This is a genomic window from Streptomyces sp. T12 (genome assembly GCF_028736035.1).
Taxonomy (GTDB): Bacteria; Actinomycetota; Actinomycetes; order Streptomycetales; family Streptomycetaceae; genus Streptomyces.
The window spans coordinates 1,377,213-1,434,883 of record NZ_CP117866.1 but is presented as its reverse complement, the minus strand read 5'-3'; the positions used below and the strand labels follow the sequence as shown (position 1 = coordinate 1,434,883).

Below are 57,671 nucleotides of genomic sequence, written 5' to 3'. Positions count from 1 at the left end.
CGTCGAAGACCGCTGAGCCAGAGGAACCAACAGGGTCGTGAACTCCAGCTACGCCGTCCCCGCCGTCGCCCTCGTCGTCCTGGCGACCGTCCTCGTCGGCGCCTTCGGCCTGCGCATCTCCCGCACCACCTCCGACTTCTACGTCGCCTCCCGCACCGTCGGCCCCCGCCTCAACGCGGCCGCGATCAGCGGCGAGTACCTCTCCGCCGCCTCCTTCCTCGGTATCGCGGGCCTGGTCCTCGTGCAGGGCCCGGACATGCTCTGGTACCCGGTCGGCTACACCGCCGGATACCTGGTCCTGCTGCTGTTCGTCGCGGCCCCGCTGCGCCGCTCGGGTGCCTACACCCTCCCCGACTTCGCCGAGGCCCGCCTCTCCTCGCAGGCGGTACGGCGGCTGGCGGGCGCCTTCGTCGTCGGCACCGGCTGGCTGTATCTGCTGCCCCAACTCCAGGGCGCCGGGCTGACGTTGACCGTGCTGACGGGCGCACCCGACTGGCTCGGCGGAGTGATCGTCGCCGTCGTCGTGGTCGCCATCGTCGCCGCCGGCGGCATGCGCAGCATCACCTTCGTGCAGGCCTTCCAGTGCTGGCTCAAACTCACCGCCCTGCTCGTCCCCGCCCTCTTCCTCATCCTCGCCTGGCAGGGCGACGGCGCCCCCCGCCACGCCTTCGACGAACCGGCCACCTTCCGCGAACAGAGCGTCGTCCGCGTCGACGGCACCCTCAACCTGAAGCTCGACCGACCCCTGACCGTCACGGTGAGCGGCACGATCGACGGCCGCAGCCACGACGAGAAGCAGCTCCGGCTCCCCGCCGGCACCCACCGCATCGAGGGCGGCACCCGCCTGACCTTCGCGAAGGGCGCCGAGGTCCCCGAACCGGACCGCTCGGCCAACGGCGGCCTGTCCCCCTCGCAGGCCGAGAGCCGCGGCGAACGCCCGCTGTACGCCACGTACGGGCTGATCCTCGCCACCTTCCTCGGCACCATGGGCCTGCCGCACGTCGTCGTCCGCTTCTACACCAGCCCGCACGGCGTCGCCGCCCGCCGCACCACCGTCGCCGTGCTCGGTCTGATCGGCGCCTTCTACCTGCTGCCCCCGGTCTACGGCGCCCTCGGCCGCCTCTACGCCCCCGAACTCACCCTCGCCGGCGACGCGGACGCCGCAGCCCTGCTCCTGCCCGACCGCATGATCGGCGGCCTGGGCGGCGACCTGCTCGGCGCCCTCGTCGCGGGCGGCGCCTTCGCCGCGTTCCTGTCCACGGCGTCGGGCCTGACCATGGCCGTCGCGGGCGTGCTCACCCAGGACGTGCTCCCGTCGCGCGGCGTACGGCACTTCCGGCTCGGCACGGTCCTCGCCATGGCCGTCCCGCTCGCCGCGAGCGCCCTGGTCGGCGGACTGCCGGTGGCCGACGCGGTGGGCCTGGCCTTCGCGGTCTCCGCCTCCTCCTTCTGCCCGCTGCTCGTCCTCGGCATCTGGTGGCGGCGGCTGACCCCGACCGGCGCGGCGGCCGGGATGCTGGTGGGCGGCGGCTCGGCGCTGCTCGCCGTCGCGGCGACGATGGCGGGCTTCCCCGGCTCCGGGGCGCTGCACGCGCTGCTCGCCTGGCCCGCGCTCTGGTCGGTGCCGCTGGGCTTCCTCACCATGATCCTGGTGTCCCTGGCCACCCCGGGCCGGGTGCCGGCCGGGACGGCGGCGATCCTGGCGCGGTTCCATCTGCCGGAGGAGCTGCGGGCGGAGGTGAAGGGATGAGCGGATTCATCGCGGGCCTGTGCGTGGCGATCCTCCCGCTGCTCGCCGCCGGCTTCTGGCTGGGCCGGCGCACCACCCGCCCGGAGAACCTCGGCGGCCTCGGCACCCCGGTCGAGCACGCCACCTTCGAGACCCTGCACACCGCCTCCCTCGCCGCACCCCCGCTGCGGGCCGGACTCACCGAGGAGACCGCCCGCAAGTCGGCCCGCAGGCTCCGCTCACTGCTCGGCACCGACGCGCTGTGCCTGACGGACCAGAAGGACGTCCTGGTCTGGGACGGGGTGGGCGGACATCACCGTACGCAGATCATGGAACTCCTCGCCGGCCCACTGGAGTCGGGCCGCGGCGAGGCCTTCCCGCTCACCTGCGACACCCCGGACTGCCCGGTGCGCTGGGCGGTCGTGGCCCCGCTCACCGTCGACGACCGGGTGCACGGCGCGCTGGTCGCCTGCGCGCCCCGCGAGTCGGCGGTGCTCGTCCGGGCGGCGGGCGAGGTGGCGCGCTGGGTCTCCGTACAGTTGGAGCTCGCGGATCTGGACCAGTCCCGCACCCGCCTGATCGAGGCCGAGATCAAGGCCCTGCGCGCCCAGATCTCCCCGCACTTCATCTTCAACTCGCTCGCGGTGATCGCCTCGTTCGTGCGCACCGACCCCGAGCGCGCCCGCGAACTGCTCCTGGAGTTCGCCGATTTCACCCGCTACTCCTTCCGCAGGCACGGCGACTTCACCACCCTCGCCGACGAACTCCACGCCATCGACCACTACTTGGCGCTGGTACGGGCCCGCTTCGGCGACCGCCTGTCGGTCACCCTCCAGATCGCGCCGGAGGTACTGCCGGTGGCCCTGCCCTTCCTCTGCCTCCAGCCGCTCGTCGAGAACGCCGTCAAGCACGGTCTGGAGGGCAAGGCCGACAAGTGCCGCATCCAGATCACCGCGCAGGACGCCGGCGCCGAGGCCCTCGTCATCATCGAGGACGACGGCGCCGGAATGGACCCCGTCCTGCTGCGCCGCATCCTCGCCGGCGAGGTCAGCCCGTCGGGCGGCATCGGGCTGTCCAACGTCGACGACCGGCTCCGGCAGGTGTACGGCGACGACTACGGCCTTGTCATCGAGACCGCCCTGGGAGCGGGCATGAAGATCACCGCCCGGCTGCCGAAGTACCAGCCGGGCGTGCACTCCGCGGGACGGCTCACCCGGGAGTGAGGCTCAGGTGCCGCGGCTGACGACCATCCCCAGCGTGATCAGCCCCAGCACCACCCACCCGAACCACAGCCAGCCATTGCTCCCGAGCGCCACCGTGTAGGCCGTCACCACGACGAGTCCGCCGACGGTGAGCACCCCCATCGCCTTGGTGGACCCGTCCGTAGAACCGCTAGAACCGCTAGAACCGGGCATCGCAACACCCTCCTCATGGTTCGTCTCCCTCCATGGTGCCCCCGTTCTGCCTCCGTACGGTGCACACGACGAAATGAGTGCCGTTCTTCCAGGACCCCTCGCTCGTCCAGGAGCCCGCCGTGTACACGGAAGGGTCGAATCCGTACTCGCGCGGCGGCACCTCCCGGGCGCACGCCGTGTCCGACTCGGTGCGCGCCTCGGCCAGCGTGACGTCGGCGGCCAGTCGGGTGAACCCGAGCACCTGCTCGTCGTGCGGGCTCGTGCAGGACACCAGGCGGGCGTCCCGGTGGGAGCGCACGTCCAGACAGTCCCGCCGCTGCATGGTCGCCGTGTCGGCGAAGGCCGACCCCGCCTTCCGATGCCCGTCCAGCGGCCCGTACACCGGCCCGTGCGCGCCCAGTACCAGGCAGGCGGTGCGCCGCCCGGCCGCCTCGAACCCCGCCTGTGTCGGTACGACGGCAAAGCTGCGGACGTCCGCGAGCCGCCCGCGGATCTCCTCCGTCCGCTCCTCGCAGGCCGCCGGCCCCTCCTGGCGCGCCTCGGCGGCGGACGCGGCCGCGACGAACGCCATCACCTGCCCGTCCGGTGCCTTCGCCCCGCAACCGGGATCCAGAGTCAGCCGCGGCCTGCCCTGAAAGGGGGCCGCGCCGGGCCAGTCGGCGAGCACGCAGTCACCGCCCTTGAGCGGATCGGCGAGCCCCACGGTGTCGCCGTACGGCCCCTGCGCCCCGCCCGTCTGCGACTGCTGCGCCATGGCGTACCAGACACCGGCCCCCGCGAGTGTCAGCCCGAGGAGCCCGGCGAGGACCGCGTGGAGGATGCGGGGGCGGGGAGGACGCCGGTCGCCGGGCCAGGCGCTGAAGCCCCGCAGCTCACCAGGCTGATCGGCCAGGGAACCGAGGCCTCGCGGACCGCCGGACGGCTCAGGCGGCGAACCTGAGCCCAGCAACCCACCGGGCTGCCCGGCCACGGACCCCCGGCCATGCGGTCCCTCGGGTTGCCCGGACGGGGGACGGAAACCCTGCCCGCCGCCCCAGTGCGGCTGCGAACCGAGGTCGGTCTGCGTCCGCGCGTACGCGTCGACCTCCGGCGTGACGATCCGCGACAGCGCCGCCTCCGCCTGCGCCGCGGACATCCGCCGCTGCGGATCCTTCTCCAGCAGCGCCCGCAGGACGGGCTCCAGCGCCCCGGCCCGCGCGGCCGGCCGGGGCTCCTCCATGACCACCGCGGTGATCTCCGCCAGATGCGACTCGCGGTCGAACGGACCCCGGCCCTCGACGCCGTAGTACAGCGTGCAGCCCAGCGAGAACAGATCGGTGGCCGGCGTGGGCGCCCCGCCCGTGGCCCGCTCCGGCGCCAGATAGCCCGACGTACCCACGAGCACCGACGCCAGCGTGTACCGCGTCTCCCCGGCGTCCGGCTGCACCGAGATGCCGTAGTCGGTGAGCAGCACACGGCCGTACGGCGCCCCGGTGCGGTCCGGCGCCAGCAGGATGTTCGCCGGTTTCACGTCCCGGTGCATGACGCCCCGCTCGTGTCCGGCGGTCAGCGCGTCGAGGACGGCGAGCCCGATGCGGGCGCACTCCGCGGGCGCGAGCGGACCGCGCTGATCGATGAGGTCGCGCAGGTTGACGGCGCCGGCCACGTACTCCATGACGATCCACGGCAGCCCCTCGTGCTCCAGCACGTCGTGCACGGTCACCACATGCGGATGCCCGCGCAGCCCCGCCGCGTGCCGGGCCTCCGCCCGGGCGCGGGCCACCCGCGCCTCGTGCTCGTCGGCCTCGGCCGGGTCCCGGAACACGATCTCCTTGAGCGCGACCTCGCAGGCGAGTCTCTGGTCGTGGGCGAGCCAGACATGTCCCATACCGCCGCTGCCCAGCCGGTTCAGCAGCAGATAACGGCCGGCGATGACCCGGCCCACTCCCGACGTCGGTGATCCTGAAGGCATCCGGTGACTCCCGGGTTCTGCGTTCTGCGTTCTGCGGGGCGCTGCGTGGTGCTATGCGTTCGTGCGCGCGGTGGGCTCGCCGGTGGACGGGGCGCCGGTCGGGGGCGAGCTCGTGGTCTGCGGTGGTGAGCTGGTCACGGGCGGGGGCGGTGAGCTGGACGTGGGGTCCTTGGTCGACGGGGGCGGGGTGGAGGTGGGCGGCGGGTTCGAGGAGGGCGGTACGGAGGACGGCGGGCCCGAGGACGGGGGCCCGCTCGTGGCACCGGGGCTTGTCGTACCCGGGCCGGAGGACGGGGGCGGGGGCGTCGAGGTGGACGGCGACGAGGACGTCGGTGGCGAGGACGTGGACGGCGGCGGCGTCGGGGTCGGGGTCGGGGTCGACGGATTCTCAATCGGCTGCGACGTCCCCGAGCCCGGGGGAGTGGACGTCCCGCCGGATGTGGCACCGGACGTGTCACCGGAGGCGCTGCCCCCGGCCACGCTCAACGTCACGTACTCCCCGAACCGCAGCTCGGTCCCGGCCGGTGGATCGGACGCCGTGACCCGGGCGCCGTCCGGCGGCATCCCCCCGCCGTCGAAGGCGACCGCGAGCCCCTTGTCGGCCAGCCGCCGACCGGCCTGCCCGAACGTCGTCCCGGCGAGGTGCGGCACCGAGCGCCGCTCGCGCGTGTCGAACGCGGTGTCGTCCTCGCCCGTGGTGCCGACGGGACGGTTGATGCCCCGGTCCGGCTCATGGACATCGACGAGAGCGAGTCGCTCCACTTCCCGCGCAGCGGGCCGCACAGCCACCACGGAAGCCTTTTCGTACCCCTTCCACTCCTCGTTGCGGTCGTCGAATTCGACCTTTATCCGGGTCGTGTCACCCTCGAAGGGCCGCAGCGGATTTCCGCACGAGCACTTCACGGCGGGAAGACCTTCCGCATCGACGAGAATGGCGATTCCCGTCTGAAGCAGCGTGTTGAAGGGGGCGGCCTTGCCCTTCTTGTAGTCGTGATTCTTCACGAGCGTGTCGTGACGCAGGAGTACGGGCGTGAGGCCATCGAGATAATCCGGAATCTCGGCCGTGGTGATCGAGAGCGCCGTTGCCCAGGCCTGTGCCTTGTGCTCATGGGCGGGATCGGTGAGGAACTCCTTGAGCCGTACGACGTCACAGATCGTCGGCTGCTTGGAACCCCCGTAGAGACCAGGAGTGTCGCCCTGCTGCAGACCGCCGTGCGCCGTCTGCGCCCTGAGCTGCTGGTCCCGCCCCAGCCTCTGGCTCTCGTCGAAGAAGGGCGCGAGCGACGGCACCCCTGAGGCCACCGCCCTCACCACGAGCGACGGTGCGTCCCGATCGCACCCACTGAGCATCAGAACGAAGACCAAAAGGACGGCGATCCTCCGAATCGCCGATTTTCCGGCCCTGTGTACGAAAACGCGAAGCGTCATTACCGCTCCCCCCGGCGGTTCCCCCGACGCGCTTCATGCTACTGAAAGGCGAAGCCTTTCGGTTTCCTCAGTTTCCGCGTGCGTTCAATGAGGCCAAATAGGCGTTGTACGCCTCGAGTTCCTTGTCGCCGTCCCGGTCGGCGGCCCGGTCCTTGCGCCTGGCCTGTCGCTGCTCCGAGCCGTACCACTGGAACAGCAGCGCGATCAGCACCAGCACGGACGGAATCTCACTGAACGCCCAGGCGATGCCGCCGGCCGCGTTCTGGTCGGAGAGCGCGTCGATGCCGAGCGAGGCGGGCGGGTTCTTGAACGTCTCGACCATCGGCTCCGACGCCATCATCAACGCGATACCGAAGAACGCGTGGAACGGCATACCCGCGAACAGCTCCAGCATCCGCATCAGATACCCCGGCCGATGGGGACCGGGATCCACGCCGATGATCGGCCAGAAGAACACCACACCCACGGCGAGGAAGTGCACCATCATCGCGATGTGCCCGGTCTTGGAGCCCATCAGGAAATCGAAGAGCGGCGTGAAGTACAGCGCGTACAGGCTGGCGATGAACAGCGGAATGGTGAACGCCGGATGCGTGATGATCCGCATGTACCGGCTGTGCAGCAGGGCCAGCAACCACTCCCGCGGCCCCTTGCGCCCCCGCCCTGCGGGCGGCAGCGCGCGCAGCGCCAGTGTCATCGGGGCGCCGAGCAGGATCAGGATCGGCGACAGCATGCTGATCACCATGTGCTGCACCATGTGCACGCTGAACATGACCATGCCGTAGTCGTTCAGCCCGGTGCACATGACGAGCATCACGGACAGCACCCCGACGACGTACGAGACGGTCCGCCCGGCGGACCACGCGTCCCCACGCCGCCGCAGCCGCACGACCCCCCACGCGTACAGCGCGAGCCCCACCAGGCAGGCGACGAGGAAGAACGGGTCGGCCGACCACTGAAGACCCCGCCCCAGCGTGAACGGCGGCAGATCCATGGTCATGCCGTGCCCGCTGTGATCCATTCCGGCGGCTCCTGATTCGTGGGGGTTGTGCAAGTCTGTCCGCACACAGACTAGAACTGCCCCCGGCCGCAGCTGCGGCCGGGGGCAGACTGTTCAGCCCTGTACGACGTGATCTATACGACGTGATCTAGAGGACGCACTCGGCCTCTTCGTACCGCTCCACGGGAACCGTCTTCAGCGTCTCCACGGCCTCCGCCAGCGGCACCATCACGATGTCGGTCCCGCGCAGCGCCGTCATGTGGCCGAACTCCCCACGGTGCACGGCCTCGACCGCGTGCCACCCGAACCGCGTGGCGAGCACCCGGTCGTACGCGGTGGGCGTACCGCCCCGCTGTACATGCCCGAGGATGACCGGCCGCGCCTCCTTGCCCAGCCGCTGCTCCAGCTCGATCGACAGCTGGCGCGCGATCCCGGCGAAGCGCTCGTGCCCGTAGACGTCCTTGCCGCCCTCGTCGAAGGCCATCGTGCCGGGAGCAGGCTTGGCCCCCTCCGCGGCGACGACGATCGCGAACCGCTTGCCCGCGTCGAACCGCTCGCCGACCCGTCGAGCCAACTCCTCGATGTCGAAGGGCCGTTCCGGTACGACGATGGCGTGCGCGCCGGCCGCCATGCCGGAGTGCAGCGCGATCCAGCCGGTGTGCCGTCCCATGACCTCGACGACCAGCACCCGCTGGTGGGACTCGGCGGTGGTCTTGAGCCGGTCCAGGGCCTCGGTGGCCACACCCACGGCCGTGTCGAAGCCGAAGGTGACGTCCGTGACCGCGATGTCGTTGTCGATGGTCTTCGGCACACCCACGACGGGCAGACCGCTGTCCGACATCAGCCGGGCGGCCTTCAGCGTGCCCTCGCCGCCGATCGGGATGATCGCGTCGAGGCCGAGCTCCTCGACATGGCCCTTGGCCCGCTCCACACCGTCCCGCAGATGGGAGGGCTGGACCCGGGAGGAACCGAGGATCGTGCCGCCGCGGGCGAGGATGCCACCCACCGCGTCGAGGTCGAGCTTGAGGTAGTCGCACTCCAGGAGGCCCTTCCAGCCGTCCCGGAACCCGATGACCTCGTCGCCGTGGTCGACGACGGCACGGTGCACGACGGACCGGATGACGGCGTTCAGGCCGGGGCAGTCGCCGCCGGACGTGAGGACACCAATGCGCATAGCCCGAAAAACCTTCTCAACGTGGGCCGGGACCGGACCACGCTGTCCGGCTCGAATCCCCGCCACCCTAGCGGCATCAGGGGGCGGGGCCGAAGCACGCGTCCGCCTGCTGGACGACCCCGCTCACCTGTGCGGACGGCCCGTCAGACGGGCTGGTGACTGCAGACTGGAATCGAGAGAAACGAGCCGTCGGGCGGGCTGTCGCCCGACGGTGTTCACGCAGGCTGCAGCACGGCTGTGGTCACGCCGGCTGCTGCGCGGCCGCGATGCGCTCGTTGCGCAGCGCCTCGTACCAGCGGTCGTCGGTCGGCGGCAGCGCGTTCACATCGAGCGCCAGCTTCAGCAGCAGGTCGGCGATGAGCGGGTTCCGGGCGAGCACCGGGCCGTGCATGTACGTACCGAAGACCGTGTCGTTGTACGCCCCCTCCGTGCCGTCACCGGTTCCGTTGCCGTTGCCGAGGCGGACCTGGGCGAAGGGGCGGGCGGTGGGGCCGAGGTGGGTGACGCCCTGGTGGTTCTCGAAGCCGGTCAGCGGGGGCAGGCCGAGCCGCGGGTCGATGTCCCCGAGGACGTCACCGACGCACCGCTCGCCCTCACCGCGCACGGACACCACGTCGATCAGCCCGAGGCCGGGCTCACGCTGACCGAGGTCGTTGATGAACTCGTGCCCGAGGATCTGGTAGCCGGCGCAGACGGAGAACACGATCGCGCCGTTCTCGACGGCCCGGTGCAGACCGCCGTCCCGGCGCAGCCGCTCGGCCGCCAGCCGCTGCGGACGGTCCTCGCCGCCGCCGATCAGGTAGATGTCGCCGGAGGTCGGGATCGGCTGGTCACTGCGCACGTCGAGGCGGGCCACGTCGAGGCCGCGCTGCCGGGCCCGTCGCTCCACGACGAGGACGTTGCCCTGGTCGCCGTAGGTGCTGAGCAGGTCCGGGTAGATCCAGACGACCCGCAGTTGGTTGTCGCTCACTTGAAGTCCCCTGAAATCTCGTGCTCAGTTGCCGACGCGGCGGCGCAGGTCCTGGAACGCGGTGTAGTTGGCGATGACCTCGATCCGGCCCGGCGGGCTCATCTGCACGGCCTGGTCGAGGTTGTCGCAGACCTGGAACTGCTGGTTCGCGACCTCCAGACGCACCGCGAGGTCCAGCTTGCGGTCGCCGATGACACAGATCGGGTGCCCGGTCAGGCGCGTGTAGTCGACGTCCCACAGCCAGGAGGTGTCCGTGCCGTCGGCGCCTCGCGCGTTCACCGAGAGGATCACCGGGGTCGGCGGCGGGTCGATGAGGGAGAACGTCTCCAGCCACCCGGCCGGGTTCTTGGCGAGCAGCAGCCGCAGGTCCCGCTCCTGGAACTGGACCACGTCGTAGCGCCCGGCGACGGCCTGCACCTGGTACATCCGCTCCAGGGCGACCTGCGGCGGCACGCCGAACACAGCCGCCACGGCGGCCGAGGACGCGGCGTTGGCCTTGTTGGCGCGCCCGGGCAGCTGCAGATGAATGGGCCAGGCGGAGCCGTGCGGATCGAGGACATGGTCACCGGAGAGCGCCCAGCTGGGCGTCGGCCGCCGGAACCCGCACTCACCGCAGAACCAGTCGTCTCCCGGCCGCCGCATCACACCACCGCACGACGGGCAGGACCAGGCGTCGTCCTTCCACATCTGCCCGGCGGCGACCCAGATCACATTGGGGGAGGAGGAGGCCGCCCACACGACCAGCGGGTCGTCGGCGTTCGCGATGATCACGGCCTTCGAACCCGCGAGCCCCTCGCGCCAGTTCTCGGCGAGCATGCGGGTCTCGGCGGCGCGGTCCAGCTGGTCACGGGAGAGGTTGAGCAGCGCGATGCACTTGGGGTCGGTGTCCCGGGCGACCCCGGCGAGGTACTTCTCGTCGACCTCGATCACGCCGTAGCGCGCTTCCGAGCTGCCCGCGAGCGCCGAGGTGATGCCGGCGGGCATGTTGGCGCCGAGCGCGTTGGACACGACGGGACCGGCGGCCCGTAGGGCCTCGGCGATGAGCCGCGTCGTGGTGGTCTTGCCGTTGGTCGCCGACACCAGGACCACGTCCAGGTTCTGCGCGAGCCGCGCGAGCAGGTCGGGGTCGAGCTTGAGTGCCACCCGGCCGCCGATCACCGAACCGCTGCCGCGCCCCGCAGCACGCGATGCCGCCGCGACCGCCTTGCCCGCGGTCACGGCGAGCTTGGCCCGCGGCGTGAGCGGGTCCGAGTTCCCTGACATCAGTTCTCGATCCTCCTTGCGTACGCGCCGCGCCTCCGACTGCCGGCAACGTGGTGGTGGTCAGCCTATCGAGATCCATTCGCACTCCCGAATCGCCGTACCCTTGCGGCCATGCGGAACGGCTCCATTCCGGGCGCACACGGGCGCGTCCGTCCCCTCACCCTGCTCGGCGACCCGGTGCTGCACGCACCATGCAAGGAGGTCACCGACTTCGGCCCCGAACTGGCGACGCTGGTGGAGGACCTGTTCGCGACGATGTACGCGGCCGAGGGTGTGGGCCTCGCCGCGAACCAGGTCGGGGAGCCGTGGCAGGTGTTCGTATACGACTGCCCGGACGACGAGGACGTACGACACCTGGGCCATGTGGTGAACCCACGGCTCGTGGAGACGGACGGCGTGGTGCTCCGCGGCCCGGAGGGCTGCCTGTCCCTGCCGGGCCTGGAGGCGGGGACGGAGCGGTACGACCATGCGGTGGTCGAGGGTTTCACGATGACGGGGGAGCCGCTGACGATCCACGGCACCGGGTTCTTCGCCCGCTGCCTCCAGCACGAGTGCGACCACGTGGAGGGCACGGTGTACGCGGACCGTGTGAGGGGCTGGCGCCACCGCCGCCTGATGCGACAAGTGGCCCGAGCGTCCTGGCGCCGGTGACAGTCACGCCCTCAGGGGCGCGGGGAACTGCGCGATCAACCCCCACCGGCCCGCAGCCGCATGACAACCTCAGAACCCCGGACCGCCCATCTTGTCCCCGGCCGCAGCCAACCGTCCCCACAGAAGGTCGGCCAAACTACGCACCAACTGCGCACGCGAACACGGCCGTTCGCCCAGCCACCAGTCCCCGGCCGCGTGCATCATCCCGACGATCCCGTGCCCCCACACCCGAGCCAGCTGCTGACTCCCCGGCCCGAGGTCCAACCGCTCCTCGATGACGGTGGCCAGTTCCTCGCCCATCCTGCGGAGCAGCGGCGCGCTGTGCTTGCCGACGTCGAAGCCCGGGTCGCCCGGCTGGCCGCCCTCCGCCGGATGCATCAGGAACCGGTACACCTGAGGCCGTGCCTCAATCGCGGCGAGGTAGGTGTCCAACGTGGCCTCGACGCGCTCGCGCCGGTCGGCAGGGGCATCCAACGCCGCCCTGAGTGAGTCCAGCAGCGCATCCGTGTGACGCTTGGCCAACGCCGCGTAAAGTCCACCCTTGTCGCCGAAGTGGCGATACAGAATCGGCTTCGTAATGCCCGCCTCGGCCGCGATCGCGTTCATCGAGGCCTGTGGCCCGTCGCGCAGCACCACCCGGTCGGCGGCCTCCAGCAGCTCGCGCCGACGGCGGTCGGCCGACCGCTGCTGTTCGGTCCGCTGTGTGGTGTCCATGAGCTCTCCCCCTGCTGAATCGGTGACGCCTGCGCAAACTAACACTCAGGCTGTCTCCATCATCGAACGGGCTGCCGATCGTTCATCGCGGGTTGACTTTACCTACTCACGGGTAACAAACTAGGGTTACCGCTAGTAACAAGCATCAAGCATGCACGTACGCCGCTGGAGGGGACATGGCCGAGTTCACCATGGAGCTCAACGACGAACAGAAGGAGGTCCGGGACTGGCTGCACGGCTTCGCCGCCGATGTGATCCGCCCCGCGGCCGCCGAATGGGACGAGCGTGAGGAGACTCCCTGGCCGGTCATCCAGGAGGCCGCGAAGGTCGGCATCTACTCGCTCGACTTCTATGCCCAGCAGTACTTCGACCCGACCGGTCTCGGCATCCCCACGGCGATGGAGGAGCTGTTCTGGGGTGACGCGGGCATCGCCCTGTCGATCGTCGGCACCGGCCTCGCCGCCGTCGGCGTCCTGGCCAACGGCACCGAGGAGCAGATCGGCACCTGGGTGCCGCAGATGTACGGCGATGCCAACGATGTCAAGCTCGCCGCGTTCTGCTCCTCCGAGCCCGACGCCGGGTCGGACGTGGCCTCGATGCGGACGCGTGCCGTGTACGACGAGGCCAAGGACGAGTGGGTGATCAACGGCACGAAGACCTGGGCGACCAACGGCGGCATCGCCAACGTCCACGTGGTCGTGGCGGTCGTCGACCCGGACCTGGGCTCCAAGGGCCACGCGTCCTTCATCATCCCGCCGAACACGCCGGGCCTGGCCCAGGGCCAGAAGTTCAAGAAGCACGGCATCCGTGCCTCGCACACCGCCGAGGTCGTCCTGGACAACGTGCGGGTGCCGGGCTCCTGCCTGCTGGGCGGCAAGGAGAAGCTGGACGAGCGGCTGGCGCGGGCTCGGGAGCGGGCCAAGGCGGGCGGCGAGCGCGTGAAGAACGCGGCGATGGCCACGTTCGAGGCTTCGCGGCCGGCCGTCGGTGCGATGGCCGTCGGTACGGCCCGTGCCGCGTACGAAGTCGCCCTCGACTACGCGATGACCCGCGAGCAGTTCGGGCGGCCGATCATCGACAACCAGGGCGTGGCGTTCCAGCTGGCCGAGATGGCGACGCAGATCGACGCGGCGCGACTGCTGGTGTGGCGTGCGTCCTGGATGGCGATCAACGGGAAGCCGTTCACCGCGGCCGAGGGGTCCATGTCGAAGCTGTTCGCGAGCGAGACGGCGAAGAAGGTCACGGCGCAGGCGATACAGATCCTGGGCGGCAACGGCTACACGCGGGAGTACCCCGTGGAGCGGATGCACCGGGACAGCGCCATCTACACGATCTTCGAAGGGACGAGTGAGATCCAACGGCTGGTGATCGCCCGTACGTTGTCGGGGATGCCGATCCGGTAGTGCTGTGGGGGGTTCTGCGCGATGCGGTCTGCGGCTGCGTCGTGGCTGGTCGCGCAGTTCCCCGCGCCCCTTGGGCGCGTCACCGATCCGGTGCCCTACGGCGCGCCCCCGCTGCTGTGCGCAATGCACGCCACATCGATCCGATCCGCAAGCTTCGCCAGCTCGATGGTCAGCGCGGCCACCGTGTCCTCGTCGAGCCCGTCCTCCCCGGCCTCGACAAGGTGCAGCCACCGACCACCCACCGTGCGCAGCAACTTGCTCACATCGGCCGCAGCCACCTGCAAGGTCCCGTGGGCATCGACGATCAGCGGCAGAGTCACTTCGCGGTTCACACCCGGGATCGTAGCTCCGCAGCGTTCACGCACCGTGCCAAACGGTAGTGATGTTGCAGAACTCGCGGATTCCGTGCCCGGACAGCTCACGCCCGTACCCGGACCGCTTCACGCCGCCGAACGGGAACGCCGGATGGGACGCCGTCATGCCGTTGACGTACACACTCCCGGCCTCCAGATCCCGTACGAACCGGTCGACCTCGGCCTCGTCGCGCGTCCACACGTTCGAACTCAGCCCGAAGGACGAGTCGTTGGCGATCAGCACCGCCTCGTCCAGATCGCCCGCCCGGTACAGCGTGGCCACCGGACCGAACGCCTCCTCCCGGTGGATCCGCATCTCGCGGGTGATGTCGGCGAGGACGGTGGGCGCGTAGTACCAGCCCGGTAGTTCGGGCCTGCGGAGCTGGTGACCGCCGCACAGCACGGCCGCTCCACTGCGCCGGGCGTCGTCGACGAGTTCCTCCAGATCGGCCCGCCCCTTCTCGCTCGACAGCGGGCCGACCTCCGTCTCCTCCCGCATCGGGTCGCCGACCACCAGCGCCTTCATGCCCTCGACGAACCGTTCGGCGAAGGCGTCGTAGACGTCCGTGTGCACGATGAACCGCTTGGCGGCGATGCACGACTGCCCGGTGTTCTGCACGCGCGCGGTCACCGCGATCTGCGCGGCCCGGTCGAGGTCGGCCGACGGCATGACGACGTACGGGTCGCTGCCGCCCAGTTCCAGCACCGTCTTCTTGATCATCTCCCCGGCGGTGGCGGCGACCGCGCGGCCGGCCGGCTCGCTGCCGGTCAGCGTGGCCGCCTTGACGCGGTCGTCGCGCAGGACGTCGTCGACCTGTCCGGAGCCGATGAGCAGGGTCTGGAAGCAGCCCTCGGTGTAGCCCGCGCGGTGGAACAGGTCCTCCAGGTACAGGGCGGTCTGGGGAACGTTCGAAGCGTGCTTCAGCAGGCCGACGTTGCCCGCCATCAGCGCCGGGGCCGCGAAGCGGACCACCTGCCACAGGGGGAAGTTCCACGGCATCACCGCGAGCACCGGGCCCAGCGGGCGATAGCGCACCCGCACCCGGGAGGCGCCCGAGTCCTTCACGTCGGACTCGGCCGGCTCCTCGTCGGCGAGCAGTTCCTCGGCGTGGTCGGCGTACCAGCGCATCGCCTTGGCGCACTTGGCGACCTCCGCGCGCGCCTGCTTGATGGGCTTGCCCATCTCGGTGGTCATGACCCGGGCGATGTCCTGCTGGTCCTGTTCCAGGAGATTCGCGGCCTGGAGCAGCAGGCGCCCGCGGTCGACGAAGCTCGTCATCCGGTACGTGCGGAACGTGGCCTCGGCGAGCTGGAGCCGGCGCTCGATCTCCTCGGCACCCATGGCCTCGTACGTCTTGAGCGTCTCGCCGTTCGCCGGGTTCACCGTTGCGATGGGCATGACCGACCTCCTGGGAGCGGGCTGATGCTTCGACCTTCGCGCGAGGCGGTGGGTACCGCAACGCGTGTACGGCCGCTCAGGCCGAGTGCTCCGCCAGCCGGTCGAGAAACGTGGCCTGGGCCTTGACGATCACCTCGCGCGCCCGGTCGACGCCCAGCCACTCCACCCGGTCCAGTTCCGGGAAGTCCTGGGTCTGCCCCGAGCGCGGCGGCCACTCCATCCGGAACGTGCCGGGGACCACCGTCGCCGGGTCGAGGTCGGCCTCCACCGCCCACACCGTGACGATCTTGCCGCCTGACTGCCTGACCTCGCCGAGCGGCACGGCCTCCCCGTCGGGCGGCGCCAGCCCCAGTTCCTCCCGGAACTCGCGGCGGGCTGCCTCCCAGGCGGGCTCCTCGGGGTCGTACTCGCCCTTCGGGACCGTCCACGCCCCGGCGTCGCGCTTGGCGAAGAACGGGCCGCCCATGTGGCCGAGCAACACTTCCAGGCCGCTGTCGGTGTGGCGGAAGAGCAGCAGGCCCGCGCTGTGCTTCCCGCGGGACGACGTCACGGCTTCACCTCTGCGGTCATGGCTTCACCTCGGGGTGCGCGGCGAGCAGGGTCTCGACCGTGTCGGCCTCCTGAGGCCTCTTGTCCTCGCGGTAGCGGACCACGCGCGCGAAGCGGAGGGTGACGCCGGCCGGGTAGCGGGTGGACCGCTGCAGACCGTCGTAGGCGATCTCGACGACGAGTTCGGGGCGTACGCTCACCCCCCAGCCCTTGGCCTCCACGGCCAGCTCCTGGAGCCGCTCGGTCTGCCAGGTCAGCATCGCGTCGGTCATGCCCTTGAAGGTCTTGCCGAGCATGGCGAAACCGCCGTCCGCCGTACGGGCCCCCAGGTGGAGGTTGGAGAGCTTGCCGGTTCTGCGGCCGTGGCCCCATTCGGCGGCCAGCACCACCAGGTCGAGGGTGTGGACGGGCTTGACCTTCAGCCAGGAGGCGCCGCGTCGGCCCGCGCTGTAGGGGGCGTCCAGGGCCTTGACGACCACGCCCTCGTGGCCGCGTTTCAGGGTCTCGGCCAGGAAGTCCTCGGCCCGCGCGAGGTCCTCGGGGCCGGACACCAGCGTGCGGCGCACCCGCATCGGCTCGGGGACCAGCCGGGCCAGTTCCGCGTGCCGCTCGGTGAACGGCAGGTCGAGCAGGTCGCGGTCGTCGACGGACAGGACGTCGAAGAAGACGGGGGAGACGGGGACCTCCTTCGCCGCCGTCGCCACGTCCACGCGGGAGCCGACGCGGCCCGCGGTCTCCTGGAAGGAGCGGGGGCGGCCCGTGTCGTCGAAGGCGATGACCTCGCCGTCCAGGATGAAGCGCTCCCCTCTCAAGTCCCTTGCGGTCGCGGTGAGTTCGGGGAGGCGGTCGGTGATGTCGTCCAGGGTGCGGGTGTAGATCCGCACGGTGTCGCCGTCGCGGTGCAGCTGGACGCGGATGCCGTCCAGTTTCTCCTCGACCGCGCAGGCGTCGAGCTTGTCGACCGCCTCCGCCACCGACGAGGCGCTGTGCGCCAGCATCGGCAGCACCGGGCGGCCCACGGTGAGCCGGAAGCGGGCGAGGGCGGCGGGGCCGTCGGAGAGCAGGGCCTGGGCCACCGTCTGGAGCGATCCGGCGAGCATCACCGCCCGCCGGACGTCCGCCGGCGGCGCCTCGGTCGCCTGGGCCAGGCCCTCCACCGCCACGGCGTCCAGGGCGCCCTGCCGCACCTCGCCGGTGAGCAGCCCGAGCAGGAAGCGCTGCTCGCCCTCCGTGGCCGTGCCCATCAACTCGCCGACCAGCCGGGCCCGTTCGGCCTGCGAGCCCGTGCCGGACACCTTGCCGAGCCCGGTCAGGCGCGCGTCCACCTCGCGCACGGTGAGGGTGGGCTCGGCGGCCGGGGCGACCGGGCGGCTCAGCACCTTCCAGCCGATGCCGAGCCGCCCCTGTGGCAGGCGCCCCGCCAGATACGGGATGACGATCGGCACGTCGTCCGCCTCGGCGCCCCGGAACAGCTCCGCGAGCAGAGCGATCTTCCGGGACCGCGCCGAGGTCGCGGCGACCTCCTGGGACACACGGGCCAGCCGGGTGAGCAGCATGCAGCCATGCTGCAACGGAAGCGGGCGCTCTACACCCGCACGGTGGCGGTTCTACGCCGGTACGGCCGCGTCCAGGTCGGTCATCAGCAGCTCCCCGTTGATGAAGGCCCCCGCCCGGTAGCCGCCCGCCGCCGCGTTCACGACCTGCTCGGCGAAGCCCATCGCGTTGCCGACCGTCCAGACGCCCGGCACGGACGTCAGCCCGGTCGGGTCGACCACCGGATACGAGCCGAAGGGCGTCTCCCGGAGCTCGGCGCCGAGCTTCTCCAGCAGCCCGGTCTGCGGCACCGCGCGCGGCGCGACGAACAGCACCTCGCGCGCGTGCGCCGTGCCTTCCCCGGAGGGGGTACCCCCGGCGAGGCGTACGCCCGTGAGCCGGTCGTCCTCGATCACGAGCCCGGCCACCTCGCCGGGGACCACCTTCACCCCGGCCGCGGCAAGCCTGCGCAGGTCGTCGTCCGAGAGATCGGACTCGGCGACCTCGTGCAGGAAGAAGGTCACGTCCTTCGACCACTGCGACACCATGAGGGCCTGGTGCACGCTCATCGGGGTGGTCGCCAGCACGCCGAAGGCCTGGTCGCGGACCTCCCAGCCGTGGCAGTACGGGCAGTGCAGCACATCCCTGCCGAAGCGCTCGGCGACGCCGGGGACGTCCGGCAGCTCGTCCTTGAGGCCGGTGGCGATGACGAGCCGTCGGGCGTGCACGTGCCGTCCACTCGCCAGCGCGACCGCGAAGCCCTCGCCGCGCGAGACGTCCACCGCCCGGTCCCGGACCAGCTCGACGCCGTACCGCGCGATCTCCTCGCGTCCGACGGCCAGGAACTCGGCGGGCGGCATGCCGTCCCGGGACAGATAGCCCTGCATGTGGGCGGCGGGCGCGTTGCGTGGCTCGCCGGCGTCGACGACCAGGGTGCGGCGCCGGGCGCGGCCCAGGACGAGGGCGGCGGACAGGCCGGCCGCGCCGCCTCCGACGACTACGACGTCGTACTGCTCGTTGTCCTTCTCGGTCATGGTGACCACCTCCACGACGACGGTCGCTCCACAGACGCGGGATTGACAAACGGCTTTGCCGATTCTGCAATATGGCCATGAGTACCGACGACGTTCTCGCCGAAGTGGGGCCACGGCTCAGGAGGCTGCGCAAGGACCGGGAGGTGACGCTCGCGGCGCTGTCCGAGACGACCGGTATCTCCGTCAGCACCCTGTCCCGGCTGGAGTCCGGTCTGCGCAAGCCCAGTCTGGAGCTGCTGCTGCCGATCGCGCAGGCCCACCAGGTGCCGCTGGACGAGCTGGTCGGGACGCCCCCGGTGGGGGACCCGCGGGTAAAGGCCGAGCCTCTCGTCCGGCACGGGCGCACCTACTGGCCGCTCACCCGGCAGCCCGGTGGCCTCCAGGCCTTCAAGGTGCTGGTGCCGGGGCGCAGGGAAGAGCCCGAGCCGCGCACCCATGAGGGGTACGAGTGGCTGTACGTGCTGTCGGGGCGGCTTCGGGTCGTGCTGGGCGAGCACGACGTGGTGATGGCGGCGGGAGAGGCGGCCGAGTTCGACACGCGGGTGCCGCACTGGTTCGGGTCGACGGGGGAAGGGCCGGCGGAGTTCCTGAGCCTGTTCGGGCCGCAGGGGGAGCGTATGCACGTACGGGCGCGTCCCCGGAAAGCGTGACGGACGCGACTGTTCCCCTGCGGACTGTTCCCTGATCGGCAAGCGACCGCTTAGTATGCAAACCGACCCCGGTCAGACGAAGCAGTCCCCCGTGGAGGCCCCGCATGCAGGCATGGCAAGTGCACGAGAACGGTGAGCCGAGCGAGGTGATGCGCCTCGAGGACATCGAGACGCCCACGCCCGGTGACGGCCAGGTCCTGCTGAAGGTGCGTGCCGCGAACATCAACTTCCCGGACGCGCTGCTGTGCCGGGGGCAGTACCAGGTCAGGCCGCCGCTGCCGTTCACGCCGGGTGTGGAGATCTGCGGCGAGACCGCGGACGGGCGCCGCGTGATCGCCAACCCCGTGCTGCCGTTCGGCGGTTTCGCCGAGTACGCCGTCGCGGACGCCGCCGCACTCCTGCCGGCGCCCGACGCGCTGGACGACGCCGAGGCCGCCGCCCTGCACATCGGCTACCAGACCGGCTGGTTCGGTCTGCACCGGCGGGCCGGGCTGGAAGCCGGCGAGACGCTGCTGGTCCACGCTGCCGCTGGAGGGGTCGGCAGCGCGGCCGTGCAGCTCGGCAAGGCCGCCGGTGCGCGGGTCGTCGGTGTCGTGGGCGGGGCCGAGAAGGCGGCCGTGGCCAGGGAACTGGGCTGCGACGTCGTCATCGACCGGCGTGCCGAGGACGTCATCGCAGCCGTGAAGGAAGCCACCGGCGGCCGGGGCGCCGACGTCATCTACGACCCCGTCGGCGGCGAGGCCTATGCCCAGTCCACCAAGGTCGTCGCCTTCGAGGGGCGGATCGTGGTCGTCGGCTTCGCCAGCGGCGCGATCCCCAGCCCTGGGCTCAACCACGCCCTGGTGAAGAACTACTCGATCCTCGGCCTGCACTGGGGCCTGTACAACACCAAGAACCCGAAGCTGATCCAGCACTGCCACGAGCAGCTCACCGAGCTGGCCGCCCGCGGCGCGATCAAGCCGCTGGTGAGCGAGCGCGTACCGCTGGGCGGGGCCGCCGCAGCCGTGCAGCGGGTCGCCGACGGCGTCACCACGGGGCGCGTCGCCGTGATCCCGGGACTCACCGAAGGAGGAGCGGCATGATCGACGCCGCCGAACTGCGCCGCCGTACGGCGGAGTTGCTGGCCGCGCACCCGCCGGCCACCACCGACCGTCTGGAATTCCTGCGCGCCCGCTTCGACGCGGGTCTGGCGTGGGTGCACTATCCGGAGGGCCTCGGTGGACTGGGTGCCCCGCGCTCCCTCCAGGTCGTCGTGGACGCCGAGCTGGAGGCTGCCGGAGCCCCCGACAACGACTCGCGCCGCAATGGCATCGGGCTCGGCATGGCCGCCCCGACCATCCTCAAGTACGGCACCGAGGAGCAGAAGCAGCGCTATCTGCGGCCGCTGTGGGTGGGGGAGGAGGTCTGGTGCCAGCTGTTCAGCGAGCCCGGCGCCGGCTCCGACCTCGCCGCGCTGGGCACGCGGGCCGTCCGTGAAGGCGACGAATGGGTCGTCAACGGGCAGAAGGTGTGGACGTCCGGCGCGCACAACTCCCGCTGGGCCATCCTCATCGCCCGCACCGACCCGGATGTGCCCAAGCACGCCGGCATCACGTACTTCCTCTGCGACATGACCGACCCCGGCGTCGAGGTCCGGCCGCTGCGTCAGATCACCGGCGAGGCCGAGTTCAACGAGGTCTTCCTGACCGACGTCCGCATCCCGGACTCGTGCCGCCTCGGTGAGATCGGCGACGGCTGGCGGGTCGCGCAGACCACGCTGAACAACGAGCGCGTCGCCATCGGCGGCATGCGGCTGCCCCGTGAGGGCGGCATGATCGGCCCGGTCTCGAAGACCTGGCGCGAACGCCCCGAGCTGCGCACCCACGACCTGCACCAGCGGCTGCTGAAGTTGTGGGTGGACACCGAGGTCTCCCGCCTCACGGCGGAGCGGCTGCGCCAGCAGCTCGTCGCGGGCCAGCCCGGCCCCGAGGGCGCCGGCATGAAGCTCGCCTTCGCCCGCCTCAACCAGGAGATCAGCGGCCTTGAGGTCGAACTCCGCGGCGAGGAGGGCCTGTTGTATGACGACTGGACCATGCGCCGGCCCGAGCTGGTGGACTTCGTCGGCCGCGACGCCGGCTACCGCTACCTCCGCTCCAAGGGCAACAGCATCGAGGGCGGGACCACCGAGGTCCTGCTGAACATCGTCGCCGAGCGCGTTCTGGGCCTGCCCAGCGAGCCGCGCACCGACAAGGACGTCGCCTGGAAGGACCTCGCCCGATGAGCACCCAGCCCGACCTGCTGTACTCGGAGGAGGAAGAGGCGCTGCGGGCCGCCGTGCGGGATCTGCTCGCCGACCACTGCGACGCCCCCGGCGTCATCGCACGCACCGAGTCGGACGCCCCGCACGACCTGGCGGCCTGGAAGGCGCTCTGCGACGGTATGGGCCTGGCGGGGCTCCTGGTCCCGGAGGCGAAGGGCGGCCAGGGTGCCACGCACCGCGAAGTCGCCGTCGTGCTGGAGGAGTTGGGGCGCGCGGTCGCTCCCGTGCCGTACCTGACGAGCGCCGTCGTCGCGACCGAGGCTCTGCTGGCCTGCGCGGGCGAAGGGGGCCTGCTCGGCGAGCTGGCATCCGGCCGGCGGATCGGAGCCCTCGCCGTCGCGCTGAGCGTGGTCCCCGGCGGGGCCTACAAGGTCGTGCGGCATGAAGGCGGCGCCCTCCACGGGGAGTTGACCGGCATCGCGGACGCGGCCGTCGCCGACGTGCTGCTCGTGCCCGCGGACGACGGTGGCCTGTACGCCGTGGACGCCGATGCCGTGACCGTCACCCCGCAGGTGTCCCTGGACCTGACCCGGCCGGTGGCGACCGTGGTTCTGGACGGTGCGGCCGGCCGTCTGCTGGGGGACGCCGAGCCCGCCGTACGGCGAGGGCTGCGCGCCGGGGCCGGGCTGCTCGCCTCCGAGCAACTCGGGGTGGCCGAATGGACGTTGACCGAGACGGTCCGCTATCTGAAGGACCGCAAGCAGTTCAACCGCCCCGTCGGCGGCTTCCAGGCCCTCAAGCACCGGCTCGCCCAGCTGTGGCTGGAGGTCGTCAACCTGCGCGCGGCAGCGCGGGCCGCCGCCGACGCGCTCGCGACGGGCGAGGACGTCGACGTGGCGGTGGCCGTCGCCCAGGCGTACGCGGCGCCGGTCGCCGTGCACGCCGCCGAGGAGGCGCTGCAACTGCACGCCGGTATCGGGATGACCTGGGAGCACCCGATCCATCTGTATCTGAAGCGGGCCAAGGCCGACTCGATCGCCTACGGCACCGCGGGCGCCCACCGTGCGGCGCTGGCCGAACTCGTCGACCTGCAGGCTCCCTGACCTACACCTGCGCGAAGCGCACGAAAAAGCCCGCCCCACCTGGGGCGGGCTTTTTCGTGCGCCCTGCACGGACGAAGTGAACGCAGGACGGCAGTCCGGTCAACTCCCTGCCCGCCTCTGCTGTTTGTGGCCTTCGGAATCGCATACTCGCAGCGGTTCCCTACGCCCCTATCGCCCCTGTCAGGGAGGCAGAGCATGGCCCTCACCACCCGTCGCAGAGCCCTCACCACCCTCGGCGCCGCCCTCGCGGGCACAGTCGCGCTGCCCGCCACCCGTGCGCCGGCGAGCGAGCAGAAGCACGGACCGCGCCCGTTGTGGCGGGCGCACGCCCACAACGACTACGAGCACCCGCGCCCCCTCCTCGACGCCCTCGACCACCGCTTCGGCAGCGTCGAGGCCGACATCTACCTGGTCGGCGACCAGCTCCTCGTGGCCCACGACCCCGAGGACCTCGACCCCACCCGCACCCTGGAGTCCCTCTACCTCGACCCGCTGGCCGCCCGCGTCCGGGCCAACCACGGCTCGGTCCACCGGGGTTACCGCAAGCCGATCCAGCTGCTCATCGACATCAAGACCGAGGGCTCGTCGACGTACCTCGAACTCGACAGGCACCTGAAGCGGTACAGGCACCTGTTCACGACCTACGCCCACGGCCGCGTGTTCCCGGGCGCGGTCACCGCCGTGATCTCCGGCGACCGCGCCGCCCGGGTGCCGATGGAGGCCCAGACCGTGCGCCGGGCCTTCTACGACGGCCGTCTCGCCGACCTCGGCAGCACCGCGCCCGCCTCCTTCATCTCGCTGATCAGCGACAACTGGACGCTCAACTTCACCTGGATGGGCGTGGGCGCCTTCCCGGACGCCGAGCGGCAGAAGCTGCGCGGCATCGTCCGGGCGGCGCACTCCCGGGGGCAGAAGGTGCGCTTCTGGGCCACCCCGGACGTGGCCGGAGCCGCCCGGGACGCCCTGTGGGGCGAGCTGCTCGCCGCCGATGTCGACTTCCTCAACACCGACGACCTCGCCGGCCTGGAGGCCTTCCTCGACGCCCACCGGACGGCCTAGGCCGTGTCCGCAAAGTCCCGCCTGCCCCGCGACGCCTGGCACGTACTCTCGCCGCACCGAGCGAAAGCCCAAGTACGTCCAGTACGAGGGCTTCCGCCCGGCACGCCGAGAGCACGCACCAGGCGCCGCGGGGCCCGCCCTCCGGGCGGACGACGGGACTTTGCGGACACGACCTAGGGCCTGCCCTACGCACACCGCCGGGCATGTCGCGCGGGACACCACACGTTCGGAGTACAGCTCAGCCGCCCGGACGAACCCTCCGCTACGCCACACTTACGGCCGAACGCCGTGAACCGGGCAAGGCGGCGTGGCGGAGGAGGTTGACGATGGCCATTTCCATCTCTGTGGTGCTGCTGCTGTTCATCCTGGCGGTGATCTTCGTGCGCAACGGCGGGCTGAAGGTCACCCACGCGCTGGTGTGCCTGCTGCTCGGCTTCTACCTGGCCAGCACGAGCATGGCGCCCACCATCAGCAGCGGTCTGACGGCCACTGCGGACATCGTCAGCAGCCTCAGACCGTGACCGTCAGGGAGCCGAGAACACTCCGATGCCGTTCGGGACGGGGCGTTCCACGCCGTCGGACGGGTGGTTGCGTACGGAGACCGCCGCGGCTCCCGGCTCGCGGGCGACCAGCGTCGACGAACCGCCACCGTCCAGGCTGAAGGCGTCGACCGAGCCCAACTCCCGCATGACCGAGGCCACTTCGGCGATGGTCAGGCCGGTGCGGAACTCGCGCGCGCCGTCCAGCGCGAGCAGCAGCAGGCGCCGGCCACCGTCCGCGATGCCCACGGCGGTCCGCACGGCCGAGGCCCTGTCGTCGAGGCCGGGCAGCGGCTTTCCGTCGTTGAGCACCGGATAGCCGCCGAGGGCGAAGCGGTACGGGACCCGGGCCGCCGACGCCACCAGCCGGTGCCGCACCTTCACCTCCTCGCCCGCGAAGAACTTCCGCAGCTCCTGCGCGCCCGCCTCCCGGCCTACGAGGACGGTGGTACCCCGGGCGATCGACCCGCTCCCAGGGGTGTCGGCCGTAGACACGACCCGGCCGCGGCGGACCGTCACCTCGTAGGTGTCGGTGCTGCACGGAGCCGCCCGGTCCGTGTCCGTGCCGCAGGTGGCACGCACCCGGGAGGCGCTGCCCCACGCGGCGGTGAACGCCCCGATGGAGCCCACCGGCAGCGCGTACTGGTTGAGCCCGCGCAGCGGCAGCCGGCCCTCGGGTGTGCGGATCGAGCCGACGAGGCTCAGGCCGTCCAGCCGGGCCCTGCGGTCGACGCCCACGCCGAGCACGTCCTCGGTGCTCGTGCCGGGCGGCAGCGCCGGTCCGAAACGCTGGCCGTCCGGCACCGCCGCCTTCAGCGCCCGGCCGCGCGCGATCGCCGGACCCACGCTCGCGCCGGTCGCCTGGACGCCCGGGTGCTGGGTCTCGCTGATGTTGAAGAAGTCGCCGTTCACGCCCGCGACGGCACCCTGCGCGGTGGCCTGCTGCGAGACGGTCGCCCGCGCCGCCACCGCCCCCGGATGCAGCAGATCGAGACGTACGTGCGGATTGCGCAGGTCGACGGTGAGCAGGTGGGCGTGCGTGGTGCCCTTCGCCGCCGCGATGTCGAACTCGTCGTACGCGACACCCGGCGCGATCGGGGTGCCCCACTCCGCGGCGCCGGCCGGGGCCGCCCCCATCAGGGCCGCACCGGCCAGCGCGCTGAGTGCCGTGAGCAGCGTGAGCGCCGCTCTGCCTGCTCCGAACCGTTTCTGACGACGCGTCATGGTCCCCCCTGATGTCTCGTCAAATGTCCCAGGGCTCAGGGGAAGTGCACCAGACCGCGATGACCTGCGGGGTTGCTAGGCGTCGACGACCCGCGAACGGGTGAGGAAACGCACCCCCTCGGGTGCCTCCAGCGAGAAGCCGCTGCCCCGGCCCTCGACGACGTCGACGATCAGCCGGGTGTGGCTCCACGCCTCGTACTGACTGCGCGCCATCCAGAACGTCACCGGCTCCGCCACCCCCTCGACGTTCAGCTCCGCGAGCAGCACGTCCGAGTCGCCCGTGCGGAACTCGCCCTCCGGGTAGCACATCGGTGCGCTGCCGTCGCAGCAGCCGCCGGACTGGTGGAACATCAGCGGGCCGTGCGTCGCGCGCAGAGTGCGCAGCAGGTCGGCGGCCGCGGGAGTGAGTTCGACGCGCGGGGTCTCCTCATACATGGCGGCAAGGGCAGCACAGGCAACGTTGCGAGAGGGTTGCGCCCGTTGCGACCCGCTCCGACCACCCGCTCCGACCACCCGTTCTGACTAATCTGCTCGGGTGACCATCGAGTTGACGCTGCTGACGTCCGTCGCCCACCGGGGCAAGGAGATCACCGCGCCCCGCCTGCGCGCCCTGCTCGCGCTGCTGGCCGAGGAGCCGCGGGCGGGCTGCGGCACGGGGCGGCTCGTGGACGGGCTGTGGCCGCACGAGCAGCCGGAGAACCCGACCAAGGCGCTGCAGATCCTGGTCTCCCGGGCCCGCTCGCTGCTGGGCGGCGAGGTCATCGCGAGCACACCCACCGGCTACCGCATCGCCCTGCGCGAGGACCAGGTCGACGCCTGGGCCGTCCAGCTGCACGCAGCCGCGGCCGCGGAGAAGGCGCGGGCCGGCGACCACCACGGCGCGGTCGCCGAGACCGAGGAGGGACTCGCCCTGTGGGACGGCGGCCCGGCGGAAGGAGAGGACCTCGACGATCCCGTGGCGGCCCTTCGTCTCGAACTCGCCGCCACGCACCGGGCGTTGACGCGACTTCGGGCGCTCTCGCTGTCACGTTCGGGGCGGCGGGAGGAGGCTGTCGGCCCGCTCGGCGCGCTGGTGAGCGCCCACCCGCTCGACGAGGAGCCGCTGCTGGAGCTGATGCGCTGTCAGGCGGCCACCGCAGGAGCGGCCGCCGCGCTGGCGGCGTACGACACCTACCGGCGCCGTCTGCGCGACGAGCTCGGCACCGATCCGGGGCCCGCCCTGCAGGAGCTGCACCAGGAACTGCTGCGCGGCGAGGCACCGGCCGTGCGGCGCGGCGTACCGCACGAACCCAACCCGCTGCTCGGCCGGGACGCCGACGTCGAGGCCGTGCGGCGGCTGCTGCACAGCGCCCGCGTCACCTCGGTCGTCGGCCCCGGCGGTCTGGGCAAGACACGGCTCGCGAGCGCCGTCGCCCGGGACGCCGAGCAGCGGGTCGTCCACCTGGTGCCGCTCGCCGGTGTCCGCCAGGACGCCGACGTCGCCCCCGAGGTCGCCTCCGCGCTGGGCGTCGGCGAGGGGCTGCGGCCCGCCGCGGGGGGCGACCTGATCGCCGGCATCCTGGGAGTGCTGGGCTCCGGGCCCGCGCTGCTCGTCCTGGACAACTGCGAGCAGGTCGTCCAGGGCGTCGCCGACCTCGTACAGGGACTCGTGTCGAGGACGCGGGACCTGCGCGTCCTCACCACCAGCCGCGCCCCGCTCGGCCTGTCCTCCGAGACCGTCTACCCCCTGCCCGAACTCGACCTCGCCACCACCGTCGAGCTGTTCGAGCAGCGTGCCCGAGCCGCCCGCCCCGACGCCGACCTGCCCGCCGACACCGTGGCCGCCCTCTGCCACCGCCTCGACGGCCTGCCGCTCGCCACCGAACTCGCCGCCGCCCGGGTCCGCGTGCTGTCGGTCCCGGAGATCGCCCGCCGCCTGGAGGACCGCTTCGCCCTGCTGCGCGGCGGCCCCCGGGACGCCCCCCACCGCCATCGCACCCTGCACGCCGTCGTCGACTGGAGCTGGAACCTCCTCGAGGAGCCGGGGCAGGCCGCCTTGCGTGCCCTGTCGGTCTTCCCGGCCGGCTTCACCGCCGAGGCGGCGGAACAACTCCTCGACGACTTCGACGCCTTGGAGGTCCTCGAGGACCTCGTCGACCAGTCCCTGCTCAAGGTGACCGACACCCCGCACGGAACCCGCTTCCGGATGCTGGAGACCGTGCGGGAGTTCGCGGCGGCGCATCGGGAGCGGGCCGGTGAGGAGGCGGCGGTCACCGAGCGCTTCCTGGGCTGGGCACGGGACTTCGGGGTCGCCCACCACGACGCTCCCTTCGGTACCGACCCGTTCGCGTCCTGGCATCCGATCCGCGCCGAGCAGGACAACCTCGTGCACGCCCTGCGGCTGGCCCTCGCACTCGCGGACTCGGACACCGTCGCCGCGGTCACGGCCGTGCTGGGGAGCCTGTGGTCCACCGAGGCCAGTACCCACTACGCCCGGCTGATGGCCCTCATGGCGGACACCGCGCCGCTGCTCTCCCACTACCGTCCGGGCCCCGAGTACGTCGAACCGGCCCGCACCGCCACCGCCCTGCTGACCGCCAACTCCTTCCTCGGCCTCGGCCCCGGCGCTCCGCGCACCCTCGTCGCGCTGCGCCGCCTGCCGCCCGCCCCGCCGGACACCGTGGTCCGGGCCGTGGCGACGGTGCTGAGCGCCCTGCCGGAGATACTCGCACCCGGCGGCCGCGGCACTCTCGACGCGCTGTGCGACAGCGACGAGCCGCTGCTCGCGGGCATCGCCAACGGTGCCGCCAGCTACGTGTGGGAGCACGACCGGCAACCCGACCGGGCCGTCACGGCCGCCCGCCGGATGCTCGACGCGGTCGGCGACCAGGACATCCCGGTGCTCCGGATCTGGCCGAGGGCCCGGTTCGCCGAACTGTGCCTGCAGATGGAGCGCGGTGCCGAGTCGATCGGGCCCATGAAGGCCGCGCTCGAAGCCCTGGAGGAGTACGGCGAGTGGACCGACTCGATCGGCCTGCGCTGGGGGATCATGCTGGCCAGCCTGCAGGCCGGGGACCTCGACGAGGCGGAACACTGGCTGGAGCAGGCGCTGCGGTACCAGCGCGAGAGCGCCGCGTCCGACCCGTTCACCCCCGACCTGGGCGCCCGCGCCGAGATGGCGCTCGCGCGCGGCGACATCGAGACGGGACTGGGCCTGTGGCGCCGGACCCTGGACCGGCTGGCGCACGTCGCGCACTCGGTACCCGGCGGTGAACCCGTGATGGAGGCCTGGGGGCCGGAGCTCCAGTCGGTCGCCGTGACCGCACACGCCCGGTACGGCCGGGCGGACCTTGTGGCACACCTCCTCGCCGCCTTGCCCGACCGCCTCACGAGCCTGCTGACCCGCTCGCCGGCCGTCCAGCCGGCCTACTTCCCACTGTGCGGCGCGCTGCTGCTCGCGCTCGGCACGGCCGATCTGGCGAAGGGGGACGCGGGCGGCGTTCGGCTGATCGCGCTCGCCGAGCGGTTCCGGTATCTGCGCAGCTTCCAGCCCACGATGTCCTCGGCCCGCGCCCGCGAGGACGCCGCGAACGCCGACAAGGCGGCATACGAGGACGCGGTGTCCACGTACGCCGCCCTGGACGACGACGGGCTGCGCGAGGCCGCGCTCGGCCTGGTGCGAAGCAGGCTCACAGCCTGACCGGCAGGCCCAGCAGGTGGAAGCCGTCACCGGGCCAGTGCCCGAAGCGGAGGTCGGCGCGGTCCACGGCCAACGCCGGTGCCGTGGGCCGGTTCACGAGAAGCTCCTCGAAGACGACACCGGTCACCAGTCGGCCGAGCGCCGCGCCGATGCAGTAGTGCGGGCCGTGCCCGAAGGCGAGGTGACCGTCGCCGCGGCCGAACTCGCGTGTCACGTCGAGGCGTTCGGGGGCGTCGTACACGGCCGGGTCGTGGTCCGCGGCGAACAGGGCCACCGTCACCGCCTCGCCCTTCACCAGCGGTGTGCCGGCGAACACGAAGTCCTCGGTGGCGTACAGCGTGGCGCCCATGCGCACCAGCGTGACGTACCGCAGGAGTTCGGGGACCGCGCGGCCGAGCAGCTCCGGCTCGGCGCGCAGCCGTTCCAGCTGGTCCGGGTGGTCCAGCAGGGCGAGGGCGGCATGGGCCAGGAACAGGGCGGGCGGGGTGATACCGGTGTTGATCAGCAGGAAGAAGACGGTGACGATCTCGTCGTCGGTCATGCCGCCGTCCGCCAGCAGCGCCGACACCAGGTCATCGGCGGGCACGGCCCGGCGCCGGGCGACCAGATCCTTCGTGTACTCCACCACACCGCCGAGCCCTTCCAGGACGCGGCTGCCGTCGCCGTAGGCGAAGTCCCGGATCCATCCGCACACCTTGTCCTGGTCGGCCGCGTCCACGCCGACCAGAGCGCAGATCACGGCCGTGCTCAGCGGATAGGCGAACTCGCCCAGCAGATCGGCCTGTTCGCGCTCGGCGAGGGCCTCGATCAGCTCCTGCGCCGTCTTCTCGACGAAGGGGCGCAGTGCGGCCACCCGACGGGCGGTGAAGGCGCGGGTGAGGGGGTTGCGGCGGCGGGTGTGCTCATCCCCGTCGAAGAGGGCCAGGTGGCCGGAGAGGTACCGGGCGTACTCGGGCGGGAGGCCGTCGAGACCCTGCGCCAGCAACTCGGCCTGCGGATCGGGCATGTCGGAGTCGGCGATCGTCGAACGGTCCCGGATCAGGCGCGGCTCGCTCAGCGCGGCCCGCACGTCCTCGTGGCGGGTGACCAGCCGTACGGGGGTGTCGAGCCCCGGCAGGAGGACGTGGCCGAGGCCGGGGCGGGAGCGCAGGGCGGCGTAGGCGCCGACGGGGTGCTCGACGAGCTCGGGGGTGAGGCGGACTGCGGTCATGGCAACTGCCCTTCTTCGGTCGGGGTGTTCAGTGGGCATCGCGGTCGAAGAGGCGGAGCGACCACACGAACCCGAGGACCGCGATCGCCGCGCACCACGCCACGGCCAGCCAGCCGTTGTGGCCGATCCCCGTGCCGGTCAGCAGCCCGCGGACGGTCTCGATGACCGTGGTGAACGGCTGGTACTCGGCGAACCAGCGGATCCCGGAGGGCATCGAGTCGACCGGCACGAAGGTGCTGCTCACGAAGGGCAGCAGGAACGAGATCGGCAGCGGGGCGTTGCTGGCGCCCTCGGGCGTCTTGCTGATCAGTCCCAGGGCGACCGAGAGCCAGGTCAGCGCGAGGACGAAGAGCGCGAGCAGCCCGCAGGCCGCCAGCCACTCCACGGGACTCGCGTCGGGGCGGAAGCCGATGGCGAGGGCGACGGCCATCAGCAGGACCAGGGTGATCGCCGTCTGGATGACGCTGCCGACCACATGGCCGACCAGGATCGAGGCCCGGGAGATCGCCATCGTGCGGAAGCGGGCGACGATGCCCTCGGTCATGTCCGTGCAGACGGCGACCGCGGTCGGCACGGCTCCGACGCCCGCGGTCATCAGCAGGATGCCGGGGACGAGATAGGCGAGGTAGGCGGTGCGGTCGCCGCCCTGGCCGGTTCCGGTGCCGAGCGCGGAGCCGAAGACGTACACGAACAGCAGGAGCAGGAAGACGGGGATGAGCGCGACCTGGAGCGTCATCGAGGGGTAGCGGCGGGCGTGCAGCAGGTTGCGCCGCAGCATGGTGAGCGAGTCGCGCAGGTGCGGGGCGGTGGGCTGAGCGGCGGTGGTCATCGGGTCTGCACCTGTTCCTGGTCGGGGCGGCCGGTGACCGCGAAGAAGACGTCGTCGAGATCGGGGGTGTGCATGGTCAGGGAGTCCACGGCGACGCGGGCGCCGTCGAGGGCGTCGAGCAGGGCGCGCAGGGTGTGGACGGTGCCGTCGCCCGGGACCTGGAGTGTCAGCGCCTCGTCGTCCCGCAGGCCCACGCCCAACACCTCGGCGGCGCGGGCGAGTTCGGCCGGGTCGAGGAAGCGGAGCCGGACATGGCCGCCGGGGACGAGCCGCTTCAGCTCGTCCGCGGTGCCCTCGGCGACGATCCGGCCGCCGCTCAGGACCGCGATGCGGTCGGCGAGCTGGTCGGCCTCCTCCAGGTACTGCGTGGTGAGGAAGACCGTGACCCCGCCGTCGACGAGCTCGCGGATGATCTGCCACACGGCGTGCCGTGCGCTCGGGTCGAGGCCGGTCGTCGGCTCGTCGAGGAAGATCACCTCGGGAGAGCCGACCAGCGTCATCGCGAGGTCAAGGCGCCGCCGCATACCGCCGGAGTAGGTGGCGGCGGGCTTCTTCGCGGCGTCCACGAGGTCGAAGCGTTCGAGCAGCTCGGCGGTGACGCGCCTGCCCTCACGCCGGTCCAGATGGTGCAGGTCCGCCATCAGCGCCATGTTCTCCTCGCCGGTGATCAGGTTGTCCACGGCGGAGAACTGGCCGGTGACCCCGATCGCGGCGCGCACGGACTGCGGCTCGGCGGCCACGTCGTGCCCGGTGATACGGGCGGTGCCGCCGTCGGCACGGATCAGGGTGGAGAGGATCTGGACGGTGGTGGTCTTGCCGGCGCCGTTCGGGCCGAGCAGCGAGAAGACCGAGCCGCGCGGCACCCGCAGATCGATGCCGTCGAGGACGACCTTCGTGCCGTACGCCTTGCGCAGCCCTACGACCTCGATGGCCGGGGGTGTCTGACCGGGGCGCTGCCGTGGTGAGTTCATGCCCCGGAGTGTGCGGGGGGCCGCCTTCAACGCGGTTTCAGTGCGGCTTCAGGGGCGGCGGCCGGCTGGAACCGGCAGGAGCGAACCCGTTGGTCGTCAGGCAACTGTCGCCCCGAAAGGCGCCGTTGACATCACCGGCCAGTCTTCTAGCGTGGAACGTCGCACAACCTGTCGCACAACGTCCGATATTTCGAACGAGGTTGAGGGTGGGACGCCCCGCCTCGCGTCTTCGGCATGCGGAGGTCCTTGTGAACCCACCCCTTGGCAGACGCCCGTTTCTGGCCGCCGCCGGCACGGCTGCCGCGGCGGCCCTGACCATGGCGCCGGGCGCCGCGGCCCGCGCCGCGACCGCCATCCCGCCCCAGGCCGTACGCCCGGCCACGCGCGTACAGCCCTTCCCGCTCCCCGACGTGACCCTGCTGGACGGCCCGTTCCGGGACAACCAGCGCCGCAACACCGCCTATCTGCGCTTCGTCGACATCGACCGGCTGCTGCACACCTTCCGCCGCAACGTCGCACTGCCGAGCACCGCCCAGCCCTGCGGCGGCTGGGAGGGGCCGGACGTCGAGCTGCGCGGCCACTCCACCGGCCACCTGCTCTCGGGGCTCGCCCTGACCTACGCCGACACCGGCGACACCGAGCTGCGCGACAAGGGCCGCCGGCTCGTCGCCGCGCTCGCCGAGTGCCAGGCGGCGTCGCCGGCGGCGGGCTTCGGCGCGGGGTACCTGTCCGCGTTCCCGGAGAGCTTCTTCGACCGGCTGGAGGCCGGAACCGGGGTGTGGGCGCCGTACTACACCCTGCACAAGATCATGGCCGGCCTCGTCGACCAGTACCGGCTGGCCGGGAGCGAGCAGGCCCTCGACGTGGTCCTGCGCAAGGGCGCGTGGGTCGACCGGCGTACGGCGAATCTGTCGTACGAGCAGATGCAGCGCGTGCTGGAGACGGAGTACGGCGGCATGAACGACGTGCTGGCCGACCTGCACGCGATCACCGGCGACGCCAAGTGGCTCCAGGTCGCCGAGCGCTTCACCCACGCGCGCGTCTTCGACCCGCTGGCCAGGAACGAGGACCGGCTCGCCGGGCTGCACGCCAACACGCAGATACCGAAGGCCGTCGGCGCGATGCGGCTGTGGGAGGAAGGGCTGGACGACCGCTATCGCACGATCGCCGAGAACTTCTGGCGGATCGTCGTCGACCACCACACCTACGTCATCGGCGGCAACAGCAACGGCGAGGCCTTCCACGAGCCGGACGTGATCGCCGGGCAGCTGTCGAACAACACCTGCGAGAACTGCAACAGCTACAACATGCTGAAGCTGACCCGGCTGCTGCACTTCCACGCGCCGGACCGCACCGAGCTGCTGGACCACTACGAGCGCACCCTGTTCAACCAGATGGTCGGCGAACAGGACCCGGACTCCGGGCACGGCTTCAACATCTACTACACCGGTCTGGCCCCGGGCGCCTTCAAACAGCAGCCGTCCTTCATGGGCCCCGACCCGGACATGTACTCCACGGACTACGACAACTTCTCCTGCGACCACGGCAGCGGCATGGAGACCCAGGCGAAGTTCGCCGACACGATCTACTCCCATGACGAACAGCGGCTGCTGGTCAACCTGTTCATCCCGTCCGAGGTCAACTGGCGGGACAAGGGCATCACCTGGCGGCAGAGCACCCGCCTGCCCGACCAGTCGGCCACCGTCCTCACGGTCACCGCGGGACAGGCCGAGCACCAGTTGCTGGTCCGCGTCCCGGCCTGGGCCACCGGGGTCCGCGTCCGGCTGAACGGCCGTACGCTGCCCGACCGGCCGAAGGCGGGTGGCTGGCTGGTGCTGGACCGTGCCTGGCGCAAGAACGACCGCGTCGAGGTCGCGCTGCCCATGCGCACCTCCGTCGAATCGACCCCGGACGATCCCGACGTCAAGGCCGTCCTGCACGGGCCAGTGGTGCTGGCCGGCGCCTACGGAGAGGCGGCCGACCCGTGGCTGCCCCGCCTGGACACCGACTCGATCCGGCAGTCATCGGCGAGTCCGCTGCGCTTCACGGCGCGCGCCGACGGCGAGATCGTGACCCTGCTGCCCATCGCCCGCGTGCACCACCAGCACTACAACGTGTACTGGCTGACCGGCCAACCCCCGTCCCCGCCCCCCGAGTTCGCCGCCTGGCACCGCTTCGACGAAACCTCCGGCACGACGGCGGCCGACGCGACGGGCAACGGCGGGACGGCCCGGCTCGTCGACGGGGCGGCCTGGACGCAGGGGCTGCTGGGCGGAGCGGTGGCGCTGTCCGGCGACGGCGGCCATGTCGCCCTCGCCGAGGACCTGCTGGCGGGCGCGTCCGCGTACTCGGTGGCGACCTGGATACGGCTGGACGGCCAACCGGCCTCCTGGACCCGCGTCTTCGACTTCGGCACGGGCGTGACCGCCAACATGTTCCTCACCCCGCGCAGCGACTCCGGCTCCCTGCGGTTCGCCATCACCGCGGGCGGCGGCGGCGCCGAACAGCGCATCAGCGCCGATCCGTTGCCGGCCGACCGCTGGGTGCACGTGGCCGTGACGTACGGCGGCGGGACGGCCGTACTGTACGTCGACGGCGTCGAAGCCGGCCGCAACGCCGCGGTCACCGTGGAGCCGCGGCACTTCGGCAACCACATCCGGGCCGCCTACATCGGCAGGTCCCAGTACGCCGACCCGTATCTGAAGGCGGCGGTCGACGACTTCCGCGTGTACGGAAAGGCCCTGAGCCAGGCCGAGGTCTCGGCACTGGCTCAGGGCACGTAGCAGCCTTTCTAGCGCGGGTCCCGGCCCAGGGTGACGAAGCCCGCCGTCTTCGCGCCGGTGACGTTGTCGTAGACGACGTCACCGGTGGACTTCTTCCAGATCCTGATACGGAAGGTGTCCGGGGCGTCGGTGGCGGTGACACGGAAGCCGTAGCCGCTGCTCCCGTTGGCCTGGCCGGTGCCCTGGTAGACGGCCCGGGAGCCGCTGACCACGAGCCAGTCGGAGCCGGTGGAGCGGAACTTCAGTCCGGCCGGACCGAAGTCGAAGTCGGCCTTTCCGGTGGGGACCGTGGCCCCCTTCGCGTAGACGGCGGCGAAGGAGAACGCCGCCTTGCCGGTCAGGTCGGGCTTGGCCGGGTAGGCACCCGCCGGGGACGTGATCACGCCGGTGCCGAGCGCGGGGCCCGCCGCGCGGTCGTAGACGATCAGCTCGGGGAGGGTGGTGCTGTCCGAGGCGCCGTCGTCGTCCGTGACCGTGATCACCGGGCGGTGGATGCCGGCCTTGGCGTAGGTGTGCTCGGCCCGGCAGCCGGTGCCGCTCACCGTGCCGTCCGTGGGTTCGGTGCCGTCCTTGAAGTCGATGCGGCAGGTGTGGGTGTCACCGGTGCCCGGGTCGGCGAACGCGGCGGTGACCACCGTGCGCTTGCCGACTGACGCCGGGGACGCGGGCCCGGTCGCGGACGTGATGGCCGGTGCCGCGTTGGCGACCTTGACGGTGGCCGTGTCGCTGCCGCGGCCGCCGCTCAGCGTGACCGTGTAGGTGCCGTCGTCGGTGCAGGTCAGCGTCGTCTTCGCCGCCCCGGCGTCGGCGACGGTGCAGGGCGCTCCCTGCTCGACCGCCCACTTCGGGCTGCCCGCACCGGAGATCGACCCGTTCAGCGGGATCCGGTCGCCCTCGGTGCCGTCGGTGTCCGGGCCGGCGTGGACGACGGTGACGGGGTCGACGCCGGTCAGCGTGGGCACGACCTTCTCGATCAGGCCGTCGGCGTCGAACTCCAGCTTGTCGACGGTGGTTTCACGATGGGTGCCGTCACCGCCGGGGATGGCGAACCGGTGGTAGGCGATGTACCAGTCGTCGGTGTTCGGGACATGGACGACCGAGTGGTGGCCGGGGCCCTTGATGCCCAGGGAGAGGTCCTTCTCCAGGATCACGCCCTGCTTGGTCCACGGGCCGGTGGGGGAGGGACCGGTCGCGTAGGCGACGCGGTAGTTCTCGTCCCGGGTGTCGTTCTCCGACCACATGAAGTAGTAGGTGCCCTTGCGCTTGATGACGAAGGTGCCCTCGTTGTAGCCGCTGGGCGTGATGTCCTTCATCTTCGAGGTGTCGACGGAGGTCATGTCGTCGTTCAGCGGAGCCACGTAGGCGTGGCCGTTGCCCCAGTACAGGTACGACTGACCGTCGTCGTCCGTGAAGACCGCCGGGTCGATCATCTGCCCGCTGAACTGGCCTGCCTTGAGCAGCGGTTGACCGAGCGCGTCCTTGAAGGGACCGGTCGGCGAGTCGGAGACGGCGACACCGATGTTGGCGTCGGCGCAGAAGTAGAAGTAGTACTTCCCGTCCTTCTCGGCGATCGTCGGCGCCCAGGCCCTGCTGTCCGCCCAGGAGACGTCGGGACCGAGGTCGAGGATGACGCCGTGGTCCTTCCAGTGGACCAGGTCGGTGGAGGAGTACGCCTTGAACTGCGTACCGCTCCACCCCTCGAAGCCGTCGGTGGTCGGGTAGAGGTAGAAGGTGTCGCCGAACCGCACGATGTTCGGGTCGGCGTTGAGCCCCGGCAGCACCGGGCTCCGCATGATGAGCGCCGATACCGTCCAGGTGCGCTTCTTGCCGTCGGAGCCCGTGACCTCGTACGTCACCGGCTTGCTGAAGTCCTGGACGCTGCCCGAGGCCGGGCTGATCGCCGCGCCGTGGGCGAGGGTGAACTCCGGTGCCAGCGCGGTGAGGTCAGTGCCCTCCTTCATCGGCAGGGTGATCCTGCTGCCGGCGTTGTCGACGAGGGCGTCGACCTTCAGCGCGGGGTCCGTGGCCTTCGCGATGCCCGCGGTGTTGCCGCTGAGCTCCATGACCTCCGCTGCCGTGAGGGCCCGGTCGTAGACGCGGAAGTCGTCGACCTCGCCGCCGAAGTACGGGTCGGCCGCGTACAGGGACCTGCCGATGTAGCCGCTGTGGTCCTTGTTCGCGTCGTACAACTCGGACGGCTTGACGGTGACGCCACTCGCCCGGGCCGCCTGGATGCCGTCGACGTAGAGGACCATCGTCCCGGTCGTGCCGTCGAGGGTGACCGTGACGTGCCGCCACTCGCCGGGCGTGAGCTGCGAGCCGGCCGTCAGTTTCGACTCCGCCGACCAACTCGCCTTCGTGATGGCCGAGTAGAGGCTGGAGCCGCCGTTGGAGGGGGTCGCGAAGAGGTACTTGTTGCTGTCGGGGCCGAGCCCGAACAGCCACTGGAAGCTGTCGCCGCCCTTCCACTTGGCGTACGTCGAGACGGTCACGCTGTCGGCGTTCTTCAGCACGCCGTTCGGGATACGGACGTACGGCGAGGTGGCCGAGGAGCTCGAACCGCCGGACATCTTGAACGAGCCGCCCTCGACTCCGGTGCCGAAGTCGGGGCTACGGACGTAGGTGCCGTGGTAGCCGTGTCCGCTGGAGTCGCGGGCGATGTTGCCGCCGGTCTCGTCGAAGTCGTACTGCAGGAGCAGGTCGGCCGGTACGTCCGGACCTTCCTGCGAGACGGTGACCTCGGCCTGGACCGGCAGCGCGGCGCCGTCCGGCAGGCTTCCGGTCACGGTGAAGGTGCCGACCTGCGCGTACTTCGACTCCGGGACGTCCTCCCAGGTGACGGCGACGGGCCGCTTGACGCCGTCGGCGTAGGTGGCGATCACGGTGGCCGGCAGGACCGGCGCCTGACCCGTCTTCGTCGTCACCTTCACGCCCTCGACGCTCTCCACGAGCTGGTCGGGCTGATAGGCGCGCAGCAGACGGTCGTACTCGGCCTGGGTGACCGGCAGGACGGTGCCGTGACGGGGCTTGGCGGGCAGGTCGTAGCCGGTGGACGGGGTCCACGTGCCGGAGGCGAGGTCGGTCGTCTCGAAGGGGATGTAGCCACGGCCGCCGAACTCGTCGAGGAACGCGTACCACTTGTCCTCGGTGTTCGACTTGAACACCAGCGGCCCCTCGGCCGCGCTCATCGCGCCCTTGCCGATGCCCTCGGCGACGGCGTCCCAGGACAGGTCCAGCAGGGAGTCGCTCTTCTCCTCGAAGATGAACTTGCTGTTGGGGGTGGAGGAGGTGTTGTTCCGCTCGTCCTTGGAGAGGCGGAAGTACGTCCCGTCGTGCGCGATCACCGTGGAGTCGATGACGGAGTAGCCGCGGTCGATCCAGACCTTGGGCTCGCTGAAGGTGTAGAAGTCGCGGGTCGTCGCGTACATCATGCGGTTGTACGTGTCGCCGGAGTGCGCCTCGTTGTCGTACAGCTTCGACGCCCAGAAGACGACGTACTCACCGCGCTGTGCGTCGTAGAAGGCTTCCGGCGCCCAGGTGTTGCCCGCGCTGTCCGGAGAGACCTTGACCAGCCGCTGGTTCGTCCAGTGCACCAGGTCGGTGGACTCCCACACCATGATGGACTTGCTGCCGGTGCGCTGGGACGCGTCCCAGTCGCCGTTGCCGTAGATCCTGAGGTCGGTGGCGATCTGGTAGAACTTGTCGCCCTCCGGGGAGCGGATGATGAACGGGTCGCGCAGGCCCTTCTCGCCGAGCGTGGAGGTCAGGACCGGCTTGCCGTCGTTCAACTCCCGCCACTTCAGCGGGTCGTTGCCCTTGCTGAGGGCGGCGTAGAGCTGTTCGCCGTCCGCGGTGCCCTCGCCGGTGAAGTAGCTGAACATGTAGCCCTTGAGGGCCGCCTTGGCGGGGAGTTCCGGGACCTTCGCGGTGAAGGTGCGGGTCGCCTTCGCCTCGCCCTTGGTGACCGTCGCGGTCAGCTCGACGGTCGTGGCCCCGTCGCCGTGCGCGGGGCGGTGCACCACGCCGTCGGCGGAGATCACGTCGGACCGGGCCGAGGACCAGGCGACGTCGGTGCCGTAGGAACCGGTCGCCGGGAGGGTGAGGTTGCCGCGGACGTCGTCGAGGTTGTGCACGGTGAGGGACTCGGCGGCCTGACGCGTGGCCGTCGCGTCGTCGAAGGCGGCGAGGACCGTGACGTCGAAGGTCCTGGTGTCGGTCACCGTGCCCTTCTTCAGGGTCGCCGTGAGCGTGGTGTGGGCGTCCGGTTCGCCGGCCGCGGGGCGGGTCACCGCGCCGGAGTCGGACACGACCGCCGGGTTGTCGCTGGCCCAGCTGATCGAGGAGCCGCCGGCCGTGCCGGTTCTCGGCAGGTCGAGGTCGGCCGTGACGGCGCTGGTGTCACCGAGGCTCAGCGCGGCCTTGTCGTCGGCGACACCCTGCGTGGCGACGGGCAGGGCGAGTTGCTCGACCTCGGAGCCGGCGAGGGCGCGGTCGTAGACCCGGAAGTCGCGGATGCGGCCCTTGAAGAGCTTGTCGCCGGAGTAGACCGACTTGCCTATGTAGTTGGCGGTGGTGGTGCCGGAGCCGATGGCGCCGGGGGTGATGGAGACCGAGGTGTTGCGGCCGACCTCCACGCCGTCCTCGTACAGCACGCCGGTGCTGCCGGTCTGGGTGTAGGTGAGGTGCTTCCACACCGAGCGGGTCAGCTGGTGCGAGTCGGCGGGCCGGGTGGTCTGCTCCGTCGACCAGTTCCCGCTCGCGATGGACGTCCGGTAGGAGTTGCCGGTGGTGAACAGGTAGCCGTTGCCACTGGTGCCGCTGGAGTTGCCGAAGCCGTAGATGAAGTACGGCGTGGACTGCGCGGAGTCGATCTGCACGTCCAACGAGACGGTGATCGCGTCCATGCCCTTCATGACGTCGTCCGGCACCTTGACGTAGGTGTCCGAGCCGTTGAAGGCGAGCCCCGCACCGGTGCCCGACCAGCCGGCGGCGCCGCTCACCGTGCCGTCGCGGCCGTGGCCGGAGGCGTCCGTCACGGTGCTGCCGGAGGTGGCGTCGAGCTTGTACCAGAGGGCTAGACCGTCCGTGATCGCCGCCGGTTCGGCCGTGTCCGCGGCCAGAGCGGGAACGGCGGGTACGGCGAGTCCCAGGAGCAGCGACGCGGCGGTCAGTCCGGCGAGTTGGCCCGCCAGGCGTCTCGCGCGGCCACGGACACGTGCGATGTACGGCATGTGGAGTCCCTGCTGAGGCATGGCGGGGCCGCGGCCATGGGCACCCTGCCGTTTCGGCTGTGTGACGTCGTGTTGCGAGAGTGTCAATCGGGGTGTGGTGCAGCGTCAAGAGGTTTCGAACAATGTCCGACAGGTCGAACATCAGCGATCCCGCCTCGCGCGGCGTGCCTCGGTCAGCATGGGGAGGATGGGCAGCAGGGAGATCACGACCACAAGGGCGACCAGCGGCAGCAGGAAGTCGTCGGCGTCGGGGACGGAGGCCCCCAGGGCGTATCCGGCCAGCACGAGGCTCTGCGACCAGAGCAGCCCGCCGACGATCTGCCAGACGGTGAAGGTGCGGGTGGGCACGCCGAGCGCGCCCGCCGCCGGGTGCAGGACGGTGCGCACCATCGGGATGAAGCGACCGATCACCAGGGCCTTGCCGTAGCCGTAGCGAGCCAGGAGCCGCTCCGCCTGTGCCACCGTCTCCCGCACGCGCCGTTTCGAGGTGCGGGCCAGCAGGGCACGCCCGCCGTGCCGCCCGAGCAGGAACCCGACCTGGCCCCCCACGACGGCGCCGACGGCCGCGCCCAGCAGCACCTGCCACAGCACCAGCCGAGGTGCTTGCTGGGCGGTCCCCGCGCACAGCACACCCGCCGGGAACAGCAGCGTGTCACCGGGCAGGAAGAAGCCGAAGACCAGCAGGCCCGACTCCGCGAAGATGACCACGAGGACACCGAGCGCACCGAAGGTCGCCAGCACCGAGGCGCTGTCCATCGGGTTGACGGCGATCACCGCCCTCACCTCCCGGCCGCCCTCGTAGGTCGCCCTCCCTCAAGGATCCCGTGCTAGGAGGTGTTCCTCCACGCGGCCCTTCACCGGGCCCGGCTCGGCTCGGGTGCGGTCGTCCAGGCCGTCCGTCCCCTCAGCTTCAGCTTCAGCTTCGCGTGAGGGCGCGGCGGACGACGTACGGCAGGATGCCGCCGTGCCGCAGATAGGCCAGCTCCTGGCGGGAGAAGATCCGTAGCCGCAGTTCCGCGGTGCTGTGAGAGCCCTCCGCTCCCCGCAGGTGGAGGGTGACGCGGTGGGTGCCGACGGTCAGGGTGTCGAGTCCTTCGAAGGAGAGCTCCCGCTCGTGGCCGAAGGGATGGCACGAGGCGTCGTCGCCCTCGGCGAACTCCAGGGGCAGGACGCCCATGCCGATCAGGTTGCTGCGGTGGATGCGTTCGTACGACTCGGCGATGACCGCGCGCACGCCCAGCAGGGCCTGGGCCTTGGCCGCCCAGTCCCTGCTGGAGCCGGCGCCGTAGTTGCGGCCGGCGACGACGACCAGGTCGTAGCCCGCCGCCCGGTAGGTCGGTGCGGCCTGGTGGACGGGCAGGACGTGGGCGCCGTCCGCCGGGTACGCGTGGCCGCCCGGCCCCGGCTGTGCGTCGGAGTCGTCGTCGAGAGCAGGTTGGTGACGGCGGCGTTGCTGAAGGCGCCGCGCAGCATGACCTCGTGGTTGCTGCGGCGCGTGGAGTACTGGTTGAGGTCGCGGCGGGCCACCCCGCGTTCGGTGAGCCACTGTCCGGCCGCGCTGTGGGCGGGGATGGCGCCGGCGGGGGAGATGTGGTCGGTGGTGACGTCGTCGCCGAGCCGGAGGAGGGCCTTGGCGCGGCTGATCTTCACATGGGCGGGCGGATGGGCGGGCAGGCCCGTGAGATGCGGGGGACGGCGGATGTACGTCGACTCCGGGTCCCACGGGAAGCGGGTGCCGCCGGGTGCCTCGATCTCCTGCCAGGCCCGCGTGCCCTGCCGGATGCGTGCGGCGTTGGCGCGGAACATCTCCGGCCGGACGAACTGCGCGACACATGCGGCGACCTCCTCGTCCGAGGGCCACAGGTCCCTGAGGTGGACCGGCCGGCCTTCGGGGTCGGTCCCCAGGGGCTCGCGGTCGAAGTCGTGCAGCACCGAGCCCGCCAGGGCGTAGGCGACGACCAGAGGCGGGGAGGCGAGGTACGACAGGGAGATCCGCGGGTTGACCCGGCCCGCGAAATTGCGGTTGCCGGACAGGACGGCGACCGGCTCCGTCGCACCGCTCCGGGCGAGGTGTTCCATCTCCGGGTGCAGGGGCCCGGAGTTGCCGATGCAGGTCATGCAGCCGAAGCCGACGATGTGGAAGCCGGTCTTCTCCAGGGCGGGCAGCAGCCCGGACGCGCGCAGGTACTCCTCGACGACCCGGGAGCCGGGGGAGAGCGAGGTCTTGACCCAGGGTCTGGCGGTGAGCCCGGCCCGGACCGCCCGCTCGGCGAGCAGCCCCGCCCGCACGATGAGGGAGGGGTTGGCGGTGTTGGTGCAACTGGTGAGGGCGGCGATGGCGACCGGGCCGTCGGGGAGCGGTTCACCGAAGGCGTCATACGTCCCGCTTGCGGCAGGGCCCGCCGCTTGCCGGAAGGAAGCCGGCACCTGGGACAGCGGCAGCCGCTGGTGCGGCAGGTTCGGGCCGGTCACGCAGGGTTCGACTGTGCCCAGATCGAGGTCGAGCACCTGGTCGTAGCGCGGCACGGGGCGGGCGTCGGTGCGCTTGAGGCCCTGGGCGGTGAGGTAGGCGTCGACGAGACGGACGTGCTCCTCTTCGCGTCCGCTGAGGCGCAGGTAGGCGGCGGTCTCGTCGTCGTAGGGGAAGAAGACGCAGGTCGCGCCGTACTCGGGTGCCATGTTGGAGACGGCGGCGCGCTCGGCCCAGCCCAGGGTCGTGACACCGGGGCCGCAGAATTCGACGAACTTGTTCACCACGCCCGTGGCGCGCAGCAGTTCGGTCAGGGTCAGGGCGAGGTCGGTGGCGCCGACGCCCGACGGAGCCGGCCGGTCAGGCGGACGCCGACCACGTCCGGGTAGGGGATGGTGACCGGCTCGCCGAGCATGGCGGCCTGCCCTTCGAGGCCGCCGACTCCCCAGCCGACCACGCCCAGGGCGTTGATCATCGGGGTGTGGCTGTCGGTGGCGACGAGGAGGTCCGGGTGCAGCCAGGGCGGGCCGCCGCCCTCGTCCTGCGCGTCCGTCACCCACACCACGCGGGCCAGTGCCTCCATGTTGACCTGGTGGATGATGCCGGTACCGGGCGGGACCACACGGAAGTTGCGCAGAGTGCGCTCGGCCCACTTCACCATCTCGTACCGCTCGCCGTTGCGCCGGAAGTCGATCAGCAGGGTTGCGCTCGACGGCATCGGCGCGGCCGTACTCCTCGACGATCACGGAGTGGTCCACGGTCAGGTCCACCGGGATCGACGGCTGGAGCCGCTCAGGATCCCCGCCGAGCTCGGCGACGCTGTCGCGCATGGCCGCGAAATCGGCCAGGGCCGGCAGGCAGGTGGTGTCGTGCAGCATGATCCGGTTCGGCAGCACCGGCACCTCCGCGTCCCCGCTGCCGGCGCGGGCCCGCGCCACCACGTCCGGCAGTGCCCGGGGCGATCGCCGCGCGACGTTTTCCAGCAGCACCCGTATCGCGTACGGCAGCGCGTCGAGCTCGCAGGACGGCAGAACCCGGTCCAGCGGCTGATAGCGGCAGGGACGGCTTTCGACGGTGAGCACAGCGGGGTGGTCGGCATTCATGGGATTTATATTGTCTCGAAGCGCACATTGATACAATCTCCGCGCGCGGCGGTCCGGGGGCCGTCGGGGGGGGCGGCAGCTAGGCTTCGCCCGCGATCCCCGTCTTGATCGACCGCACCTTGTCCAGGTGCGCGCTCAGGAAGGCGGATGCCTCCGTCAGGTCCCCGCTCTCCACCAGGTCCAGAAGCCGCAGGTGCTCCCGGGCCTGGCCCGCCAGGCGGGAGCGGTCGAGCTGGTGGCGGTACTCGATCAGGCGGCGCAGGCGGTTCTGGCGACGTACGGCGTCGAGCAGGAACTGGTTGCCGGAGCAGCCGACCAGCATCTCGTGGAACGAGGCGTTGACCTGGAACAGCTCGGCCCGGGGCAGCAGCAGGATGTCCCCGCGCAGCAGCGCCTGCTGTTGCTGCCGATGCCGTGCGAAGGCGTCGGCGTCCACGGTGAAACCCGGCTCCAGCAGCGCGGCCGGCTCGATGATCATCCGGAACCGGTAGCTCTGGTCGTGCGCCTCGGCGGTGGCCATGACGTGCTGGAACTCCCAGCCCCGGCCGCCCGCCCTGCGCCGCACGAGGTCCTCGCCCTCCATTCGGGACAGCACCCGATCGGCCTGGCGGGGTGTGAGCCGGTAGTGGCGGCTGATGTCCGCCGAGGTGAAGGACCCGGTGAAGCGTCCGCCGACGTAGTCGTCCGCGATCTCGAAGTACGCCGACTGCTCCACGTCCTCGCCCTCGCTCAGGTCCGGCCGGGCGAGGGTGCTCGCGGGACGGGTGAGGAAGAAGCCGCGGTTCGGGATCCGCTCCAGGATGCCGACCTCGGTCAGGAAGGCCATGGCCTTGCGCACCGGCGTCCGGGAGACCTCCAACGCGTCCGCCGCCCATTGCTCGGTGATGTGGGCGCCCTCTTCGAGTCCGCTGCGGCGCATCAGGTCCACCAGCCGGGTGGCGATGGAGGTGGTCAGGTTCGGCCGCGGCATCGTTCCTGCGCTCTTGAGGTGGTGGGTCGGGAGAGCCTCATCCTAGGTTGATCGGCGCGGTCGAACCGCCCGATTGTATCTTTCGGAATTTTGATGCAACAAGTGGCGCGGCGACGACACGGTAGGGCAGGCGGTCGGCAAGTCGCGCTGCTGTGTGGCCCGTTGTCGTGTCAGGTCGGTGGACGATACAGCCACAGCCTGAGCAGCCGACTGAGCGACGGCATGATCAGGTAGGTCAGGGACGGCAGGAGTACGGCCGGGAAGAGTGCGGCGCGCAGCGGCAGAGGCCGGCTTGCGGTCGCGGGCACGACCAGCCACTGCAGCAGGAGTACGAGGGGGTAGGCGGCCAGGAGAGTGGTCAGTGCCATCTTCGAGCGGGGAGGGGAGTGCACTGTCGTGCCCGGCAGGCTGAACCAGGTCTCCATGCCGGTCGTGGACTGCCGCTCGCTCGGGGGAGGCCAGCCACGCCTTCAACCGCTCGGGGTCACTGAAACGCGCGATGGCGTGGAACAGGTGCCCTTTCTCGGGCCGTACCCAGACGACACCCTCGCTGCCCGGGAACTTCGAGGCGGTCCGTGTGACGCCGTGCGTCCATTCCTCGAACTGCGTCTCCCCGGCCGGGCCGCACCTGCCAGGTGAAGACGGCGGTGACGGCTCGGTCTCGCTGTGTGCGGGGCGTTCCGGTCGTGCTCAGAACCCTTTACGCGGCTGTCATGTCCCTGTAGCTTCCGCGCTGCAAGAACTTTCAGGAACTTTCCGGCTGGTTTTGCAGGGACGCCCGAACCACCCGGGATCCGCCCCGTATTGGAGTCGCCATGAGATCTGCACCCCCGCGCCGGCCACGACGCCTCCTCGCGGCGTTCGTGGCGGCGACCGGGCTGCTCGGGCTGCTGTCCACCACACCGGCCGCAGACCCGGCGGCTCCACTTCAACCGGTGGCCGACACGACCAACGCAGCCGACGCGGCCAACACGGCGACGGTCTTCTACTACACGAAGACCAAGAACTGGTCGTCGACGTATCTGCACTACGCACCGGACGGCGGCTCCTGGACGACCGCTCCCGGCACGCAGATGGAGAGCGCCTGCACGGACTGGGTGAAGAAGACCGTCGACCTCGGCTCGGCCGCCGGGCTGCAGGCCACCTTCAACAACGGCAGCGGCACCTGGGACAACAACGGCGGCAACAACTACGCGCTGGGCACCGGCACCATCACCGTCAAGGACGGGGTGATCGCCCACAGCGACCCGTGCGCCGACACCGGTACGGGCAGCGGCAACCAGGCCACGGTCTACTACTCGACCGCCACCTCCGGCTGGACCACCGCGAACATCCACTACGCGCCCGCCGGCGGATCGTGGACGACCGCGCCCGGCGTCGGCATGGAGTCCGCCTGCACCGGCTGGTGGAAGAAGACCCTCGACATCGGCACCGCCACCTCGCTGAAGGCCGCGTTCAACAACGGCAACGGCGTCTGGGACAACAACAACAGCGCCGACTACACGATCCCGACCGGCACCACGACCGTGAAGGACAAGACGCTCACCACCGGCGCCACCAACCCCTGCGCCGCGCAGGAGCCCGACACCGAGGCGCCCGCCGCACCGACCAAGGTCACCGCCGCCGTCACCAACACGTCGATCGTGGTGAGCTGGGACGCCGCCACCGACAACAAGGGCGTGGCCAAGTACCAGGTCACGCGCACCGGCGGAACCAAGGGCACCGTCGTCACGGACGTCGGCTCAACCGTCCACTCCGACACGGGACTTGAGGAGAAGACCGCCTACACCTACACCGTGAAGGCCGTCGACGCCGCCGGGAACATCTCGCCCGCGTCCGCCGAGGCGACCGCGACGACCGGCGAGAAGGCCCCCGCCCCGGCCGCCGGCACCCCGCTCGGCACGGACCCCCGCAAGGACCCCGTCTACTTCGTCCTCACCGCCCGCTTCTACGACGGCGACAGCTCCAACAACCGCGGCGGCAGCCAGCACACCAAGTCCGGCAACGCGGCGAACAACGACCCCATGTTCCGGGGTGACTTCAAAGGCCTGGTCGAGAAGCTCGACTACATCAAGGCCCTCGGCTTCTCCGCGGTCTGGATCACTCCGGTCGTCCTCAACCGTTCGGACTACGACTACCACGGCTACCACGGCTACGACTTCTACAAGGTCGACCCGCGCCTGGAGTCGGCCGGCGCCACCTACCAGGACCTCATCAACGCCGCCCACGCCAAGGGCATGAAGATCTACCAGGACGTCGTCTACAACCACAGCTCCCGCTGGGGCGCCAAGGGCCTGTTCACCCCGACCGTCTACGGCGTCCGCGACTCCCAGTGGAGCTGGTACTACGACGAGAAGAACGCGGACTTCGAGTACGACGGCCTGACCGTCGAGTCCAAGTCCGGGAAGTCGTACTACAACGGCGACCTGTGGTCCACCGCAGAGCCCACCGGCAACACCTGCGTCAACTGGGGCAAGCCGACCGGCGGCAAGAGCGCCGAGGGCTACACGCTCTACAACTGCCAGTGGCCGAGCCCCACGTCGGGCATGTTCCCGAAGACGTACTACCACCAGTGCTGGATCGGCAACTGGGAGGGCGAGGACGCCCGCTCCTGCTGGCTGCACGAGGACCTGGCCGACTTCAACACGGAGTCGACGCCCGTCCAGAACTACCTCATCGGCGCGTACGACAAGTACATCGACATGGGCGTGGACGGCTTCCGCGTCGACACGGCCGTACACATACCGCGCGTGACCTGGAACCGCCGCTTCCTGCCCGCGATCTACGACCGCGTGACCCAGAGGTTCGGCACCACGGCGGCCCAGAACTTCTTCGTCTTCGGCGAGGTCGGGGCCTTCGTCAACGACAAGTGGAACCGCGGATCCGTGAACCACTCCGCGCAGTTCTTCACCTGGAAGGAGCGCAAGGACTACAGCGCCGACGACGAGACGGCGGCCATCGAGCAGTTCACCTACGAGAACAACCTGGGCACCGGCAACCAGCCGACGTCGACCAACGCCTTCCTGAACGGCAACAGCTACCACATCCCGGACCGCAGCCAGTTCTCCGGCATGAACATCATCGACATGCGCATGCACATGAACTTCAGCGAGGCGCAGAACGCGTTCAGCAACGGCAAGGACTCCGACGACAGCGTCAACGACGCCACGTACAACGTCGTCTACGTCGACAGCCACGACTACGGCCCCAACAAGTCGAGCACCCGCTACACCGGCGGCACCGACGCCTGGGCCGAGAACATGTCCCTGATGTGGACGTTCCGCGGCATCCCGACCCTGTACTACGGCTCGGAGATCGAGTTCCAGAAGGGCAAGCAGATCGACTGCGGGCCGACCTGCCCGCTGGCGTCCACGGGCCGCGCGTACTACGGCGACCACCTCCAAGGCACCGTCACCGCCTCCGAGTTCGGCACCGCCGACTCGGCGACCGGCGAGGTCGCCACCACTTTGGCGCAGCCACTCGTCAAGCACCTCCAGCGGCTGAACCAGATCCGCCGTGCCGTCCCGGCCCTGCAGATGGGCCAGTACTCGACCGACGGCATCAGCGGTTCGATGGCGTTCAAGCGCCGCTACACCAGCGGCAGCACCGACAGCTTCGCGCTCGTCACCGTCACCGGGAACGCCACCTACACCGGCATCCCGAACGGCACCTACCGGGACGCCGTCACCGGCGACGTGAAGACCGTCTCCAACGGCACCCTCTCCGTGACGGCGCCGGGCAAGGGCAACCTGCGGGTGTACGTGCTGAACGGCACCGGAAAGATCGGTGCCGACGGCCCCTACCTGAAGTAAGCGGCGCGTGGGCCCGGGGGAGCGCGAACCCCGGGCCCACGCGACCGTACTGGAAAGGGCCTGTGGCATCAGGGCAGGGTCTGGGTGACGCGCCACAGCCGGCGGGGCAGGTCTCCCTCCTCGAAGGCGTGGATCTCGTTCAGGGTCCAGCCGTTGGCGAGGGCGTCGACCAGGTCGCGGTCGAAGAAGTGGACGGCGAAGCCGCCGTGCTCGTAGATGTCGTCTCCGTGCTCGGTGCCGGCGCCGTAGTGGGCGTCGCCGGTGTGCCGCACGGTGTAGATGAAGGTCCCGCCGGGGCGCAGGACGCGCCGGATCTCGCCGAGCGCCGCGTGGATCTCCTTGGTGGACAGGGCCATGCACAGCAGCATGTGGGCGAAGACCGCGTCCACGCAGGAATCCGGCAGCGGCAACGGGTCACGTACGTCGTGCACGACGGTGGTCACCCGCCCGCCGAGGTCCTGGGCGCGGGCGGTGTCCTGGAGCTGCTGCAAGCCGGTGGCGGAGAAGTCGGTGGCCTGGACGGTGAAGCCTTCGCGGGCGAAGTACAGGGCGTCACGGCCGTGCCCGGCGCCGAGCTCCAGCACGTCCCTGGCCCCAGCCGTGCGGAAGACGGAGGCTGCGTGAACGGCCGGATCGGAGGGCTGCTCGCCGTACATGCCGGGGTGGGCGGTGTAGGTGTTCTGCCAGTGCCGCCGCTGCGCGTCCGCCAGGTCCGGCTCTCTGTCCGCCATGGTGCTCCGCTTTCCTGCTTCGCCGGGCCGTGCCGATCTCCTGGTCAGCTTAGAGGGCGCTGGTCAGGACCGACTCGGTTGATCGGCCTCGGGCGCAACGATCCATGGTTTCCTGAATTCAGGATAGCGTGTACCGTCGTGGTGTGCTGACTGTTGCCTCCGACATCGAGGTGCTGGCCCGGTTCGGCCGCGCGCTCGCCGACCCGATCCGCTGCCGCATCCTGCTCGCGCTGCGCCAAGCCCCGGCCTACCCGGCCGACCTCGCCGACGCCCTGGGCGTCTCCCGCACCCGGCTGTCGAACCATCTGGCGTGCCTGCGCGACTGCGGCCTGGTCGTCACGGTGCCGGACGGCCGCCGCACTCGCTACGAGCTCGCCGACGAACGCCTCGGTCACGCGCTCGATGACCTGCGCACCGCCGTGGTCGCCGTCGAGACCGACCGCTCCTGCCCGGACGCCGACGAGAAGGGCTGCTGCTGACCATGGCCGCCGAGACATCCATATCCCTCGGATCCTCCCCGGCCCGCCACGACGTGCTCACCCGGCGCATACGCCTGCTGGTGGCGGCCACGATCACCTACAACGTCATCGAGGCGATCGTCGCCCTCACCGCCGGTACTCTCTCCTCTTCCACCGCCCTGATCGGCTTCGGCCTCGACTCGTTCATCGAGGTCTCCTCCGCCGCCGCGGTCGCCTGGCAGTTCTCTGCCTCCGACCACGCCGTACGCGAAGCCCGAGAGCAGCGCACCCTGCGGATCATCGCCCTCTCGTTCTTTGCTCTCGCCGCCTACGTGACCGTCGACGCCGTCCGCGCGCTCACCGGCACTGGGGAAGCCGAGCGGTCGATCCTCGGCATCGTCATCGCCGCCCTGTCGCTCGCGGTCATGCCGTTCCTGTCGGCCGCCCAGCGCCGTGCCGGCCGCGAACTCGGCTCGGCCTCCGCGGTCGCGGACTCCAAGCAGACGCTCCTGTGCACGTACCTGTCCGCCGTGCTCCTGGCCGGCCTGGTGCTCAATGCCACCCTCGGCTGGTCCTGGGCCGACCCCGGCGCCGCCCTCGTCATCGCCGCTCTTGCCGTCAAGGAAGGCCGCGACGCCTGGCGGGGCAAGGGCTGCTGCGCGGCCCCGGCCTCCGCCCTGGTCCCGTCCACCGGCACTGAGACGGATGCCTGTGACTGCCGACCCGGCTGCGACTGCTGCGACTGACCGCCCGGCAGTACGAAGCGGAGGGCGATTCTGCGGCCCGGCCGGGGGCCAGGGTCCGTTCGCCGACCATGACCTGCCAGCGGCCAACATGGTCGCGCTCGCTACGGCCGCGACGCCGCCCGGGTCTCCTCGTGGGCATGCGGGTACTCCGGGGTGCGGTGCTGGAAGGCGAGCACCTTGAGGTTCTGGACGACGCCCTGGCGGATCTCGATGGCGTGCCGGATCGTGTCGTCGGCGTCCCAGCCGTCGGGGCCCTGGAGCACGACGTCCAGATACGGCAGGAGGGCCTCGCTGTTCTCCCAGGTCGCGGAGTTCCACAGGTAGGAGGGGCTGTGGTCCACCCCGTAGTACCTGACGTGGTCGCCGACGGTGAACATCGGGTCGGTGAAGGTGGTGGGCCGGGCCCAGTCGAAGCCCATGCCCTCGTCGCAGGAGACGTCGATGACCAGGGTGCCGGGGGCCAGCTTGGGCAGGTCCTCGTCTATCAGGAACATCAGCGGCGCGTCGGTGTCCTGCAGCACGCAGTTGACGATGATGTCGTGCCCGGCGAGGAACTCGGCCAGCGGCAGCGGACCGTCCTCGGTGAGGGCGACACTGCGGCGCGGGGCGAGGGTGTCGTCGGCCTTGTCGTGGTCGAAGTGGACGATCCGCGCGGAGTGGATGGGGGAGCTGACGGCGGTGACGCCACGCGCGGTGAGCACGTCGACGTCGTGCACGCCCAGGGCGCTGAGCGCGGTCACTGCGCCGCGGGCGGTCGCGCCGAAGCCGATGACGACCGCGCGCTGCCGCCGCCCGTAGTCGCCTGTCACGCCGGTCAGCTGCATGGCGTGCAGGACCGAGGAGTACCCGGCCAGCTCGTTGTTCTTGTGGAAGACGTGCAGGTTGAAGGCGCCGCTGCGGGTCCAGTGGTTCATCGCTTCGAAGGCGATCAGGGTCAGCCGCCGGTCGATGGCGGTCTGGGTGACCTTCTCGTCCTGCACACAGTGCGGCCAGCCCCACAGAACCTGACCTTCGCGCAGTTCCGCCAGGTCTTGGTGGAGCGGTTTGGCCAGCAGGATGACATCGCACTCGGCGATGAGTTCCTCGCGCGTGCGGAAGCCCGCGACGAGCGGGGCGAGTTGGCTGTCCGGGACGCCGAAATACTCTCCGTAGTTTTCCTGGAGGTAGATGCGCTTGCGGAGACCGGCGTCGATACGGTCGAAATGAGCGGGGTGAACGGGCAGACGATGCTCGTTTTCCTTGCGGGTCTGCGACATGATTCCGAGCGTGAGCTGCTGCAAAATGCCCCTTTGGTTGCTCCCTGTTTAGCACACCGGGCAGTTCGGCAGCCGGTCGCGACGGGCGGGGCCAGGGACGGGGCCCCGGAGCTGGGGTTCGGCTCGGCCCCGGTCACGCAAACGCCGTGACCGGGGCCCCAGGATCAGCCACCGCGGAAGGTGCCGACCGCCGCTAGTTCCGGTACCGGAACACGATCCGGCCGCGCGTCAGGTCGTACGGCGGGAGCTCCACCAGCACCCGGTCTTCCAGCACGATCTTGATGTAGTTCTTGCGGATCTTCCCGCTGATGTGCGCGAGCACCTGGTGGCCGTTGTCGAGCTCCACGGTGAACATGGCGCTGCGCAGGCACTCGACGACCTTGCCCTCGACTTCGATGACGTTCTTGTTCTTCGTCATCGCACCAGCTCCAGGTTGCTGCTCATCGGCCGGGCGCCGATGCCCTCGAACAGCGCCGTCGCTGCTTGGTTGGACTCGTGGACTTCGGTCCAGGCCGCGGCGAACCCGGAGCGGTGCAGCGTCCCCAGCGTGTGGGCGAGCAGCGCCCGCGCGATGCCGCGGCGCTGCTCGCCGGCCCGGACCGCGACCAGCCCGATGCGCGGCCGGTTCACCGGCACCACCCGGATCAGACCCAGGTAGCGGTCCGGCGCCGCGGCCACCGCGTACTTCGACGGGTCGACGATGGTGTCGCCTTCGGGGCGGGGAATCACCTCCGCGGGCATCGACTGCCACCCGACGCTCGCCTCGACTTCGTCACGGATCGCGCGGTCCACCGCCCGCAGCAGACTCTCGTCCGCCTGACCGGCGGGCACGATCGTCACGCCCGCAGGCGGCAGGGCTGCTTCGAGCCCGGTGACCCGCGGGTCGGTCGGCACGACGTACTCCCACTCTCGGCGCCGGATCGTGAAACCGGCCCGCCGCCAGCCGGCCGTCAGCTCTACGTCGGCTTCGTCGACCACCGTGTGCAGCGGCGCCGGCAGTTGCGCCAGCATCGCCTCGGCGAGCCGGTCGAAGGTGGCGTCGTGCCAGGCGTCGATGCTGACGAACAAGCGTCCGTCGGGCCGGTGCTCCGCATGCCCGCGGCCGACCACCAGGTCGTCGTCCAGTGCATGCCATTGCCTGTCCGCGACGCGCGTGATCATCACCGCGTTCTCGCTCAGGCCAGTTGTGAAAGGCTTCGTGTTCATCGGAGTCTCCTCCAGGAGTGCCTCGATCTCAGGCGCTCCTGGCGACACCGAACGTCAGCCGCCGGACCGTGACGGGTTGAGGGAGCACCCACGGGTAACTGTGTTCACGGGGCTCACCTCCATACGACGACTTCACGGTCCACCACGAAAGTAGCAGCGGGGCGTCGCCTCGCTCCAATCATTTCCAACGAGAGAGCACGGTGGGCGTCGTCAGCGCGACGCCCACCGCTCGGTACTCGGACTCAGCTGCACTTACGTCCGGTGTTGATGCACAGGACCGCCTTGTTCATCAGCTTCGCGTCGAAGACGTTGATGAAGTCACCGTGGTCGGTGACCGGCTTGTGCTGCTGTTCGGGGAAGCTGTCCAGCGAGAAGAACGGACGGGTCTTGCCGTTGTCCTTGATGCTGGGCGCGTCCACGTCGTACACCAGACGCTGCACCAACTGCGGGATGGCCTTGAAGCCGGTCGGGCAGTTGCCGGCCGCGTCGGCGAAGGCCACGTGCGTACGGTGGTTGGCGCTGTCGATGTTCCTGCCGTCCCAGCAGCTCTGGAACTTGAAGGTGCGCACCACGTCGCTGCCTGACGGGCAGAGGGGGTACTTGTCCTTCAACTGCACCTTGTTCTCGAAGCCGGTGCAGCTCCAGGAGGCGTTGGCGTTGGCCGTGCCGTTGACGAACGCCTTGGCGTCACCGGTGATGATGCGCAGGAACTTGGGCATCGCCACCACCTTGCCGCGGGGGCTGCCCACAAAGTTCAAGGTGGCCTGCCTGGCCGTCAGAATCCGGCCCGTGTTGCCCTCGGCGCCGCCGCCCTGCTTGCCCGCGTCGAACTCCTTGGTGCCGTCCTGCAGGCGCAGCACCGGCCAGTAGTAGGACGACTTGTCGCCCTTGTTCTGGCAGCTGGTCCCGGCCTTGGCGAAGTCCTGGTCGCTCGAGAAGGCGTCGTTGTCCTGGTTGCCGACGTAATCGTGCACGTGGTGTGCGCCGTTGGTGACGCCCGGCGCGACGATGACGTTGTCGCTGTTGTACAGCTTGTTGGCGTTCACCCCGCACTTGCTGACGAAGACACCCCTTGAAGCCCTCGCCGACTTGGCCGGCGTGCGCACATTGGACTTCACCTTGGTGATGTCCACGAAGTCGGCGGCGGCGGGGCCGTTGCCGGTCGCTCCGGCATTGGTGTTGTTGCCACCTTGGTTGTTGTTGCCGCCCTGACCGGGGGTGGGCTGGTTGCCGGTGGCACGCAGCGTGCAGGCCGCCAGTGCGTCAAGGCCCTGCGGCTTGGCTGCCACGCGGCCGATGGCGGTGGCGATCCGGTCGATCGTCGCCTTCCGCTTGTCCTTCAGCGGACCCACGATCGCGTTCTGGGCGAAGTTGGGGTCCTGCGCAATCGCCTTCTGGGAGGTGGAAAGGCGCTGGTATGCCTCGGATATCTGCTTGTCGAGGAGTGCCAGTTCCTTGTCGACCTGGGCCTTCGCCTGGGCGGGCACTGATGTCAACCGCTGGCCGACGTCGGGGCAGTCGATGGTGGAGGTGCCGGCCGCGAGCACCTGGTTCTGGGCAGAGCCCTTCGACGCGCCGGTTTCGTCGGCCGAGGCGTAGATGTTGACCGCCACCAGTCCACCGGCCCCGATGGCCAGTGCGGCCGCCGCGCCTACCGCCCGGCGGGCAGTCTTCGATCTTCTTCGCGTGTTGCGTCTCATCGGGCCTCTCAAGGACATCTCCGGAGCCGGCAGGGCTTCCGGCATGGGTGAAGCGCGTCCTCAGATACGAATGTGAGCGCCGAATGCTCAGCGAACTCTCAGATTCATAGGTTCCTCCATCGGCAAACAGTGCATGAGGGCCCAATTCGGGCCGCGTCAGCTTCCAGGCTCCCCCGAACAGGTGGTCGAAGTCTGCCTCGGCCTCGTCGCGGCAGGCCCTGGCCAACAGCATGAGCACTTCGGGAGGGCCTGTCCCTCCCGGGCTACGGTTTGGCCCTGACGAGTCCGGCGTCGTACGCCATGATCACGGCCTGAATACGGTCGCGCGCCCCGATCTTGGCGAGGACCCGGCCGACGTGTTTCTTCACCGTGGACTCGGTGAGGACGAGCCGCTCGGCGATCTCGGTGTTCGTCCAGCCCTGGCCGATGGCAACCAGGACCTCTCGTTCGCGGTCGCTGAGCGTCCGCAGTCGGGGGTCCTCGGCCATGGGGATGCCGGGCGGGGCGAGCACCTGGTGAGCGTAGGCGTCCAGGAGGCGCCGGGTCAGGCTCGGGGCCACGACGGCGTCGCCGGTCGCCACCGCGTGGATGCCCGCGACGAGTTCCTCGGGTCGGGCGTCCTTGAGCAGGAACCCGCTGGCGCCGGCGCGCAGGCCTTCGTAGGCGTACTCGTCTAGGTCGAAGGTGGTGACGATGAGGACGCGGGTACGGCCGCCGGCGGCGATGATCCGGCGGGTGGCCTCCAACCCGTCCATGCCGGGCATGCGGATGTCCATGAGGGCGACGTCGGGGCGGAGTTCCGCGGCGAGGCGGACGGCCTCGGCCCCGTGCTCGGCCTCGCCGACCGGGGTCAGGCCGGGAGTGCCCTCCAGGAGCATGCGGAACCCCATGCGTTGCAGGGGCTGGTCGTCGGCGATCAGTACGGTGGTCACGGCAGGAGCTCTCCCGATGCCGACAGGGCGGGTGCGGAGGGTACGTCGAGCACGACGTCCACGATCCAGCCGGGCCGGGCGTCGCGGGGGCCGAGGGTGACGTCACCGCCGTACATGGCCGCTCGCTGTCGGATGCCGACCAGGCCGTGGCCGGGGTCGACGCCGGTCTGCAACCCCCGTTGTTCGCGTACGGGGGTCCCCGGCGGTGTTCCGGTGTCGGTGACCCGGATCCGCAGCCGGCCTGCGTCTGCGGCGACGGTGACCTCGGCGGCGGAGCCCGGCCCGGCGTGTTTGAGGGTGTTGGTCAATGCCTCCTGGACGATGCGGTACACGGTGAGCTGTACACCGCTGTCGAGAGAGTCGAGCGCGCCCTCGGTCCGGTAGGTCACCGTCAGTCCCGCCGCGCGGACCCGCGTCAGAAGGGGGTCCAGGTCACGGATGCCCGGCTGCGGACCGAGCAGCCGTTCTTGCTCCTCCTCCTGCTCCTGGCGCAGGACGCCCAGCACGCGGCGCAGTTCGCCCATGGCCTGGCGTCCGGTGTCGCCGAGTATGCGCAGGGCCTCGGCGGACCGCTCGTCGCGGTTGGCGGCGAGGGTGGCGGCGCCGTCCGCGACGCTGACCATGACGGAGAGGTTGTGGCCGATGATGTCGTGCATCTCGCGGGCGACCCGGGCGCGTTCGGCGGCGGCGGTGAGCCGGACGCGTTGGTCGCGCTCGATCTCCAGGCGGGTGGCGCGGTCCTCCAGCGCCGTCAGATACATCCGGCGGATGCGCAGGGTCAGGCCGACGGCGACGGCCGCTGTCGCGGTTCCCAGCAGGAAGAACAGGCCGGGCAGTGGGCGTTCGACCCGCACCAGGAGGCAGACCGCCATGGTCAGGCTGACGAACGTGAGCGCGGCCGCCCAGCCGAGCACGCGCAGGGAGCCGCGCACGGCCAGCGTGTACAGGGCGACGAGGGCGCTGATGCCGGCCTGCTGCCAGACACCCAGCGACCACTGGACCATGGACACCAGCATGACCACGAAGAAGGTGACGGCCGGGGCCCGGCGGCGCCACCACAGGGGCACGATGAGCGCGGCGGCGAAGACGCACAGGGCGGCGGTCGGAAGGTGACCGCGGCTGCTTGTCTCGCCGAAGGGACCGTTGCTGTCGGCGGAGAGCAGGTCGGGCAGGCTGACGAGGGCGACGACCAGTACCACCGCGGTGTCGAGCAGCCATGGATGGCGTCGGTCCAGTTCACGATGGCGGCTCTGCCCGCGCAGCAGACGGCCCAGGAGCGGGTGCGCCCAGGCGTCGTCGAGCCCGGAGGGCGCCGGGAGCGCTCCCCGGGCGGTCGGCGCGGCGGCTGCCTCGCGCTGTGGACTCATGGACCTCATTGTCGTTGGTTCGCGGATCAGGCGTCGGTCCGGATCAGGCGGAAGGCCGCCCCGGCGAGGGCCAGGGCCACCCAGCCGGCGAAGACCGCGAGTCCCTCCCCGGGCGACAGGGAGCCGGAGGACTGGTGCAGGGCGTAGACGGCCGAGCCCGCGTTGCTGGGGAAGTAGGGGTTGATGTTGTCGTACACCGAGTCGGGCAGCAGCGTGGCGAGGCCGGGGAGGATGAGCAGGATACCGACCAGGGCGGCGATGGCTCCGGCGGAGGAGCGCAGCAGCATCCCCAGCGCCACGCCGGACACGGCCACCAGACCGAGGTAGACGCCGGCGCCGGCCAGGCTGCGCAGCACGCCGTCGTCACTCAGCGACAGCGCGATCTTCTCGCCGTCGAGGCCCAGCGTGCCCAGCTGGAACGCCGCCAGCGCGGCGATCGTGGTGAGGACCAGGGCGATCGGCCCGATCACGGCGCTCTTCGCCCACAACACCGGCAGCCGGCGCGGCACCGCGGCGAGGGTGGAGCGGATCATGCCGGTGCTGTACTCGCCCGCGGAGAGCAGCACCCCGAGCACGCCTACGGCCAGCGACGCGAAGGTCACGCCGGTCAGGGCCAGACTCACCGCGTCGCTGTCGCCGGATCCGGGGCCGGGCGGCCCCTGGTTCGGGGCGGCGTCCGGGCTGTAGGTGGCGGCCGCGATCGCGCCGAAGGCGATCAGCAGGACCACGGCGACGGCCAGCGTGATCCAACTGGAACGCAGCGACCAGAACTTGGCCCATTCCGAGCGCAGCACCCGGCGGCCGGTCACCTTGTGAACCGTCGTGCCGGGGGACTCCGGG

At 70.8% G+C, this 57,671-nt stretch carries 48 protein-coding genes and 2 pseudogenes (2 of these 50 cut by a window edge); 17 read left to right on the top strand and 33 right to left on the bottom strand.

The annotated features are described in order from the left end of the window. The 3 genes in view from PBV52_RS06220 to PBV52_RS06210 are tightly spaced (at most 21 nt apart) and all read left to right on the top strand, a layout consistent with a single transcriptional unit that may run on beyond the window. Positions 1–16: the 3' end of a hypothetical protein gene (locus PBV52_RS06220; RefSeq protein WP_274237275.1), read on the top strand. It extends 344 nt beyond the left edge of the window; 16 of the gene's 360 nt are visible here — the last part of the coding sequence; its start codon lies beyond the left edge, outside the window; its stop codon occupies positions 14–16. A gap of 21 nt (positions 17–37) precedes the next feature. Beyond that, positions 38–1,750, top strand: coding sequence for a cation acetate symporter (locus PBV52_RS06215; protein WP_274237274.1), 1,713 nt, complete (start codon positions 38–40; stop codon positions 1,748–1,750). Continuing rightward, positions 1,747–2,952, top strand: coding sequence for a sensor histidine kinase (locus PBV52_RS06210; protein WP_274237273.1), 1,206 nt, complete (start codon positions 1,747–1,749; stop codon positions 2,950–2,952). Before PBV52_RS06215 ends, PBV52_RS06210 begins: the two co-directional genes overlap by 4 nt. A 3-nt stretch (positions 2,953–2,955) precedes the next feature. On the opposite strand, the gene PBV52_RS06205 is transcribed toward PBV52_RS06210, so the two are convergent. From PBV52_RS06205 to PBV52_RS06175, 7 genes are all read right to left on the bottom strand, one after another. Further along, entirely contained in the window at positions 2,956–3,144 is a 189-nt protein-coding gene (locus tag PBV52_RS06205; RefSeq protein ID WP_274237272.1) for a hypothetical protein, read from the bottom strand. 13 nt (positions 3,145–3,157) lie between these two features. Then, complete coding sequence (locus PBV52_RS06200) at positions 3,158–5,095, bottom strand: serine/threonine-protein kinase (protein WP_274237271.1); 1,938 nt, start codon at positions 5,093–5,095, stop codon at positions 3,158–3,160. 51 nt (positions 5,096–5,146) lie between these two features. Beyond that, positions 5,147–6,397: a PASTA domain-containing protein gene (locus tag PBV52_RS06195; RefSeq protein WP_306801422.1), complete on the bottom strand. Its 1,251-nt coding sequence runs from the start codon at positions 6,395–6,397 to the stop codon at positions 5,147–5,149. A 193-nt stretch (positions 6,398–6,590) separates the two neighbouring features. Then, entirely contained in the window at positions 6,591–7,541 is a 951-nt protein-coding gene (locus PBV52_RS06190) for a cytochrome c oxidase assembly protein (RefSeq protein WP_274237269.1), read from the bottom strand. Between the two features lie 127 nt (positions 7,542–7,668). Beyond that, positions 7,669–8,694 (bottom strand): 6-phosphofructokinase, encoded by a 1,026-nt coding sequence (locus tag PBV52_RS06185; RefSeq protein WP_274237268.1) that lies wholly within the window; start codon positions 8,692–8,694, stop codon positions 7,669–7,671. 241 nt (positions 8,695–8,935) lie between these two features. Beyond that, positions 8,936–9,664 carry a type 1 glutamine amidotransferase gene (locus tag PBV52_RS06180; RefSeq protein WP_274237267.1) on the bottom strand — a complete coding sequence of 243 codons (729 nt, stop codon included), beginning with the start codon at positions 9,662–9,664 and terminating at the stop codon, positions 8,936–8,938. A gap of 24 nt (positions 9,665–9,688) precedes the next feature. Further along, entirely contained in the window at positions 9,689–10,927 is a 1,239-nt protein-coding gene (locus tag PBV52_RS06175; RefSeq protein WP_274237266.1) for a MurT ligase domain-containing protein, read from the bottom strand. 111 nt (positions 10,928–11,038) lie between these two features. On the opposite strand from PBV52_RS06175, the gene def reads away from it, so the two are divergent. After that, positions 11,039–11,578, top strand: coding sequence for a peptide deformylase (gene def / locus PBV52_RS06170; RefSeq protein ID WP_274237265.1), 540 nt, complete (start codon positions 11,039–11,041; stop codon positions 11,576–11,578). Positions 11,579–11,647: 69 nt separating this feature from the next. Here the strand turns inward: def and PBV52_RS06165 are convergent, their stop codons facing one another. Then, on the bottom strand, positions 11,648–12,292 hold the full coding sequence (locus PBV52_RS06165) for a TetR family transcriptional regulator (protein ID WP_274237263.1): 645 nt from the start codon (positions 12,290–12,292) through the stop codon (positions 11,648–11,650). 176 nt (positions 12,293–12,468) lie between these two features. Between PBV52_RS06165 and PBV52_RS06160 the strand changes: the two genes are divergently transcribed. Continuing rightward, on the top strand, positions 12,469–13,695 hold the full coding sequence (locus PBV52_RS06160; RefSeq protein ID WP_274237262.1) for an acyl-CoA dehydrogenase family protein: 1,227 nt from the start codon (positions 12,469–12,471) through the stop codon (positions 13,693–13,695). Positions 13,696–13,790: 95 nt separating this feature from the next. Here the strand turns inward: PBV52_RS06160 and PBV52_RS06155 are convergent, their stop codons facing one another. From PBV52_RS06155 to PBV52_RS06135, 5 genes are all read right to left on the bottom strand, one after another. Further along, positions 13,791–14,027, bottom strand: coding sequence for a DUF6213 family protein (locus tag PBV52_RS06155; protein WP_274237261.1), 237 nt, complete (start codon positions 14,025–14,027; stop codon positions 13,791–13,793). A gap of 25 nt (positions 14,028–14,052) precedes the next feature. Then, positions 14,053–15,447, bottom strand: coding sequence for an NADP-dependent succinic semialdehyde dehydrogenase (locus PBV52_RS06150; RefSeq protein WP_274237260.1), 1,395 nt, complete (start codon positions 15,445–15,447; stop codon positions 14,053–14,055). Positions 15,448–15,523: 76 nt separating this feature from the next. Then, positions 15,524–15,997: an NUDIX domain-containing protein gene (locus tag PBV52_RS06145; RefSeq protein WP_274237259.1), complete on the bottom strand. Its 474-nt coding sequence runs from the start codon at positions 15,995–15,997 to the stop codon at positions 15,524–15,526. A gap of 16 nt (positions 15,998–16,013) precedes the next feature. Beyond that, positions 16,014–17,552, bottom strand: a complete 1,539-nt coding sequence (locus tag PBV52_RS06140) for an ATP-dependent DNA ligase (protein ID WP_274237258.1) — start codon at positions 17,550–17,552, stop codon at positions 16,014–16,016. A gap of 51 nt (positions 17,553–17,603) precedes the next feature. Further along, the gene (locus PBV52_RS06135; RefSeq protein WP_274237257.1) at positions 17,604–18,563 is read right to left on the bottom strand and encodes an NAD(P)/FAD-dependent oxidoreductase; all 960 of its coding nucleotides are present in this window, start codon (positions 18,561–18,563) and stop codon (positions 17,604–17,606) included. Between the two features lie 77 nt (positions 18,564–18,640). Here PBV52_RS06135 and PBV52_RS06130 point away from each other — a divergent pair, with 77 nt between their 5' ends. The 6 genes from PBV52_RS06130 to PBV52_RS06105 all read left to right on the top strand — a co-directional run bounded on the left by PBV52_RS06130 (position 18,641) and on the right by PBV52_RS06105 (position 24,135). Next, positions 18,641–19,213 carry a helix-turn-helix domain-containing protein gene (locus tag PBV52_RS06130; protein WP_274237256.1) on the top strand — a complete coding sequence of 191 codons (573 nt, stop codon included), beginning with the start codon at positions 18,641–18,643 and terminating at the stop codon, positions 19,211–19,213. A gap of 104 nt (positions 19,214–19,317) precedes the next feature. Continuing rightward, positions 19,318–20,295 carry an NADPH:quinone oxidoreductase family protein gene (locus PBV52_RS06125; protein ID WP_274237255.1) on the top strand — a complete coding sequence of 326 codons (978 nt, stop codon included), beginning with the start codon at positions 19,318–19,320 and terminating at the stop codon, positions 20,293–20,295. Continuing rightward, positions 20,292–21,473, top strand: coding sequence for an acyl-CoA dehydrogenase family protein (locus PBV52_RS06120; RefSeq protein WP_274237254.1), 1,182 nt, complete (start codon positions 20,292–20,294; stop codon positions 21,471–21,473). Before PBV52_RS06125 ends, PBV52_RS06120 begins: the two co-directional genes overlap by 4 nt. Further along, entirely contained in the window at positions 21,470–22,555 is a 1,086-nt protein-coding gene (locus tag PBV52_RS06115; RefSeq protein ID WP_274237253.1) for an acyl-CoA dehydrogenase family protein, read from the top strand. Before PBV52_RS06120 ends, PBV52_RS06115 begins: the two co-directional genes overlap by 4 nt. Before the next feature lie 195 nt (positions 22,556–22,750). Next, positions 22,751–23,614, top strand: a complete 864-nt coding sequence (locus PBV52_RS06110) for a phosphatidylinositol-specific phospholipase C/glycerophosphodiester phosphodiesterase family protein (RefSeq protein ID WP_274237252.1) — start codon at positions 22,751–22,753, stop codon at positions 23,612–23,614. A gap of 326 nt (positions 23,615–23,940) precedes the next feature. Beyond that, positions 23,941–24,135 (top strand): hypothetical protein, encoded by a 195-nt coding sequence (locus PBV52_RS06105; RefSeq protein ID WP_274237251.1) that lies wholly within the window; start codon positions 23,941–23,943, stop codon positions 24,133–24,135. A gap of 3 nt (positions 24,136–24,138) precedes the next feature. On the opposite strand, the gene PBV52_RS06100 is transcribed toward PBV52_RS06105, so the two are convergent. Together PBV52_RS06100 and PBV52_RS06095 are read right to left on the bottom strand one after the other, a co-directional pair. After that, positions 24,139–25,377, bottom strand: a complete 1,239-nt coding sequence (locus PBV52_RS06100; protein WP_274237250.1) for a phosphodiester glycosidase family protein — start codon at positions 25,375–25,377, stop codon at positions 24,139–24,141. A 75-nt stretch (positions 25,378–25,452) separates the two neighbouring features. Beyond that, positions 25,453–25,812, bottom strand: coding sequence for a DUF779 domain-containing protein (locus tag PBV52_RS06095; protein WP_274237249.1), 360 nt, complete (start codon positions 25,810–25,812; stop codon positions 25,453–25,455). A 100-nt stretch (positions 25,813–25,912) separates the two neighbouring features. Here PBV52_RS06095 and PBV52_RS06090 point away from each other — a divergent pair, with 100 nt between their 5' ends. After that, complete coding sequence (locus PBV52_RS06090; protein ID WP_274237248.1) at positions 25,913–29,056, top strand: BTAD domain-containing putative transcriptional regulator; 3,144 nt, start codon at positions 25,913–25,915, stop codon at positions 29,054–29,056. Here the strand turns inward: PBV52_RS06090 and PBV52_RS06085 are convergent. From PBV52_RS06085 to PBV52_RS06075, 3 genes are read right to left on the bottom strand one after another with little or no spacing between them, the layout of a single operon-like run. Continuing rightward, entirely contained in the window at positions 29,046–30,266 is a 1,221-nt protein-coding gene (locus PBV52_RS06085) for a cytochrome P450 (protein WP_274237247.1), read from the bottom strand. The two genes, PBV52_RS06090 and PBV52_RS06085, sit on opposite strands and share 11 nt — an antisense overlap. 28 nt (positions 30,267–30,294) lie before the next feature. Continuing rightward, positions 30,295–31,095 (bottom strand): ABC transporter permease, encoded by an 801-nt coding sequence (locus PBV52_RS06080; RefSeq protein ID WP_274237246.1) that lies wholly within the window; start codon positions 31,093–31,095, stop codon positions 30,295–30,297. Next, a complete protein-coding gene (locus PBV52_RS06075; RefSeq protein WP_274237245.1) occupies positions 31,092–32,066 on the bottom strand; it encodes an ATP-binding cassette domain-containing protein in 975 nt (324 codons plus the stop codon). The genes PBV52_RS06080 and PBV52_RS06075 overlap by 4 nt, the downstream gene beginning before the upstream one ends. Before the next feature lie 248 nt (positions 32,067–32,314). Between PBV52_RS06075 and PBV52_RS06070 the strand changes: the two genes are divergently transcribed. Next, positions 32,315–34,849 (top strand): beta-L-arabinofuranosidase domain-containing protein, encoded by a 2,535-nt coding sequence (locus PBV52_RS06070; RefSeq protein ID WP_274237244.1) that lies wholly within the window; start codon positions 32,315–32,317, stop codon positions 34,847–34,849. An 8-nt stretch (positions 34,850–34,857) separates the two neighbouring features. Here PBV52_RS06070 and PBV52_RS06065 read toward each other — a convergent pair whose 3' ends face one another. The 5 genes and pseudogenes from PBV52_RS06065 to PBV52_RS51670 all read right to left on the bottom strand — a co-directional run. Continuing rightward, a complete protein-coding gene (locus tag PBV52_RS06065; protein WP_274237243.1) occupies positions 34,858–40,080 on the bottom strand; it encodes a family 43 glycosylhydrolase in 5,223 nt (1,740 codons plus the stop codon). A gap of 141 nt (positions 40,081–40,221) precedes the next feature. Beyond that, positions 40,222–40,854 carry a DedA family protein gene (locus PBV52_RS06060; protein ID WP_274237242.1) on the bottom strand — a complete coding sequence of 211 codons (633 nt, stop codon included), beginning with the start codon at positions 40,852–40,854 and terminating at the stop codon, positions 40,222–40,224. A 142-nt stretch (positions 40,855–40,996) separates the two neighbouring features. Then, complete coding sequence (locus tag PBV52_RS06055; RefSeq protein ID WP_274249288.1) at positions 40,997–41,914, bottom strand: hypothetical protein; 918 nt, start codon at positions 41,912–41,914, stop codon at positions 40,997–40,999. A 161-nt stretch (positions 41,915–42,075) separates the two neighbouring features. Further along, a pseudogene (locus tag PBV52_RS06050) lies at positions 42,076–43,211 on the bottom strand (aconitase family protein); the annotation flags it as partial. 124 nt (positions 43,212–43,335) lie between these two features. Beyond that, positions 43,336–43,398 (bottom strand): annotated as a pseudogene (locus PBV52_RS51670) (hypothetical protein); the annotation flags it as partial. Between PBV52_RS51670 and PBV52_RS06040 the strand changes: the two are divergent. After that, entirely contained in the window at positions 43,379–43,600 is a 222-nt protein-coding gene (locus PBV52_RS06040) for a hypothetical protein (protein WP_274237241.1), read from the top strand. The pseudogene PBV52_RS51670 and the gene PBV52_RS06040 overlap by 20 nt on opposite strands. 132 nt (positions 43,601–43,732) lie before the next feature. Here the strand turns inward: PBV52_RS06040 and PBV52_RS06035 are convergent, their stop codons facing one another. Both PBV52_RS06035 and PBV52_RS06030 read right to left on the bottom strand, forming a co-directional pair. Next, entirely contained in the window at positions 43,733–44,623 is an 891-nt protein-coding gene (locus PBV52_RS06035; protein ID WP_274237240.1) for a GntR family transcriptional regulator, read from the bottom strand. Positions 44,624–44,793: 170 nt separating this feature from the next. Continuing rightward, on the bottom strand, positions 44,794–44,991 hold the full coding sequence (locus PBV52_RS06030; RefSeq protein ID WP_274237239.1) for a hypothetical protein: 198 nt from the start codon (positions 44,989–44,991) through the stop codon (positions 44,794–44,796). 447 nt (positions 44,992–45,438) lie between these two features. On the opposite strand from PBV52_RS06030, the gene PBV52_RS06025 reads away from it, so the two are divergent. Further along, on the top strand, positions 45,439–48,435 hold the full coding sequence (locus PBV52_RS06025; RefSeq protein WP_274237238.1) for a carbohydrate binding domain-containing protein: 2,997 nt from the start codon (positions 45,439–45,441) through the stop codon (positions 48,433–48,435). A 68-nt stretch (positions 48,436–48,503) separates the two neighbouring features. Here the strand turns inward: PBV52_RS06025 and PBV52_RS06020 are convergent, their stop codons facing one another. Beyond that, positions 48,504–49,166 carry a class I SAM-dependent methyltransferase gene (locus PBV52_RS06020; protein WP_274237236.1) on the bottom strand — a complete coding sequence of 221 codons (663 nt, stop codon included), beginning with the start codon at positions 49,164–49,166 and terminating at the stop codon, positions 48,504–48,506. A gap of 143 nt (positions 49,167–49,309) precedes the next feature. Between PBV52_RS06020 and PBV52_RS06015 the strand changes: the two genes are divergently transcribed. Beyond that, the gene (locus PBV52_RS06015; RefSeq protein ID WP_274237235.1) at positions 49,310–49,645 is read left to right on the top strand and encodes a helix-turn-helix transcriptional regulator; all 336 of its coding nucleotides are present in this window, start codon (positions 49,310–49,312) and stop codon (positions 49,643–49,645) included. Positions 49,646–49,647: 2 nt separating this feature from the next. Then, positions 49,648–50,370 (top strand): cation transporter, encoded by a 723-nt coding sequence (locus PBV52_RS06010; RefSeq protein ID WP_274237233.1) that lies wholly within the window; start codon positions 49,648–49,650, stop codon positions 50,368–50,370. 101 nt (positions 50,371–50,471) lie between these two features. Here PBV52_RS06010 and PBV52_RS06005 read toward each other — a convergent pair whose 3' ends face one another. From PBV52_RS06005 to PBV52_RS05975, 7 genes are all read right to left on the bottom strand, one after another. Then, positions 50,472–51,650: a N(5)-(carboxyethyl)ornithine synthase gene (locus tag PBV52_RS06005; RefSeq protein WP_274237232.1), complete on the bottom strand. Its 1,179-nt coding sequence runs from the start codon at positions 51,648–51,650 to the stop codon at positions 50,472–50,474. A 169-nt stretch (positions 51,651–51,819) separates the two neighbouring features. Next, positions 51,820–52,044, bottom strand: a complete 225-nt coding sequence (gene infA / locus PBV52_RS06000) for a translation initiation factor IF-1 (protein ID WP_269637243.1) — start codon at positions 52,042–52,044, stop codon at positions 51,820–51,822. Then, positions 52,041–52,832 carry an N-acetyltransferase gene (locus PBV52_RS05995; protein ID WP_274237231.1) on the bottom strand — a complete coding sequence of 264 codons (792 nt, stop codon included), beginning with the start codon at positions 52,830–52,832 and terminating at the stop codon, positions 52,041–52,043. The genes infA and PBV52_RS05995 overlap by 4 nt, the downstream gene beginning before the upstream one ends. 242 nt (positions 52,833–53,074) lie before the next feature. Continuing rightward, the gene (locus PBV52_RS05990; RefSeq protein WP_274237230.1) at positions 53,075–54,532 is read right to left on the bottom strand and encodes a DUF1996 domain-containing protein; all 1,458 of its coding nucleotides are present in this window, start codon (positions 54,530–54,532) and stop codon (positions 53,075–53,077) included. A 263-nt stretch (positions 54,533–54,795) separates the two neighbouring features. Continuing rightward, complete coding sequence (locus PBV52_RS05985; protein ID WP_274237229.1) at positions 54,796–55,464, bottom strand: response regulator transcription factor; 669 nt, start codon at positions 55,462–55,464, stop codon at positions 54,796–54,798. Continuing rightward, positions 55,461–56,831 carry a sensor histidine kinase gene (locus PBV52_RS05980; RefSeq protein WP_274237228.1) on the bottom strand — a complete coding sequence of 457 codons (1,371 nt, stop codon included), beginning with the start codon at positions 56,829–56,831 and terminating at the stop codon, positions 55,461–55,463. Before PBV52_RS05980 ends, PBV52_RS05985 begins: the two co-directional genes overlap by 4 nt. A gap of 26 nt (positions 56,832–56,857) precedes the next feature. After that, positions 56,858–57,671: the 3' portion of an ABC transporter permease gene (locus PBV52_RS05975; RefSeq protein ID WP_274237227.1), read on the bottom strand. Its footprint extends 20 nt past the window's final position; 814 of the gene's 834 nt are visible here — the last part of the coding sequence; its start codon lies beyond the right edge, outside the window — the gene reads right to left on this strand; its stop codon occupies positions 56,858–56,860.

Coding starts and splice junctions, on each gene's coding strand:
- PBV52_RS06210 (WP_274237273.1), top strand. CDS start 1,747: ATGAGCGGATTCATCGCGGGCCTGTGCGTGGCGATCCTCCCGCTGCTC.
- PBV52_RS06205 (WP_274237272.1), bottom strand. CDS start 3,144: ATGCCCGGTTCTAGCGGTTCTAGCGGTTCTACGGACGGGTCCACCAAG.
- PBV52_RS06200 (WP_274237271.1), bottom strand. CDS start 5,095: ATGCCTTCAGGATCACCGACGTCGGGAGTGGGCCGGGTCATCGCCGGC.
- PBV52_RS06190 (WP_274237269.1), bottom strand. CDS start 7,541: ATGGATCACAGCGGGCACGGCATGACCATGGATCTGCCGCCGTTCACG.
- PBV52_RS06185 (WP_274237268.1), bottom strand. CDS start 8,694: ATGCGCATTGGTGTCCTCACGTCCGGCGGCGACTGCCCCGGCCTGAAC.
- PBV52_RS06175 (WP_274237266.1), bottom strand. CDS start 10,927: ATGTCAGGGAACTCGGACCCGCTCACGCCGCGGGCCAAGCTCGCCGTG.
- def (WP_274237265.1), top strand. CDS start 11,039: ATGCGGAACGGCTCCATTCCGGGCGCACACGGGCGCGTCCGTCCCCTC.
- PBV52_RS06165 (WP_274237263.1), bottom strand. CDS start 12,292: ATGGACACCACACAGCGGACCGAACAGCAGCGGTCGGCCGACCGCCGT.
- PBV52_RS06160 (WP_274237262.1), top strand. CDS start 12,469: ATGGCCGAGTTCACCATGGAGCTCAACGACGAACAGAAGGAGGTCCGG.
- PBV52_RS06150 (WP_274237260.1), bottom strand. CDS start 15,447: ATGCCCATCGCAACGGTGAACCCGGCGAACGGCGAGACGCTCAAGACG.
- PBV52_RS06140 (WP_274237258.1), bottom strand. CDS start 17,552: ATGCTGCTCACCCGGCTGGCCCGTGTGTCCCAGGAGGTCGCCGCGACC.
- PBV52_RS06135 (WP_274237257.1), bottom strand. CDS start 18,563: ATGACCGAGAAGGACAACGAGCAGTACGACGTCGTAGTCGTCGGAGGC.
- PBV52_RS06130 (WP_274237256.1), top strand. CDS start 18,641: ATGAGTACCGACGACGTTCTCGCCGAAGTGGGGCCACGGCTCAGGAGG.
- PBV52_RS06125 (WP_274237255.1), top strand. CDS start 19,318: ATGCAGGCATGGCAAGTGCACGAGAACGGTGAGCCGAGCGAGGTGATG.
- PBV52_RS06120 (WP_274237254.1), top strand. CDS start 20,292: ATGATCGACGCCGCCGAACTGCGCCGCCGTACGGCGGAGTTGCTGGCC.
- PBV52_RS06115 (WP_274237253.1), top strand. CDS start 21,470: ATGAGCACCCAGCCCGACCTGCTGTACTCGGAGGAGGAAGAGGCGCTG.
- PBV52_RS06110 (WP_274237252.1), top strand. CDS start 22,751: ATGGCCCTCACCACCCGTCGCAGAGCCCTCACCACCCTCGGCGCCGCC.
- PBV52_RS06105 (WP_274237251.1), top strand. CDS start 23,941: ATGGCCATTTCCATCTCTGTGGTGCTGCTGCTGTTCATCCTGGCGGTG.
- PBV52_RS06100 (WP_274237250.1), bottom strand. CDS start 25,377: ATGACGCGTCGTCAGAAACGGTTCGGAGCAGGCAGAGCGGCGCTCACG.
- PBV52_RS06095 (WP_274237249.1), bottom strand. CDS start 25,812: ATGTATGAGGAGACCCCGCGCGTCGAACTCACTCCCGCGGCCGCCGAC.
- PBV52_RS06085 (WP_274237247.1), bottom strand. CDS start 30,266: ATGACCGCAGTCCGCCTCACCCCCGAGCTCGTCGAGCACCCCGTCGGC.
- PBV52_RS06080 (WP_274237246.1), bottom strand. CDS start 31,095: ATGACCACCGCCGCTCAGCCCACCGCCCCGCACCTGCGCGACTCGCTC.
- PBV52_RS06075 (WP_274237245.1), bottom strand. CDS start 32,066: ATGAACTCACCACGGCAGCGCCCCGGTCAGACACCCCCGGCCATCGAG.
- PBV52_RS06065 (WP_274237243.1), bottom strand. CDS start 40,080: ATGCCGTACATCGCACGTGTCCGTGGCCGCGCGAGACGCCTGGCGGGC.
- PBV52_RS06055 (WP_274249288.1), bottom strand. CDS start 41,914: ATGTGTCGCGCAGTTCGTCCGGCCGGAGATGTTCCGCGCCAACGCCGC.
- PBV52_RS06040 (WP_274237241.1), top strand. CDS start 43,379: ATGGCCGCGAAATCGGCCAGGGCCGGCAGGCAGGTGGTGTCGTGCAGC.
- PBV52_RS06035 (WP_274237240.1), bottom strand. CDS start 44,623: ATGCCGCGGCCGAACCTGACCACCTCCATCGCCACCCGGCTGGTGGAC.
- PBV52_RS06030 (WP_274237239.1), bottom strand. CDS start 44,991: ATGGCACTGACCACTCTCCTGGCCGCCTACCCCCTCGTACTCCTGCTG.
- PBV52_RS06025 (WP_274237238.1), top strand. CDS start 45,439: ATGAGATCTGCACCCCCGCGCCGGCCACGACGCCTCCTCGCGGCGTTC.
- PBV52_RS06020 (WP_274237236.1), bottom strand. CDS start 49,166: ATGGCGGACAGAGAGCCGGACCTGGCGGACGCGCAGCGGCGGCACTGG.
- PBV52_RS06010 (WP_274237233.1), top strand. CDS start 49,648: ATGGCCGCCGAGACATCCATATCCCTCGGATCCTCCCCGGCCCGCCAC.
- infA (WP_269637243.1), bottom strand. CDS start 52,044: ATGACGAAGAACAAGAACGTCATCGAAGTCGAGGGCAAGGTCGTCGAG.
- PBV52_RS05995 (WP_274237231.1), bottom strand. CDS start 52,832: ATGAACACGAAGCCTTTCACAACTGGCCTGAGCGAGAACGCGGTGATG.
- PBV52_RS05990 (WP_274237230.1), bottom strand. CDS start 54,532: ATGAGACGCAACACGCGAAGAAGATCGAAGACTGCCCGCCGGGCGGTA.
- PBV52_RS05980 (WP_274237228.1), bottom strand. CDS start 56,831: ATGAGTCCACAGCGCGAGGCAGCCGCCGCGCCGACCGCCCGGGGAGCG.